The following is a 48,842-nucleotide window of genomic DNA, read 5'->3' on the forward strand; positions in this document are numbered from 1 at the left end:
CTCAGCAACAATTCCAAGGATTCCCTGAACCGCGAATTCTCCTATCCCTCGGTCATTGAGGGCAGCGATGGCACGTTGCATGTCGCCTACACCTATTACCGGCGCGCCATCAAATATGTGCGGCTCGCTCCGCAGGCGCTGCCGTAGGCAAGATGCGGCCTGGAATTGTAAATCTGCCTTCCGATCCCCGCGTAAATAGGGAACCGAGGAGATTGGGCGGCCACGCCGAGTATTTGACAACAGATTGGCTCCCCACCGCCGCGACGGCGGCTGACCTTTTAACTGCCTGTTTCATCCGACCACATCCTAAATGTTTGATTTATAATACTATGTTTATGTAATGCGATCCGCTGAAACCTGTTCTGCCGCATGTTCGGGAATAAAATATCCCCGAGCCGGGAAAGCTGGCTTGACATTGATCTTACAACTTTACAATAAATGGGGTAACACTATTGCCGCAAGATCTTGCAGGAGGACTGGTTCATGGCCAGCTTGGATTCGCCAATCACGATCATTCGGCCGCATCTGATCGAATTCGGCATCGGCACGGCGGCAAAGCTCGGCAAATGGGCCGCGGAAAAGGGCTATAGGCGCACGCTTGTCATCTCCGACGCTTTCAATGCCTCGCGCATCGACCTGCTGGAATTAAAGGGCGACGTGACGGTCTTTGCCGAAGTAACGCCCGAGCCGGATACGGCCAACCTCGAAAAAGTCCTGGCGGCGGCCAACGGCGCCGACGCCGAGCTGATCGTCGGCTTCGGCGGCGGCAGCGCCATGGATCTGGCAAAACTCGCTGCCGTTCTTGCCGGCTCGGCGCAGACGCTGCATGACGTCGTCGGACCCAACAAGGTGCATGGGCCGCGCAAGGCAGCGCTTGCCCAGGTGCCGACGACATCGGGCACCGGCAGCGAGGCCGGTATCCGCGCGCTCGTCACCGACCCCCGGACAAAGGCCAAGCTTGCAGTCGAAAGCCTGCATATGCTGGCAGATATCGCCGTCATCGATCCGGCCCTGACCTTCAGCGTGCCGGCCCGCACCACGGCCGCCACCGGCGTCGACGCCATGGCCCATTGCGTCGAGGCCTTTACCAACCGCAAGGCCCATCCGATGATCGATATCTATGCAATCGAGGGAACGCGGCTGGTCGGCAAATATCTCGCTCGCGCCGTCAGGGCCGGCAACGACGCCGAAGCGCGCGCCGGCCTGTCACTGGCCTCGCTTTATGGCGGCTTCTGCCTTGGCCCGGTCAACACCGCCGGCGGCCATGCGCTCGCCTATCCGCTCGGCACGCGCTGGCATGTGGCGCATGGCGCGGCCAATGCGCTGATCTTCCCGCATGTTCTCGCCTTCAACACGCCGTCTGCGCCCGAGAAGACGAAAGCGGTGATGGCAGCGCTTGGATGTCAAACCTCGGAAAACTCAGGCTCCGTCTTCGATGCGGCCTACGCTTTCTGCGCCGGACTTGGCATCGAGATGAAACTGTCGGGCCTCGGCGTGCCGGAAAGCGATCTCGACGCCATGGCCGACGACGCGTTTGCCATCCGGCGCCTGCTCGACAACAATCCGCGCGACCTTACGCGCGCCGACATTCGCTCGATTTACGCGGCCGCCTTTTAGGCGACACGGTTTTCAGAAGGGACTTTGATCATGGACAGGAATGCGAAAGTCGCCGTCACGCTCGGTGATCCCGCCGGCGTCGGCCCCGAGGTGATCGTCAAGGCCCTGGCGGCTCTTCCGAGCGAAGAGCGCCGCGATTTCGTCATCATCGGCAATGTCGAAGCGCTGGAACGCGCCGACCGCGTCAGCGGCACCGGGCTGAAATTCGGGCCGGCCGATGCCCCCGGCGATGACAGGATCGCCGTCGATGAAGTCCCGCTCAGCGCGGCCCTCCCCGAAATCGGCAAGGTCAGCCCCGTCGCCGGCGATGCCTCGGTGCGCTACATCACCCGCGCGGTCGATCTCGCCATATCAGGGCAAGCCGATGTCATCGTCACCGCGCCGATCAACAAGGAGGCGATGAACCTTGCCGGCCATCATCATGACGGCCATACCGGGCTGCTCGCCCATCTCACCGGTTCGAAAAGCTCCTTCATGCTGCTTGCCTCCGAGCGGCTGAACACCATCCATGTCTCGACCCATATCTCGCTGAAGGGCGCGATCGAACGCGCCAAGACCGAGCGGGTGCTGGCGACCATCGAAGCCGGCCACCGCCATTTTCTGCGCCTCGGCAAAAAGGCGCGCATCGCGGTTGCCGGCCTCAATCCGCATTGCGGCGAAAATGGCCTGTTCGGCACCGAGGACATGGAATTCCTGGCGCCGGCGGTCGAGCAGGCCCGGGCCAATGGCATCGACGTCGTCGGCCCGATCTCCGCCGACACGGTCTTCGCCCGCGCCTATAATGGCGCCTTCGACCTCGTCATCGCCCAATATCACGATCAGGGCCACATCCCGATCAAGCTCGTCGCCTTCGAAACGGCGGTCAACGTCTCGCTTGGTCTGCCGATCGACCGCGTCTCGGTCGACCACGGCACCGCTTTCGACATCGCCGGCACCGGCAAGGCCAACCACGTCAACATGCTCTCGGCCATCGCCTATGCGCGGCTGATGGCGCGCTCACCGCGGCGGGAGATGTGATCGGAGCGTCCGAGGAAACAAGAAGGGCGCTCCTCACGAAAACACAATATTCTACTACCGCCTCGTCAATAGACCGAAGAGACGGCGGTTCGTGAATGCTCGCCGACGCAAGTTGCCGGACAGGGATTATGTCGCTATCTTGCAGAAAGGCACGAACAGCAAAGGAGGTTGCCTACGTCACAGCGGGACGCCTGATCCAGCACTATCAAGACTTCTGCCTTTCCAAGGGTATCGATTTCACACGCATTGATTCCGTACGGCCGCATGACGATACAACGCTCTTCTGCAGCGCTGGAATGCAGCAATACAAAGCCCTCTTCTCCGATCCCTCCTATAGTGGAACAGTCGCAAACAGCCAGGCTTGCCTGCGCATGGGCGACCTCGACGAGATCGGCGACGGAACTCATCTCCTCCATTTCACCATGCTCGGCCTTTTCTCTTTCAGGGAAATGACCGTCGGCAACGCCATCGACTTCTGGCTCGAACTTCTGGCAACGCTTGGCCTCGTGCCGGATCATGTGACGATCCATCCCGACCGTCTGGCCGAATGGACGCCGCTCTATGACGGGCGTGCGGCGATCGTTGCAGATCCGGAATGCATATGGAGTGATGGCAGCATCAGCGGATACTGCACCGAGTTTTACAAGGATGGTGTCGAAATCGGAAACATCGTCAATCCGCTTGGAACCTGCATCGACGTCGGCTTCGGCACAGAGCGTCTCGATATGATCGTCAACGGCACGCCGCCAGACGATGCGCTCGGGACATTGTGCGAGACGGTGCTGACAATCGTGGAAAGCGGCTACCGGCCTGGCAACAAGGAGCAGGGATACGTCCTGCGAAAACTGCTCCGTCGCATCCACAAGATGGGCGGCTCACTCGATCATCCCTTCTTCGCAGAAGAGATCGAACGCCAGCTGCGGCTCAGCGCTAAATATCTGCGCCTGCGCGACCGGCACCCGGATATGAGTCCCGGCTGGTGGTTCGACACCCATGGCATCGATCTCTCCGACATCGGTGAGACGATCGACGAATAGCGTGAACAGGCCTCCCGAGAAAACCGGGAGGCCTTAGCCGCTCCGTCCGTCGCTACCCCGCAGCTGTATCCGAAATCATCCGCGATACGGCGTTTTTCCAGCCGATGATCTTGGCCTGACGCTCGCCCTCCTCGATCGACGGGCTGAAGCGGCGGTCGCAGGCCCAGGCTTGCGCAAACTCCCGCCGGCCGGGCCAGATGCCGGCCTTCGAGCCGGCAAGCCAGGCCGCACCAAGTGCCGTCGTCTCGCGGATCGCCGACCGGTCAACTGGATTGCCGGTCATGTCGGCCAGGCATTGCATCGTCCAGTCGGAAGCCGCCATGCCGCCGTCGACTCGCAGCACGGTTTCCAGCTGGTTGACACCCCAGTCCTTCTTCATCGCCACAAGCAGGTCGAGCGTCTGATAGGCGACGGATTCAAGCACGGCGCGGGCAAATTCCGCCGGCCCGCTGTTTCGTGTCAGGCCGAAGATCGCGCCGCGCGCCGCCGGGTCCCAGTAGGGCGCGCCCAGCCCGGTGAAGGCCGGAACGATATAGACCTGCTGCCCGGGATCGGCCTTGGCCGCAAGCACGCCTGCCTCGGACGCCTGCTCGATGATACCGAGCCCATCGCGCAGCCATTGCACGGCGGCACCGGCGATGAAGATCGAGCCTTCGAGCGCATAGGTCGTCTCGCCGTCGAGGCGGCAGGCGATGGTCGTCAGCATCCGGTTGGTGGAGGAAACACGGTCCCGGCCGGTGTTCAGCAGGGCGAAACAGCCGGTGCCATAGGTGGATTTCATCATGCCGGGCTCGAAGCAGGCGTTGCCCACGGCCGCCGCCTGCTGGTCGCCGGCCACCCCGAGGATCGGAAGCTCCACACCGAAGAGAGCCTTATCAACGCGGCCGAAATCGTCGGCGCATTCCCTGACCTCTGGCAGCATCGCTGTGGGAATACCGAGAATGCCGAGCAGCTCCTCGTCCCAGGCGCCGTCATCGATATTATAGAGCAGCGTTCGCGATGCATTGGTTGCATCGGTCGCGTGCACGCGGCCGCCGGTCAGCTTGTAGATCAACCAACTGTCGATCGTACCGAAGCAGACCTCGCCTGCCTCCGCCTTCTCGCGCAGCCCATCGACATTGTCGAGCAGCCAGCGCAGCTTTGTCCCCGAAAAGTACGGGTCGAGCAGCAGCCCGGTCTTGGCGCTGAACAGCTTCTCATATCCGTCCGCCTTCAGGCTTTCGCACATTTCCGCCGTACGGCGGTCCTGCCAGACGATCGCGCGGTGAAGAGGAGTTCCGGACCGGCGATCCCAGACGACCGCCGTCTCGCGCTGGTTGGTGATGCCGACGGCGGAAATATCGGTAGGCTTCAAACCGGCATCGGCGATCGCCTTGCGCGCCGTATCGGCGACGGACTGCCAGATTTCGGCCGCGTCGTGCTCCACCCATCCCGGCTGCGGATAATATTGGGTGATCTCCGCCTGCGCCGATCCGGCCATTTTCATGCCGCCATCGAAGATAATCGCGCGCGAAGACGTCGTGCCCTGGTCGATCGAAAGAATATAGCCGCTCATATCCGTTTCCGGCTCGCACGAAACCGCTCCGCCCCAGGAGGGCGGATGCGGGGATTTCATGAGAGAAAGATTGTGGGTGCCACCGGCTTGCTGCCGGTGGCGGGAAGGGGATGGCCGGAAGCCTCGTCGCCTCCGGCCGAGGTGCGCCTTACTTCGACTGCCAGCTCTTGACGAGTTCGTCGTAGTTGACGGTGACCGGCTTTTCCTTCTCGTTCTCGATCTTCAGCTGCGGCGCAAGGTTGCCCTTCTTCACCGCATCCGCGTTCCAATAAGCGAGATCATGCTCTTCGGCGAGCTTCGGGCCGATATCGCCCTGAACGCCCGATTTCTCGATACGGCCCATGACCTTCTCCTGCTCGCCGCAAAGAGAATCCATGGCTTCCTGCGGTGTCTTCGCACCGGAGGAAGCATCGCCGATTGCCTGCCACCAAAGCTGAGCCAGCTTCGGATAGTCCGGAACGTTGGTACCGGTTGGCGACCACTGAACACGCGCCGGCGAACGATAGAACTCGATCAGACCGCCGAGCTTCGGAGCACGCTCCGTAAAGCTCTTGTCGCGAATGGTGGATTCGCGGATGAAGGTGAGACCGAGCTGGCTCTTCTTCACGTCGACCGTCTTGGAAGTCACGAACTGTGCATAGAGCCAGGCAGCTTTCGCACGGTCCGTCGGGGTCGATTTCATCAGCGTCCAGGAACCGACGTCCTGATAACCGAGCTTCATGCCGTCTTTCCAGTAAACGCCATGCGGGCTCGGCGCCATACGCCATTTCGGCGTGCCGTCCTCGTTCATGACAGGCAGGCCAGGCTTGACCATGTCTGCGGTAAACGCCGTGTACCAGAAGATCTGCTGCGCGACGTTACCCTGTGCCGGAACGGGACCGGATTCCGAGAAGGTCATGCCCTGAGCTTCCGGCGGCGCGTAAGCCTTCAACCAATCGAGGTACTTCTGGATCGAATAGACCGATGCCGGACCGTTGGTATCGCCGCCGCGGGCGACGCACGAACCGACGGGGCGCGACTTCTCGTCGACCTTGATACCCCATTCGTCGACCGGAAGACCGTTCGGCAGACCCTTGTCACCGTTGCCGGCCATCGAAAGCCAGGCATCGGTGAAGCGCCAGCCGAGCGACGGGTCCTTCTTGCCGTAGTCCATGTGGCCGAAGACCTTCTTGCCGTTCTCGTCACGGCCGGTAAAGAATTCGGCGATGTCCTCATAAGCCGACCAATTGACCGGAACGCCGAGGTCGTAGCCGTATTTCGCCTTGAAATCAGCCTTGTTCTTCTCATCGTTAAACCAGTCGTAGCGGAACCAGTAGAGGTTGGCGAACTGCTGGTCAGGAAGCTGGTAGAGCTTCTTGTCCGGCGCCGTCGTGAACTTGGTGCCGATGAAGTCGTCGATATCGAGGCCGGGGTTGGTAACGTCCTTGCCTTCGCCGGCCATCCAGTCAGTCAGGTTGCGCACCTGCTGATAGCGCCAGTGGGTCCCGATCAGGTCGGAGTCGTTGACCCAGCCGTCATAAAGGTTCTGACCGGTCTGCATCTGTGTCTGGATCTTCTCGACAACGTCGCCCTCTTGAATGACGTCGTGCGTGACCTTGATGCCGGTGATCGCAGTAAAGGCCGGAGCCAGAACTTCGGACTCATACTTGTGGGTGGTCAAGGTTTCCGAAACGACCTTGATCTCCATGCCGGCGAATGGCTTCGCAGCATCGACGAACCACTGCATTTCCTTTTCCTGGTCGGCGCGAGAGAGCGTCGACATGTCGCCGATCTCTTTATCCAGGAAAGTCTTTGCCTCGTCCATGCCGGCATAGGCCGACCCGGTCATGGCCAGCAGTACCGCTGCTGTCGTCGTCAATAAATGCCTTCGCATAATGTCCTCCCAGGGTTTGCGATTGCGGTCTTCACGTCTCAGGTGGCCAGAAATACCCCCGGCCATCTGCATCAGCTTGCCTCACACGTAACGGAATACGCCGACGGCGTAGACGACGGAGAGGGCGAGAGCCCACCAGAGGCTTGATCCCGCGAGACCAAGCCAGGCAAGATTGATAAAGGCGCTGCCGAGCAGCGAAAGGAAAAGCCGGTCACCGCGCGTCGTCTCGAAGCGCAGGATTCCGATCCGCGGGTTGCCGCCCGGCACGGCATACTCCCAGACCCCCATGCCGATCAGCAGCAATACGATGACGATGAAGAAAGCGGCCGTAGGCCAGGTCCATGCCATCCATGAAAAATCGGGAAGCGAAAAGCTCATCAAACCCTCCCCAGGGCGAAGCCCTTAGCGATGTAATTGCGCACGAACCAGATCACCAGCGCCCCTGGGATTAAGGTCACCACACCCGCAGCGGCGAGCAGACCCCAATCCATGCCGGATGCCGAGACGGTACGGGTCATGGTGGCAGCGATCGGCTTCGCGTCGGTCGTCGTCAACGTTCTTGCGATCAGCAACTCGACCCAGGAGAACATGAAGCAGAAGAAGCAGGCGACACCGATGCCGCTCGCAATCAGCGGCGTGAAGATCTTCAGGAAGAATCGTGGGAACGAGTAGCCGTCGATATAAGCCGTTTCGTCGATTTCCTTGGGCACGCCCGACATGAAGCCTTCAAGAATCCAGACCGCCAGCGGCACGTTGAAGAGGCAATGCGCCAATGCCACGGCGATGTGCGTATCGATCAGTCCAAACGCCGAATAGAGCTGGAAGAACGGCAGGGCAAAGACGGCCGGCGGCGCCATCCGGTTCGTCAGCAGCCAGAAGAAGAGATGCTTGTCGCCGAGGAACCGATAACGGGAGAAGGCATAGGCGGCCGGCAACGCGACCGCCACCGAGATCACCATGTTCATGACGACATAAGTGATCGAATTGAGATAGCCGGAATACCACGCTTTCTCCGTAAAGATCGTCACGTAATTGGCGATCGTCGGGTTATGCGGATAAAGCGTCAGAGAATTGACGATTTCCGCATTGGTCTTGAAGCTCATGTTGACGAGCCAGTAGATCGGCAGCAGCAGCACGATGATATAGATCGTCGGAACCAGCCACCACCAGCGCGATTCCTCGCCGCGCCGGCGCATCAGACGGCTAACCTCATCGGAGGAGAGACCGCTTGCGACATTGGTAACGCCCGAGATTTTTCGGCTCGCTGTCGTTTCGTTGGAGGCGCTCATTTCAATTCTCCGCGTCGTGGCTTGTCATGACGGTGTAGAACACCCACGAAAGCAGCAGGATGATGAGGAAATAGATCAGCGACATGGCAGCGGCCGGACCGAGGTCAAACTGTCCGAGCGCGGTTTTGACCAGATCGATCGACAGGAAAGTGGTCGAGTTGCCCGGACCGCCGCCCGTAACGACAAACGGCTCGGTATAGATCATGAAGCTATCCATGAAACGCAGCAGCACGGCGATCAGAAGAACGCGCTTCATCTTTGGCAGCTGGATATACCGGAATACGGCCCAACGAGACGCACCGTCGATCTTGGCTGCCTGATAGAAGGCATCTGGAATGGAAACGAGGCCGGCATAGCAGAGCAAAACGACCAAGCTCGTCCAATGCCAGACATCCATGATGATGATCGTCACCCAGGCATCGAGCGGATCCTGCACATAGTTGTAATCGATGCCGATGGCATTGATGTAATAGCCGAACAAACCGATGTCGTTGCGGCCGAACACCTGCCAGATCGTGCCGACAACGTTCCACGGGATCAGCAGTGGCAGTGCCATCAGAACCAGGCACACGGGCACGCCGATGCCCGATTTCGGCATGTTGAGCGCAATGAAGATACCGAGCGGGATCTCAAGAGCGAGAATGATCAGCGAAAAAATCAGGTTTCGCTGCAGGGCGGCCCAGAAACGGTCGGAATGCAGGACTTGGGTAAACCAGTCCGTTCCGTTCCAGAAGAACTGGTTGTTTCCGAAAGTGTCCTGAACGGAATAGTTCACAACCGTCATCAAGGGGATGACGGCCGAGAACGCCACCAGCACGAGGACCGGCAGGACCAGAAACCACGCTTTGTTGTTCCAGGTTTTTTCCATGATCAAGCCTCCGGTCCAGCGCGCCAAGAGTCGGCATAGATACTGATACCCGACGGCTCGAAGGTCACCCGGGGATCAGCCGGAATTTCTTCGTCCTCAGGAACGACGATCGCGATCGGCTGGCCGGCAAACTGCGCGCGGACGATCTTCTGCCGGCCGATGTCTTCCACCTTGCTGACGGTCACCGGCATGCCTTCGCGGCCGACCCGAACAAACTCGGGCCGGATTCCAAGCTCTACCTTGGCCGCTGCCGACGTTTTCGGCGCATAGTCGAGCGTCAGTGCATGCTCGCCGACCCGAACCGTGCGGCCTTCCACCTTAGCCGGCATGAAGTTCATACCCGGAGACCCGATGAAGTAGCCGACGAAGGTATGGCTCGGACGCTCGAAGAGTTCGGCCGGCGTGCCGATCTGCACAATCTGGCCATCGTACATCACCACGACCTTGTCGGCGAAGGTCAGCGCCTCCGTCTGGTCATGCGTGACATAGACCATGGTAAAACCGAACTGCTTATGCAGCCGCTTCAGCTGCGATCGCAGCACCCATTTCATATGCGGATCGATAACAGTGAGCGGCTCGTCGAAGAGAATCGCGTTCACATCCGAGCGCACGAGGCCGCGGCCGAGCGAAATCTTCTGCTTTTGGTCCGCCGTCAAACCGCGGGCACGTCGCTTGGCCCAGCCTCCAAGGTCGATCATCTCCAATATTTCGCGGACACGACGATCAACATCCGGCTCCGCCACTCCGCGGTTGCGCAAGGGAAAAGCCAGATTGTCATAGACGGTCATCGTGTCGTAGATGACCGGAAACTGGAATACCTGCGCAATATTTCGCTGCTGCGTCGGCAGGTTCGTAACATCGTGTCCATCGAAGAGAATTCGCCCTTCGGACGGCTGGATAAGGCCGGAAATGATATTGAGCAGCGAGGTCTTTCCGCAGCCTGAAGGTCCGAGCAGCGCATAGGCGCCGCCATCGTTCCACTCGTGGTGCACTTCCTTGAGGGCGTAGTCCTTCTCGGTCTTCGGGTTCGGCCCATAGGCATGTCGAATATGATCGAGGGTGATACGTGCCATGATCTTCTCCTAGCCCCTCTGCCCGACGGTAGTGATCGCCCGGCCGTCCGCGCCGAACGCCATCAGGTGGCGCGTGTCGATGAAAACGGAGAGGTCCGCGTCAGGGTCGATGTTGTGGATGCCGTGCGCAAGCATCACCCAGCGGGTATCGGCAAATTGCAGATGCACGAAACTTTCCGACCCCGTGATCTCCGAAATTTGTGTCCGTGCCGTCAGCCGCGCCGAATTGGCCGTCTGGGCGGTTGGAGCAAGATGATGCGGGTGAAACGCGATCGTTGCCGGCCCGTCCGGCACGTTCTGAAGATGCGCCGGCACGGCAAAAATCACATCGCCATCGCGCAGGAAATTGCCGTCCGATTTGACCAGATCAATAAAATTCAGCGGCGGATCGGCGAAAGTTTTCGCCGTCGTCAGATCGAGCGGATTGCGGTAGACCTCGATCGTCGGGCCGAACTGCGTGATCCGGCCCTCGTTGAGCGCTGCGGTATTGCCACCAAGCAACAAGGCTTCCGAGGGTTCCGTCGTGGCGTAGACGAAGATCGCGCCGGACTGGGCGAAGATCTTCGGCAATTCCTGCCGCAGCTCTTCGCGCAGCTTGTAATCGAGGTTGGCAAGCGGCTCGTCCATCAGCACCAGGCTGGCATTCTTGACGAGCGCGCGAGCAAGCGCGGTGCGCTGCTGCTGGCCGCCGGAGAGGTTCAGCGGCGTGCGGTCGAGATAGGGCGTAAGCTTCAGAAGTTCGGCGGCCTTGCGCACGTCTCGGTCGATCGTGGCGGCATCCTTGCCCGAAATGCGCATCGGCGAGGCGATGTTTTCATAAACGGTCAATGCCGGATAGTTGATGAACTGCTGGTAGACCATGGCGACATTGCGCTTCTGCACCGGCATGCCGGTGACGTCGGCGCCGTCGAAATGGACAGAGCCGGCGGTCGGACGGTCGAGCCCGGCCATCAGCCGCATCAGCGACGTCTTGCCCGACAGCGTCGGCCCGAGCAGGACGTTCAGCGTGCCGCGCTCGAGGACCAGATCGGTCGGATAGATGTGATAGTCCGCGCCCACCATTTTGGCGGCGTTTCGCAATTCCAGCATTCCTGTTCCCGTGCCTCCACGCAGCGGGGATCACACGCTGCCTATCCGGCCATCGCCGGCATGGCAGCCATGTACTCCTCCAGTGACTGAGCCTGCTCCTTCGAAAGGCGCAGACCATCCTTTGTTCTCCTCCACAGCACGTCTTCGGCGTGCCGGGCCCATTCATGTTCGACCAGATAGGCGACCTCGGCCTCGTAGAGATCGCCGCCGAACAACCGTCCAAGATCGTTGATGCCACGGGCGTTGCCAAGCAGCGTCTCGGCCCTGGTGCCGTAGCGACGCACCAGCCGGCGCGCGTGCTGATCGGCGAGGAACGGATAGCGCTGCTTCAGCGCGGCGACCTGCCCCTCATAACCGCGAACCGGGAAATTGCCGCCGGGCAGATGGCTCTTGGCCGTCCACGGAGCACCCTTGACGCCGATCGCAGCCCCGATCTTCTCCAGCGCGTGCTCGGACAGCCGGCGATAGGTGGTGAGCTTGCCGCCGAATACATTGAGCAGCGGCGCGGTCTGCCCCTCGCCTTCCAGCTTCAGCACATAGTCGCGCGTCGCCTCCTGCGCCTTCGAGGCGCCGTCGTCGTAAAGCGGGCGGACCGCCGAATAGGTCCAGACGATATCTTCCGGCCGCACCGGCTCCTTGAAATATTCCGACGCCGCATTGCAGAGATAGACGGTCTCCTCCTCGGAGATCCGGACATCCTTGGGATCGGCGGTATAGTCGCGGTCGGTCGTGCCGATCAGGGTGAAATCGCCCTCGTAGGGAATGGCGAAGATGATGCGATTGTCCGGATTTTGAAAGAAATAGGCGCGCGGATCGTCGAACTTCTTCTTCACGACGATATGGCTGCCCTGGACGAGGCGGACATTGTGGGCTTCGTTCTGACCGAAAGCGGAACGGATGACGTCATCGACCCAGGGGCCGGCGGCATTGACCAACATGCGGGCCTGGTGGCTGTCATTGTGGCCGGTGACGGTATCGACAGTCTCGATATGCCACAGGCCGTTCTCACGCCTTGCCGAGACCACTTTGGTACGCGGCAGGATGGTCGCGCCCTTGTCGGCGGCGTCGCGGGCGTTCAGCACCACCATGCGGGCATCGTCGACCCAGCCGTCGGAATATTCGAAAGCCCTCGTAAACAGCGCCTTCAGCGGCTTGCCGGCCGGATCCTTGCGCATGTCGAGCACCGACGTCGCCGGCAGCAGCTTGCGGCCGCCAAGATGGTCGTAGAGGAAGAGCCCGAGCCGGATCAGCCAGGCTGGACGAATGCCGCCCTTATGATAAGGCAATACGAAACGCAGCGGCCAGATGATATGCGGCGCCATCGCCCAGAGGATCTCGCGCTCCATCAGCGATTCACGCACCAGCCGGAATTCATAATGCTCGAGATAACGCAGGCCGCCATGAATCAGCTTGGTGGCGCCGGACGACGTGCCGGAGGCGAAATCGTTCATCTCCGCCAGCGCGACGGAATAGCCGCGCCCGACGGCATCACGCGCGATGCCGCAGCCGTTGATGCCGCCGCCAATGACGAAAATGTCGTATATCTCCCGGCCCAATTGCCCCTCCGAGCCTGCTGCTGATTTCGCATCGCACAAAATTTGCGCGATTGCGAAAGTGACATCAGTTAAAACGAAAGGAATACGAATGTCAAACGAATGTTGACACGTTATCGGGATCTGCTGTTTGTTTCGATCAGCTTCACATTGTTTTCCAGGCAGAGATTGCGGATCGACGGCACCGGACAGTGGTCGGTGATGAAGGTGTGAACTTGGGAGAGCTGGCCGATCCGGACCGGCGCGGTGCGTTCGAACTTCGTGGAATCGGCAACGAGAATGACGTGGCGGGCATTGGCGATGATCGCCTGTGCGACCTTCACCTCGCGAAAATCATAATCGAGAAGCGCGCCGTCGATATCGATCGCCGACGCGCCGATAACGGCATAATCGACCTTGAACTGGCGGATGAAATCGACCGCCGCTTCACCGACGATGCCGCCGTCCGAGCCGCGCACCACCCCGCCGGCGATCACGACCTCGATTGCCGGAAAGAGGCGCAACCTGTTGGCGACGTTGATATTATTGGTGATCACCATCAGCTCGTGATGATTGGCGAGCGCCTCGCCCACCGCCTCGGTCGTCGTGCCGATATTGATGAAGAGCGAGGCCCCGCTCGGGATCAATTCGACGGCCGCCATGCCGATCGCCTGTTTCTCCGAAGCGGCAATCTGGCGGCGCGCCTCGTATTTAACGTTTTCCGTTCCGCTCGGGAACGTCGCGCCGCCATGGATGCGGGTCAGCACCTGCGCATCGCAGAGATCGTTCAGATCCTTGCGGATGGTCTGCGGCGTCACCGAAAATCGTGAGGCGAGCTCTTCGACCAGAACCCGGCCGCTCGATTTTGCGATCGCCACGATTTCAGTCTGTCGGTCGGTCAAGAACATCGGCGCCCCCTTTCGATCTGCTTTCGTTTTTAAAGAAAGCGAACGGCGGCGCAACGCCTATTTGTCGGCGGCGAGCTTTCGCCGCCGAATTTGGTGCTGGCGTCGCGGCGCCGTCACCGTTTCCGCATGATATTGACCACCAACACACCGAGGATCGCCATGGCGCCGCCAATCGCGCCGAGTGCCGTCGGCGTCTCGCTGAGCCAGACGAAACCGATCAGCGTTGCGACCGGCGGCACGCCGTAGAGGAAATTCGAAGCGCGACCTGCCGTCAGCCGCTTCAATGCGATTGCCCAGGTGAGATAGCCGATCGCGGTCGGGAAGATAACCAGATAGGCAACGCCCCAGTTGACCTCCGCCGGTGCGGCGGCCAGCGCGCGGACCGTCGCCGGAACGGCCGGAAACAGCGGCACGGAGCCGATCAGCAGGATCCAGGCGGTGACGGCAAGCGCCGGCAGTCGGCCGAGCACCGGTTTCTGCAGCACGCTGGCGATCGCCGAGCAGAGCGCTGCGCCGAGGATCAGGACTGCATTCGGATCGAGCTTGAAGCCGTCATCCGAGGCGACCGCGATCAACGCCACGCCGCCGAAGGAAACTGCGGTGCCCGCCCAGCCCCAGCGGCCGAAGCGCTCGCCGAGCGCGAAGGTGGCGATGAGGGCGGTGAAGACGGGCATGGTATTGATGATGAAGCTTGCCGGTCCCGCCGCAACCGTCTGCTCGCCGGTGTTCAGTAGAACCGCATAGGCGGCGATGAAGAGCACGGCCGCAACGGAGAGGCGCAAGACGTCACGTTTTTCGGGCATCGGCCGATAGATGGCGAGGTAGATGAGGGCGAGCGCGCCGGCTGCCACATAGCGCGCCGTCGCCAGCTCGATCGGCGTCAGCGGTCCGAGGCAGATGCGGATCACCACGAAGGAGGAGGCCCAGAAGAGAATAGTGACGACGATCGCCGCAAAGGCAACCAGATCGAACCTGCCCTGCTCCTTCGCTGAAACCGGTGCGCTTGCCGCCATGCTCATTGTCGCCTCCATTGGTGTGTTGACCAAGGATTAAGCTGACGATGCGTGCTTGAAAAGCATCTCAATCGATGATCAAATGTGCACATGGTTCACAGCTCGCCCGTTCTTCCGCCACTTGATACGCTCGAAACCTTTGCCCGCGCCGCCCGGCTCGGATCGTTTTCCGCCGCCGCGGAGGAAAGCGGCATCACCCATGGCGCCGTGTCCCGCCAGGTGTCGAGGCTCGAACGCTGGATGGGCGTGCGCCTGTTTTCGCGCGAAGCCCGCGGTGTGCGCCTGACGCCGGAGGGCATGCGGTTTTTCGCGCGCGCCGAGGAAGCGCTTTCTTTGCTCGGCAATAGCGGCGAGCGCTGGCTGCCCCGGCCGAACAAGGCGGTGGTGCGCCTTTCGGTGACGCCTTCGGTCGCATCATTGTGGCTGTTCCAGCGTCTGGCGAAGCTCGAAGGAAACGAGTTGCATGTCGAGCTGACGCTCGAGCACCGGTTGGCGGATTTCGGCGAAGGCACGGATCTTGCCATCCGCTGCGGCAAGGGGCCTTGGGCCGGGGTGCGCGCCCTGCCGCTCTGGCAGGAGAAATCCTTTCCGATCGCCGCCCCGGCGCTGGCCGACCGGCTCGAGCGGCGCTCCGATGCGCCCTCCCTGCTAGCGTTGCCGATCCTTCACGACTCCAATATCGAAGGCTGGCGCCGCTGGCTCTCTCGCGAAGGTATCGATTATGCGCCGCGCGGCCAGGACCGGCGCTTCGAGGATTACAATCTGGTGATCGATGCTTGTGCGCAAGGACTCGGCGTCGCGCTCGCCCGCCCTCCCCTATCGGATGGGGCACTCGCCGCCGGCCGGGTCGTGGCGGTGTCGAACCGTACGCTCGACTATCACGTCGCTTTTCACCTCATTCGACCGGACGATGCACTGCGAAGTCCCGCCGTCGAATTTGCCAGCCGCTTCCTGCACGAAGCCGGTCATGACGAGGCGACGATCAGCGCCTTTGTCTCACCCGGCAGGGCGAAAGCGTAGACTCGCCGCCGCATCCTTTACGTTTCGGCGGCTTGTCACGGCCGTCCCAGATTTCGGATAATCGTCCATTCCGGCGCCCGCAAACAGGCGCGGCTTGACGCCCCGGCCGCGTCGCGGCAGGGGCGCGTCAACAACCGGTCAATCCGCCGGAGTGAGTGTCATAGATGCGCTGCCGGCCGCAACGTTCAGGCCGAGTTGGCCGGTCAGGCTTACCGTCTGCAGATGGATTGAACCGGAGGTGCCGCCGACCAGGAGGTTGGCGCCGACACCGGCCCCGAGCGTCGCCTCCGCGCTCGCGCCGACATAAAGGCCGGCGAGCGACCCGCGGTGATAGCCGGCCGTCGGCGCAAACACCGCCCAGATCAGCCGGCTGCGCGTGGTGAAGCCGAGATCGATGCCAAGCTTTCGCATTTCGCCGGTATAGTGATCTAGAACCTCATTGCCGACGATCGACTGGAAGACGCAGTCTGCTTCCTTGGAGGAGCCCAGCACATAACCCGTGCCTCCGCCGATATCGCAAGTGAGATAACCGATCTTCACGCCATTGCGCAGGTCCGGCTCTTCATATGTTCTGGTGACGGGATCGGCGGCATTGACCGCCCCCGCGCCGACAAACGTCAACGATACCGCGGCAAACGCCGTCGCAAGAGTTTCATTCATAAGTCTCTCCTTCTCAAATCGTGACGGGAACACCCAGCTGGCCGGCACCGGATAACGGAGGGGATCGCAAAACAATCCCAGAGCGGTGCCGTTTGGTGTCGCAGTCAAAGCGCATGGGAAGCGCAAGCGACGCGCTTACGGTTCAGCCCCATTAGGACATTTCGAAGGCAGCATGCGGGGCCGCATGCGCCATTTCACGATCTTGTCAGGAATGGTTGCACAAAAAACACATTCGCCCAAAGCGAGTTGTCACCGGCGCGTGGGCGACAACCAAGAAAAGGAAAACCCGGCGATGGTTGTCACCGGGTTTTATACTTCATTTCTCCTCGCTATACTCTGCGCATGAAGCGCATGACGAGCGAGACAACGAACAACACCAGGAATATGAAGAACAGAACCTGGGCAATGGAAGCTGAGGCCCCTGCGATGCCGCCAAATCCGAGGACGCCGGCAATCAAGGCCACAACGAGAAACACCAGAGCGTAGTAAAGCATCGCAATCTCCTTTTACGTTGCTGCTGAAGATAACGGAGACCGCCCGGTTTGGTTCCCTGTCTATCATGGCCGGCAGGGGGAGCATCGCATCGGCTTTCGTTCAGCCGAAATGAAAGACGCCGCTGTACGTCCGGTCGCCTTCGGTCGGCTCGGGAGGCTCGGCCGCGTCCAGATAGGTCTTGAGCGGCCCGGTTAGCACGAACCAGACGCTTGCCCCCAGCATGAAACAGGCGCCCGTCGGATCGTCAATGCGAGCGATGAACGGAAGGCAGGCCGACGAGGACAGAACAATGATCCGCACCGACCACTCCGCCTCACGTTTTGCCACGGCGCGCGCCCTTAGCGACTTGTACTCCCGGGCGCCATAGGCGCTTCCTCGCGCCTTTGCCGCCGAAAGCAGCTTTCTGGCCGACGGCAGGGCCAGCATGACCAGCGCGGTGACGCTGAGTGCGAAAGGCCTCCCGGCCATCACCTGCCCGCTCGCGACAAGGAGAAAAGAGAGCACGACGAGATTCCACGTCGGCTCCAACAGTTCCGGCGGCTGCCGCGTGCGGATGTGCCAACTCCGCAGCAAGCCCGCCGCACCGTGCAGTAGCGGCTGATCGATATAACGATTGATCCAGTCCATGCAGACCCGCCCGTTCCCGATTGAATGAAGAGGGCTCCGAACACCACGGAAATAGGTCATCATCGTGGCAGAGCGCCGGCAATATCAGCCGAAGCTATGCGTCGCTCACAGAAAACCGCCTATTGCAGTTCCCGCACAACTTCCCAGACATGGCCCGACGGGTCGGTGAAGGCGCGCCTTGCGGCGCGCCCCGAAGAATAGCCGTCAGCTCCGCAGGCCAGGTGCCTCGTGACCGGTGCGCGCCACATATTCCGTATAACCGCCTCCATATTGGTGGACACCCTCCGGCGTCAGTTCCAGCACGCGGTTGGAGAGCGCAGCCAAGAAGTGTCGGTCGTGCGAGACGAAGAGCATGGTGCCCTCATATTGCGAAAGCGCCTTGATCAGCATCTCCTTGGTGTCGAGGTCGAGATGGTTGGTCGGCTCGTCGAGCACGAGCAGGTTCGGCGGATCGAACAGCATCATCGCCATGACCAGCCGCGCCTTCTCGCCGCCGGAGAGCACCCGACACCGTTTCTCGACATCGTCGCCGGAAAAGCCGAAACAGCCGGCAAGCGCCCGCAATGGCCCCTGCCCTGCCTGAGGAAACCTGTCTTCCAGCGATTGGAACACCGTCCGCTCGCCGTCGAGGATATCCATGGCGTGCTGGGCGAAGTAACCCATCTTGACGCTGGCGCCGAGCGCGACGATGCCTTCATCCGGTGTGGTGGTGCCGGTCACCAGCTTCAGCAGCGTCGACTTACCGGCGCCATTGATGCCCATGATGCACCAGCGCTCCTTGCGGCGAACCATGAAGTCGAGTCCCTCATAGATGCTTCGGCTGCCATATTTCTTATGGACATTCTTCAGGCTGACCACGTCCTCGCCAGAGCGCGGCGCGGCCTGGAACTCAAAAGCGACCGACTGGCGGCGCTTGGGTGGCTCCACCCGGTCAATCTTTTCCAGCTTCTTCACCCGGCTCTGGACCTGTGAGGCATGCGAGGCCCGCGCCTTGAACCGCTCGATGAATTTGATCTCCTTGGCGAGCATCGCCTGCTGACGCTCGAACTGGGCCTGCTGCTGCTTCTCGTTCTGCGCCCGCTGCTGCTCGTAGAATTCATAGTCGCCGGAATAGGCCGTCAGGCCGCCGCCATCGATCTCGATGATCTTGTTGACGATGCGGTTCATGAACTCGCGGTCGTGCGAGGTCATCAGGAGAGCCCCTTCATAGCCCTTCAGGAACTCTTCGAGCCAGATCAGGCTTTCGAGATCGAGATGGTTGCTCGGTTCATCGAGCAGCATGACGTCGGGGCGCATGAGCAGGATGCGGGCAAGCGCCACGCGCATCTTCCAGCCGCCCGACAGCGCCCCGACGTCACCGTCCATCATCTCCTGGCTGAAGCTCAGGCCTGCAAGCACCTCGCGGGCGCGGCCCTCGAGCGCATAGCCGTCCAACTCTTCGTAACGCGCCTGCACCTCGCCGTAACGCTCGATGATCTCTTCCATGTCGCCGGCCCTTTCCGGGTCGGCCATGGCGGCCTCGAGCTCGCGCAGTTCGCCGGCAACGATGCTGACCGGGCCGGCACCGTTCATCACCTCGGCGACGGCGCTGTGACCCGCCATCTCGCCGACATCCTGATTGAAGTAGCCGATCGTCACGCCCTTCTCGCAGGAGACCTGCCCCTCATCGGGCTGCTCTTCGCCATTGATCATCCGGAAGATCGTCGTCTTGCCGGCGCCGTTCGGGCCGACCAGACCGATCTTCTCGCCTCTGTTGAGGGCGGCCGAGGCCTCGATGAAAAGGATCCGGTGGCTGAGCTGCTTGCTGATATTTTCGATACGAATCATGGTGTGCGCGGGTGTCCGGGAAGTTTCGGCGCCCTTATGCCACGCATGGAAACGTCGGGATAGGGCCCGTTTCCACCCTCTCGATCTCCGGCTTCTGATTGGATAATATCGCCGCCTACGCTGATTTAAGGATTTCCAACCAATGAGCGTTCGCCTACCGCAGTCTTTCAGGCAGTCGCAGCAGGACGCCAATGGCTTCAACGTCCTCGAATATGGGCTGATGTCGGAACGCGCCAATTCGCTCGGGCGGCATGGGCTGAAGGTGGAGGCAGCGCTGGCCGCGTTAAAAGCCTGGGCCGTCGAGCGCCAGAGCGCGGAGGAACGCGAGAGGCTGCTCAACGAAGCCTCCGATGCCGTCTGGGCATTTTTCGTTCAGCGCGAGAGCTGCGGTTTGCGAAACAATCGCGACGCCATCCAGCGTTACGGCATCCCAAACGAAGTGCTTGCCAGACTGGGCGTCATACGAAAATGACGTGAAGGCCGGCCCATCAGGGCGAAAGGAAATTGCGATGCCAGGCTCAATACGGATCGGCAATCAGCATCTTGCCGTCGACGTCTCCTCCCTCGGTGCCGAGATGCAGGCGCTCACCAGCAACGATGGACGCTCCTGGCTGTGGACGGGCGATGCGACCTATTGGGCCGGACGGTCGCCGATCCTGTTTCCGATCGTCGGTAAGGCGGCTGATGACAAGCTGGCGATTGGCGGCACGGTCTACCCGATGGCCCAGCATGGCTTTGCCCGGCGGAGCGAGTTTAGCCTCGCCGCGTCCACGCCGACCATGTGCCGGCACGAACTTCCTGCCTCGGCAGCCACGCGGGCGGTCTATCCGTTCGATTTCCTGCTGGCCGTGGAACATGCGGTGCTAGGACGCGCGTTGACGGTGACGGCAGAAGTAAACAATCGCGACGCAAGGGCGCTGCCCTTCGGTCTCGGCTTCCATCCGGCCTTCGTCTGGCCGTTGCCTGGCGCTGCCGGGCGCCCGCACACCATCACGCTTGACAATGAAGGCGAGCCGGCGCTCGTGCGGCTGGAGGGGGGCCTTACCAATCCGGCCTCACTGCCCTCCCCATTCGATAAAGGCCGGCTGGTGCTGGATCACGCCATGTTCGAGAAGGACGCGATGATTTTCCCGAAGGGTGCTGGCGCTGGGCTGCGTTACGGCGGCGAAGGCGGGCCGAACCTGCGGTTCCAATTCGAAAACCTGCCCAACCTTGCCCTGTGGACCAAACCAGGCGCGCCCTTCCTCTGCGTCGAACCGTGGCACGGAACGGCGGCGGAAGCCGGAGGTTCGGCCGAGCTGTCGCGACGCCCCTACACCACCATCCTGTCGCCGGGGGCCACGGTGCGTTTCGCCTTTACGGTCGAGATCTTGCCGTAAAGGCTTCGCGCGCCCCGTCGGCGCGCGAAGCAGTTCTTATTTCGGAACCGTTGTTCGTTAGCCGGTGCCGATTGTCAGTGGGCGCCGGCGACAGCGCCGGGCCGCGGTTTTTGAGTGAGCAGCAAGGCGACTGCAGCAATGGCCAGCACGACGCCGATGACGGCGAAAGTATCGGCAAAGCCCAGGATGAGGGCCTGGCGCCTGACGATCTGACCGAGAGCGGCAACGGCCTTGTGTGCAGCGACGGCAGGATCGGAAATCCCGTGCTGCATGAAATAGGCGGTCGTTTGTGCAAGACGATCGCGGACTTCATCGCGGCCGAGCGTTACCGACTGACCGATTATGTTGGAATGAAACTGCTCGCGTTTGGTCAGCACCGTGCCGAGTGTTGCCGTGCCGACGGCGCCGCCGAGATTGCGCAGCATGTTGGTGAGCCCCGAGGCGGCGGCGGCATCCGCGGCTGCGATGCCGGCGGTGGTGATGGCGGTGATCGGCGTCAGTACCAGGGCCTGACCGACGGCACGCACGATGTTGGGAATCCAGAACTGGTCGCCGGCGGTATCGGCCGAAAGCGTGATGTTGAGGAAGCAGCTGATCGCAAAGATCGAGATGCCGAGAAAGCCGATATAACGCGCATCGAAGCGCCTCATCATTAGGGGCACGAGCGGAATCAGCAGCAGCTGCGGCAGACCGGTCCAGGCCAGCACGTTGCCGATCTGCTCGGCATTGTAGCGCTGCACCTGGCCGAGATATTGCGGTAGGATGTAAACAGTGCCGAAAAGCGCGACGCCGACCAGCACGTTGACGGCAACGCCGATGCCGAAATTTCGCTGCGTCAGCAGGCTGAGCTTGACCAGCGGCTTCTTGACGGTCAGCTCGATCCAGATGAAGGCCGCGAGGAAGACGAAGGCGAGGATGCTGAGCTTGACTATGAAGGGCGAGGCGAACCAATCCTCCTTGTTGCCTTCCTCCAGCACCGTCTGCAGCGCCGAGAGGCCGATCGCCATGGTGACAATACCGGCCCAGTCGCCCTCCTTAAGGAGGCGAAGCTGCATCGGCTGCTTGTCGAGCGTCAGGGCAAGGGCGCCCGCCATGACGGCGCTCGGGATGGCGTTGATGAAGAAGATCGTCTGCCAGCCATAGTTTTCGGTGAGATAACCGCCAATGGTCGGGCCTATCGCCGGTGCGAAGGTGACGGAGAGCGCGAAGATCGCCAGGCCGAGCGGCTGCTGCGGTTTCGGCAGCTTGGTCAGCACCATGGTGAAGGCCATCGGAATCAGTACGCCGCCGGCAAAACCCTGCAGGCCGCGCAAAAGGATCATCGTGCCGAGATCATGCGCGAAGGCGCAGGCGATCGAGAACAGCGGAAACAGGATGGAATTGACGAGAATATAGCGGCGGAACGAGAAGACGCTGCTGAAATAGGCCGTCAGCGGAATGACGACGATCTCGCCGATCAGGTAGGAAGTGGAGATCCAGGCGCCGTTGTCGACGCCCGTTCCGATGCCGCCTTCGATATCGAGCAGCGAGGCATTGGTGATCTGGATGTTGAGGATTGCCATGAAGGCGCCGATCATGCCAGCGAGGACGGCGATCCAGTCTCTGGTGCTGGCGCCGGTTTTTTCCCGCGGAACGGCGATGGCTGTTGCTGCAATGGTGGACATGACACGAACTCCTCGTCCCCGGCCTAGCTACGGTCGTTCCTGGTATCGATATCAGGCTGTACCGACATGCCGGGGCGCAGGTCGCCGTTTTCGGCAGCGTCGCCGTCGAGCACGATCTTGACCGGGATGCGCTGAACGACCTTGGTGAAGTTGCCGGTGGCGTTGTCAGGCGGCAGCAGCGCGAATTCCTGGCCGCTTGCCGGAGCGAGACTGTCGACATGGCCGCGATAGGTGCGGCCGGGGAACATATCGACCTCGATATCGACCGGCTGGCCGGCCTTAACGTCGGTCAGCTGTGTTTCCTTGTAGTTGGCGATGATGTAGGCCGCCCGCGTCGGCACGACCGACATCAGCTGGGTGCCGGCCTGGACATATTGGCCAACGCGCAGCGTCCGGTTGCCGGCGGTACCGTCGACTGGGGCTGTTATCGTCGCATAGGAAAGGTTGAGCTCGGCCTGGCGCTGGATGGCCTGGCTGCGCGCAAGGGCCGCCTTTGCCTGAGCCAGCTCGGCGTTCAGCAGATCGAGCTGCTTGACGGCGGCATCGAGCGAGGCCGTGTCGCGGACGATCGAAGCCTGGGCAGCGGCGATTTGCGAGGCCGCCTGCTGCGCCGTTTGGACCGGGGCATAACCGCTGGTGGCGAGGTTCGAATAACGCTTGTTGTTCTGCTCGGCGAAGGTCTCGTTGGCGCGATCGACATCGACGGTGGCGCGGGCGGCAGCGATCGTCGATTGCTGGATATCGAGCGAAGCCTGCTTGGCGTTGACGGTCGCTTCCGCGGCGGCGACGTCGGCCCTGGCCTGATCGAGGGCCGCCTTGAAGTCACGGTCGTCGATGCGGGCGAGCGGCTGGCCGGCCTTCACCGTCTCGTTGTCCATCACCAGGACCTCGGTGAGATAGCCGGAAATCTTGGGGGCGATGGTGCTATTGTCGGCCTTCACATAGGCATCGTCGGTCGAGACGTGGAAGCGGCCCACCGTCCAGTAATCATGGCCGTAGTAGCCGCCGGCGGCAATCAGCACCAGCGCCGTGGCGCCGACGAGCAGGGAGCGGCCGCCGTGCCGGCGGGCGGGACTTTCCTCGACAGCGGCAGCATCGGCGATGCGCAGCGGCTGGCCGGCATCGAGGCTTGCCGGGGCGGCTTCGGCAGCAGTTTCGGGAGCCGCGTTGTTGTTGAGGGGATGCAGCATCTTGATGGTCATTGTCTTCTCCTGATGACGGTCGCCGTCTCTTGGGCTGCGGCCTCTGAATTCGCCTGGAATGCTATTTAGGAAACTTGATACTTTCCAAAATATGCTCTATAAAATCGATGTCAATCAGAATTTGGAAAATAGGCATGGTCCAAAATCACAAAATCGAGAAGAGACCGAGAGGCCGGCCGCAAATCCGTTGCGACGACGATACGAAAAGCGTGATCATCGAGGCGGCCAACCGGCAATTCCACCAGAGCGGTTATGCCGCCGCCAGCATTGCCGCGATCGCTCAAGACGCGGGGGTTTCGACCAAGACGCTGTACCGGCTGTTTCCGACGAAGGCCGATCTCTTTTCCGAAATGATCACGGAGCGGACGGGACGATTCCTCACGGCGCTTGACCCCGGCACGCTCGCCGCGGCGGATGTCCGACAGGGACTGGAGCGCATGCTGACGGCCTATGGCATGCTGACGCTGTCGCTGGATACGATCACCGTGACCCGGCTCGTCATCAGCGAATCCGACCGTTTTCCCGAGATCGCCAGTGCCTTCTATGAGAAAGCGATCGTCAGAACCAACACCTTGATGGAGAATTGGCTGCGCAAGCAGATCGACCGGAAGCTGATTGCGCTTGACGATCCGCATGCTGCCTGCGGCATGCTGCGCGGCATGATGATCTTGGAGCCGCAGCGCGCGGCGATGCTGCGCCAGCAACAGCCGCCTGGGAATGAGGAGATCGCCGCCAGGGCGAAGATGTGCGCCGCTCTTTTTTTGAAGGGTTGCGCGCTCTGAAGCGTTGCTCAAGCTTCAGAGCGCGTTGATTTCCGATGAAACCACGGGACGCCCTCAGGTCGGCGGCGCGCCCAACGCATGCAGGATGCCGCGCAATTCGGCAAGGCCGCGCATGCGGCCAATCGCCGGATAGCCGGGGGTGACGACCTTGTCGAGATCGTCGAGCATGCGGTGGCCGTGGTCGGAGCGGAAGACGATGGTGTCTTCGGCACCCCGGCGCTTGTCTTCCGCCACCAGCTCCCTGAGCACCGCGACCATATCGACGTCGCCTTCGAGATGCGCGCTTTCATGGAAGGTCCGGCCGTCGCCCTCGCGCGTCGTGGCGCGCAGATGGGCGAAGTGGATGCGCGAGGCGAAGCGCCGGGCGATGGCCGGCAGGTCGTTGTCGGCGCGCACGCCAAGGCTGCCGGTGCAGTAACACATGCCGTTCGCCGCCGACGGCACCGCATCGAAGAGCGCGGCATAATCATCCCCTGTCGAAGCGATGCGGGGAAGACCGAACAGCGAACGCGGCGGATCATCGGGATGCAGCGTCAGCTTGACGCCGCGGGCTTCGGCAGCCGGCGTCACCGCCTCCAGGAATTCGATCAGATGCCGGCGCAGCCGTGCGGCATCGATGCCGCTGTAGGCGACCAGCTTTTCCCGGAAGGCCGGAATGGTCAGGGGCTCGGTGGTCGAGCCCGGCAGAGCCGAAGTGATGATGCGGGTGATCTCGGCAATCTCCTCCTCCGACATCGCCTCGAAGACGACACGCGCCCGTTCGCGGTCTTCCGCCGAATATTGCTGCCCCGCATCCGGCCGTTCCAGAACGAAGAGGTCGAAGGCTGCGAAGCGCTCGTGATCGAAGCGCATGGCTGTGGCGCCGGTCGGCGTCACGAAATCGAGTTCGGTGCGGGTCCAGTCGACGACCGGCATGAAATTATAGCAGACGATCGGGATGCCGCAGGCGGCGACCGCTTCGAGGCTGGCAATCCACGCCTCGATTTCGGCCTTTGCCGCACCGCCCTTGCGCTTGACGGCGTCGGGAATCGGAATGCTTTCGACCACCGACCAGACGAGCGGCGACCGATCGGCAGGCGTAGTCTCGATCAGCGATTGGCGTTCGCGCACTTCCTTTTCTGTCCAAGCCCTGCCGATCGGTACCTGATGCAACGACGAGACGATATTGGTCGCGCCCGTCTGACGGACCTCATCCAGCGTCACCGGCGCTTCCGGCCCGAACCATCTCCAACCCTGCCGCATCTTTCTTCCTTCCCTTGCTTTTCGTTTCGTGGTGATCCTGCCGTCAGCAGAAATAATCGGGGTAACGCGAGCGCAGCTCGTCGACATCGGGAATAACGGCGCTCAAGTGGTGGATCATGGCGCTACGGGCGGCCGCTGCATCATGGGCGGCAAGGGCGTCGCGGATGATCATATGCTCGGACACCACGTTGCCCATACGCCCAAGCGCCGGCAGCGTCAGCCGCCTTGCCCGGTCGATTTGCACCTTGACCGCCTTCAGGATCGCCCAGATGCCGGGATAACCTGATATCTGCGTGATCGCCTCATGAAAGGCCTCGTCCTCCTCGTGGAAGCTTGAGGCGTTGCCGGCCGCGGCATGCGCGCGCTGTCGGGCGATAATGGCATCGAGGCGGGCGACATCGGCACCGGTGGCGGTCTGAGCCGCCATCTCGGCGGTCGTGCCTTCGAGCGCTTTTCGCACGATGACCGCCTCCGGAATCGCCGAAACCGGCACGCGCGACACGACGGTGCCCGACTGCGGAAAGATATCGACAAGTCCGCCTTCGGAGAGCCTCAGCAACGCCTCGCGCACCGGTGTGCGGCTGACCCCGAATTCGTCGGCAATCCGCTTTTCCTGCAAAAACAGACCAGGCGGCATTCGGAGCGAGACGATGTCGGCATAAAGGCGCTCGTAGATGGCGCCGGCCGTGGTGACGCGGCGTAGCCTGCGGCCGGCTTCCTGCGAGCTCGGGCCTAAAAGCGCGGCGGTTTCTGCATCTTGTCTCATAAACGGTACCGGACATTCTTTGTGGCATACTAGTATATCAGTCGTGACACGGTTGCCAAGGCTCGTGGATACCTGGCGTTCAAAATGCAGCCAATGGGAACTTAGATCAGCGGAATTGGTTGAGATCCCATCAAGGAGGCGCCGATGAAAAATCCGTTACGACGCAAAAGAAACGAAATCGCGACCGACGACACGCGGCTGAAGGCTTCACCCCCCGCCGGCGCAGGCAAAGGGAAGACGGCACGGCGAGCCATTCAGGAACCCGCAGAGCAGAGCATCGGTTCTCAGCCAGCCACCCGCGAGGACGAGATCCGGAAAAGGGCATACTCGCTGTGGGAGAAGGAAGGAAGGCCGGAGGGCAAGCATCGGGATCACTGGATCCGCGCCGAGCACGAGCTCGATGCACGGGGTGAGAACAATCCTCCCAGGCTCGAGGCACTGCGAGAGGCGTCGCGCGAGCATCGCGACACCTTCCTCGTCAAGACGGATCTCGAAGACGCGGATCAACGCGAAGCCTCACCCGGCACACGTGAGCAGGATTGAAACTGCAGTCTCGATCAAAATTTAGGATGGGCAACACAGGAAAGGTCCCGACATGGCTGACAAACAGGATTTGGACGCCGGCTTCACCGGCACACCCGTCGAACAGCCGGAAGGATTGGCCAAGGCCGCCCAATCGGCGGCTGGCCGAGTGAAACGCGAGGCCTATGCAGTAACCGCCGGCGCGAGAGAACACCCGCACACGGCAAGCGCATTGTTGCTTGGCATCGGTATTGCGGCGTTCGGCTTCGGTTATCTCCTTGGTCGATCATCGGCGGAAAGCTCGGCCCGCTCATATTGGCGTTAGCTGGAGACATCAACGAATAAGCCGCGCCAGCGGGAATAACGATAAAGCCGGATCGTGTGCTTCCATACGCGGAAATGACAAACCCCACGGCAAGGCCGCACTTCAAACGTCTTTCGTCATCGCATCAGCTTTGCCGTTGCCGGGCGCTGCGGCGCATCACCGATAGAGCAAGAAGCATCCGGGTTTGCTGTTGCCGGAATACAATAATGAGAAAAGCGCGAGCTAGGCCCGCGCGCACAGCTTGACAGCGGTGACATCGGTCCTTAGCGAGGCTGGATCAATGACACCTCAGGATCAGCAAAGTGAATTATTTCAGGCAACTCGTGATTGCGGTACTTCATCCCGGCAGCGGGTCCGGAAGCGCGCTTGATCGAACCAACGGCATTGCGGTTTTTCTCTTCGCAATCCTGCCCGGACTTTCACCTAATTTCAACGGGTTCATCCTCCTCGGGTCGATGCTCTCGGGCATCTACTTACTGGCGACGGCCCGCTTTCCGCTGAACTTTTCGAAATCGGACCGGGTAGTCGCCATCTGCATGACGATCTACCCGCTGGTGATGATCGCCAGCATCTTCATTAACCCGCCTTACTCCGAAGTCGCAGACTGGATATTCCGGCTCCTGCCCTTCTTTTCGATCTGGCTGATATTGCCGCGAATGCGCCAATCTCCCGATGGCCGTCTCGTGCCGCTATTTATCCTCGGCGCCGGGATCGGCATGATCGTTACCTTTCTCGTCAGCCTGCTGCAGATCATGTTTCTGATGGAGAGAGCAGAGGCTGGGACGTCGAATGCCGCACTCCTCGGAATCATAGGCCTTCTTTTCGGCGGCGTTGCGCTTCTTAACGTTCAATCTCCTAAAAGCGTCGAGCAAAGAATTGCGATCTTGGGATATGCCGCTGGCCTCGGCTGCGTGCTGCTTTCGGGAACGCGCTCGGCGTGGCTGGCCATTCCCGTCCATCTCGTCATCCTTCTCTGGTATTTTCGCAAACACAGCTTCCATCTGAGTTTGCGCAGTCTCGCTATCACCGGCTCTTTGCTGTTTGCGGGACTTATCGCGCTCGGCAGCGGCCAGATCATCCACCGCATCCAGGCGCTGCAGGAAAATATGGCAGCGCTTGAACGCAGTGAAGGTGAGATTACCTCACTCAGCGCACGAGTCGCTTTGTACAAAGGCGCACTGTCGGCAATCAGCAAGGATCCGTTGACCGGTTATGGCCCGCAAAACAGGATGGCCTCGGTCTTGGCGGAACTACCGGACAGCATGCGGCCATACTTGACCTTCTCGCATGTCCATAACGGCTTTCTGACAGCGGGAATCGACGCCGGCGTTGTCGGCATCGCGGCGCTTTCGCTGCTGCTCCTGACGCCCTTGATAGCCGCGTGGAAAAAGGAACCCGGTCCCGGCAGGGACCTGTCCATGGCGCTCGCTCTTCTGCTCACCAGCAGCTACGTTGTTACCGGCAGCGTCGGCATCATGTTCAACCAAAAGGCACTGGATCCGATCTTCGCCTATATGGTCGCCCTGATTTGCTTGGATCGGGGTAGCACAGTCTTCACGCCCGTCGTGCGAAGCTGAATTCCTGCGCTCGACGCTTGCGCGTTGTCGTCTTTAGGCCGCCGGAACGGTTTCGGCGCCGGTGAAGGCAAGATCCGAAACCTCACCGGTTGAGGAATAGCCGGAGACGAGCTCTGCCAAGGTCGCGCGTGCCGCGACCATATCGTTTCGATCCAATGCCGCGTTGAGCAAGCTGAGCTTCTTCGAAAGCTCCGGCCAGAACAGGAAATCCTCGCGCGCTTTCATAATCCGGGGATGTTCGGTTGTTTCAGGGTTATCCCCGATCAAAAGTTCTTCATAAAGCTTCTCGCCGGGCCTCAGGCCGGTAACGGAAAGCTCGATGTCCCCTTCGGGATTATCCTCGTCGCGGATGGTCAATCCCGAAAGCTCGACCATCTTGCGGGCGAGGTCTGCGATGCGGACGGGCTCGCCCATGTCGAGCAGGAAAACATCCCCGCCCTCGGCCATGGCGCCTGCTTGAATGACCAGTTGCGAGGCCTCCGAAATGGTCATGAAGTACCGGGTTATTTTCGGGTGCGTCAGGGTAACCGGCCCGCCGTCCTTGATCTGCTGCCGGAACAGCGGCACGACGGATCCGGAGGAACCGAGCACGTTTCCGAACCGGACCATGGAGAAATTCGTGCGCACTCTGTCAACGGCCGGTTCTGCTGCGAGCGCCTGCAGAACCATCTCCGCCAGCCTCTTGCTGGCGCCCATCACATTCGTCGGACGCACGGCTTTGTCCGTGCTGATCAGCACAAAATTCAAGACGCCGCATTTGTTCGCCGCGCGTGCGGTGATCAGCGTCCCCATGACGTTGTTCTTGATGCCCTCCACGGCATTATGTTCGACGAGAGGCACATGCTTGTAAGCGGCCGCATGATAGAGCGTCTGAGGCCGCCAGCTCTGCATGATATGTTCCATGCGGTCCTGGTCGCGGACGGAACAAAGGATCGGAACGATCTGCACGCTTTCCTGCTGGTAAAGTTCGGCCAGCTTTAGCAATTCGGCGTGAATATTATAAAGCGAAAACTCGTTCTGATCGATGAGGATGAGGGTCGAAGGCGCATTGCGCAGAATCTGGCGACAAAGTTCCCCGCCGATGGAACCGCCGGCGCCCGTGACCATCACCACCTTTTTGCGCATCGCCTTGTCGAGCAATTCCTGCCGCGGCGCTACCGCTTCCCTGCCCAGCAGGTCTTCGATCTCCAACTCGCGAATGTCGGAGACGGCGACACGGCCCTGAGCAAGCGCCGTCAGATCTGGCAACGTGCGAACATTCACCCTGGCTTTGCGGATGCGCTCGAGGATTTCGTTGCGCCGCTGCCGCGATGCGGATGGAAGGGCAAGAAGCACGTTATGCACGCCAAGAGCTTCGGCGAGCACCGGAAGGTCCGACGGGTCGTAGATCGGCAAGCCGCCCATGATGCCGCCCTTAAGACGCGGATCATCATCCAGGTAACCGACGACATTGAGTTCGGCGCTGTTCGTCAGGGCGCCGGCGAGTTGCCGGCCGGCATTTCCTGCCCCGTAGATCAGCACCTTGGCGAGCGTATTCTGGTGAAGGATCCGCTGATAGGTATCGCCGAGCCAATAGCGGATACCCAACCGGGACAGTCCGATCGCAATCAGCAGCAGGAAGGGCTGAAGAATACCGACCGTTCTAGGAACGCCCGGAACGCTCAGCGCCGTAAATATCGTCATGAAGGCGACGCCGTAGATCGCAATAGCCTTTAGAACCGCGATGAAAGCGGCAAGACCGGCGTAACGGAAAATTGCCCGATACATGCCCATGACGATGAAGATCGGAAGGGCCATGCACAGGGACACAAAGACCGGCAACCACTGCACGCCGGTCAGAACGGTCCATTCGTTGAGGCGGAAGCAATACGCCAGCCAGATCGTCAGGACGCAAAAGCTTGAATCCACCAGCAAGGCGAGCGCGCGTTTGGCAGCACGCGGCATCGCCAGCAAAGGGGCGACGAGCGCCTGCATCGGCACTAAGAACCATGCTGAGCGTGGCGTCTCAGTGGGGGTATTTTCAGGCATTGCTTCCCAGCGTCTCGCAGATCATCAGACAATCACCTTCTTGTCATTTTCTACAATGAGCGCAACTGAAATAATCGGAAATCAAGGTCTTCCGCACCGCTTATCTATCGGAAGTTGGTAACTTAATGCCTTATTCCCTTGCGGCCGATCACCTTGCCGGCGGTCAGAAACAGAATGCGCATGTCGAAACCGAACGAGCGCCGCTCGAGATATTCGACATCGAATTTCACCTTCTCCAGAATCGGCAACTCGTCGCGGCCGTTGATCTGCGCCCAACCGGTCAATCCGGGCAGGAGTTTATCGACGCCGTGGGCTGTCCGCAGGTCGATCAGGTCATACTGATTGTAGAGCGCCGGCCGAGGCCCGACAAAGCTCATCCTGCCGCCCAGAATGCACCAGAGCTGCGGCAATTCGTCGAGGCTTGATTTGCGCAGAAACGAGCCGATGGGCGTCAGAAACCGATCCGGATTCTCGAGCAGATGTGTGGCAACCGTCGGCGTGTCGACGCGCATGCTGCGAAATTTCGGCATCAGGAAGATCTGATTGAAGCGGCCGACACGTTTTGACCAGTAGAGGATTGGCCCCGGCGAGGTCAGCCGGACACACAGAGCGACGACAAGGATCGGAACGAGCAGGATGACCGACGCGATCACAGCCAGAAGAAAATCGACCGCCCGTTTCAAACCCATGCTCCGCACTTGTTCCACCGCCTCATGGGGATTTCGCCATACGCCCCACCGCGCCGTATCGTCAAAAAGGCGTTTCGCGTCAACTCCGGTTGTTGCCGCTTTCGTCAATGACCGGCCAACTGATCACCGCCAGTGTCCCTTGCCTCACCTCGTGAATCAGAAAACCGTAACCCGATCAGGCTCAAGAGAAGATTTTTACGCGCCGTTGCTCAGCTCCCTGCCCCGTGTTTACCACGGTAAACTCTCCGCTCATTTCCGGCCCAGCCCTTGTGGATAAGATCGATTATCTCGGTGTTGACCGAGTCCATTGGCTCGCGCCCGCGCAGGGTTACGCTAAGCCCGGACATTCCTGAGAAAGCGACTTACCAGTCCAATCGAATGGAGAGCTTCCCAACCGGCCCCTTGGATTGTTCGCGATAGGCTTCTGGGACATCGTCAATACTGAATTGCTTGGCCACCACCAGAACGATCTTGGCAGCCTCGATGGCCTTCATAGCCTTGCCGAAGTCCCCCGCCGATCCCGTGTTGTTTCCTTGAATACGTAGAGCCTTGAGGATGATCGGCTTGAGATCGATCTGCAGATTTGTCCCTGTAACGAAGCCGATCGTGAAGATGATACCACCATACGTGAGCTCTGGTCGGCTTTTTGTTCCATTGGTGAGCGGGGTCGCAGGTCAGCTAGCTGGACATTGGAATTCTACACTGGGAGGGTCAGTTGCTCCCATTCCCATTGATGACCTAGAGCTGGATGCCTTTACTTGCAGTCCGGACTGTCGGCATATAAATTATCCAAATGTTTGATCGTTCATCCCAGTCTCCGACGCAAATTCCTACGGACGCACTCAGCGAAATTCTCCGGGACTTTCGCCTGAGTGGAGTCAATTACGGCCGCTGCGAGCTACGTCATCCATGGAGCATCGCCTTTGCGCAGCAACAGCTGCTTCGCTTTCATTTCGTCAGTGAGGGGCCATGCTGGATCCATACCGAAGCGCAAGGATGGCAGGAGTTGCAGGACGGCGATCTGGTGTTGTTGCCACAAGGTGTCGAACACCGACTGGCCAGCAAGCCCGATGTTGTCGGGGACTCGCTCAAGAGCTGCCAGGTCACCAAGCTGGGGGGCAATGTCTGCGAAGTGGTGCAGGAAGGAACAGGAGCGACGAGCACCTTGTTCTGCGGTTCCATGGCTTTGGGTGCGAATGCCCTCAACCCGTTGATCGCTCTGATGCCACCGATCATCAAGGGTTGTGATGTTGCTGGCAATGATCCGATCGTCGGCCCCCTCCTCGCCGCCATGACGGCAGAGGCGTCGCAGCCCCAGCTAGGCAGCGCCACGGTCTTGTCACGCATGGCTGACGTCCTCGTCGCGCGGCTTATTCGCTGCTGGGTCAATTGCAGCGGCGCCTCCACCAGTGGCTGGCTCGCCGCGATCCGTGATCCTCATATCGGTCGTGCGCTGGCAGCCATGCACCGAGATCCCGGCCATGACTGGACGCTTGAGACCCTTGCTGGCGTGGCAGGTCAATCGCGCTCGATCTTCGCGGAACGCTTCAGCGCCATCTTAGGGGAAGGCGCGGCACGGTATCTCGCCCGTCTGCGAATGCAGCTTGCACGAGAGTTGCTCGGTCAAAACATGTCGGTTGCCGAGGTCGCTTCTCAACTGGGCTATGAATCTGAAGCGTCTTTCGCTCGCGCCTTCAAGCGCATCACCAGCGTTTCACCTGGCGTTGTGCGTCGCACCATTTCCGGACGAATGGACATAGAATTCGGACTTTAGGACACATATCATCCTGAAAGACTCCGCTATTAAGAGCCTCCAAACCTTGGAGGTACTTCAATGACGGACACAACATCACAGGTTGACGGCCCCGCGATTGGCCTCGATTCTACCGTTCCGAGTACATGGAGCCCCACGACCTGGTTCGCCGTTATTTCAATGGCAGCCACAAGCTTTGCGCTGGTGTCAGCTGAATTCCTGCCGGCAGGTTTGTTGACCCCAATGGCGCGTGACCTTGGCGTCAGCGAGGGAATCGCCGGTCAGGTTGTCACCGCCACCGCGTCTGTTGGCGCGGTGACGGCCTTGTTGAGCAACGTTCTCATCGGCAAACTGAACCGGAAGACTGTCCTGGTTGGCCTAAGTGCCTTGGCTATCGGCTCCAATCTGGTGGCCGCGCTCGCGACGGATTTTTGGCTATTGTTGTTGGGCCGAGCCGGGCTTGGCATCGCGCTCAGTGGTTTCTGGGCGCTTTCAGTCGCCGTCGTGGCGAGATTGGTTGGCACCAATGCGACAGGCCGGGGTATGGCTATCGTCACCCTCGGTGTCTCTCTTGCCACCATAGCTGCACCATCCATGGGCGCCTTGATCAGCGATTGGCTCGGCTGGCGTGCCGCCACGGCCATGACCGCAGGGCTCGCAGCGATTGCGATGCTGCTGCAGATACTCAGCTTGCCGACGCTACCCGCAAGCACAAGCAACAGTCTTTCCGACGTCTTCCGGCTGACGAAACGGCGCACTGTGCAACTCGGAATGCTTGCTATCCTCTTGCTGATGACGGGACATTTTGCCGGCTCGGTCTATGTGCGACCCTTCCTCGAACAAGTGACGCTCCTTGGCACCGGCCCGATTGCCCTGGCGCTCCTCGGGTTTGGCATCGCCTCTGTGATCGGCAATGTCGCCGGCGGCCGACTGGCAGACGCAAATATCCACATGGCGCTCGCTGTCACCGGCGTATTGATGGCGTTTTCGGCGCTTGCTCTCGTACTGTGGGGTGCATATAGCGGCATCGCGTTTGCCCTGGTTACACTTTGGGGTTTCGCTTTTGGGATGGCACCGGTGGTACTGCCCACCAACTTGTCCCGAGGCGCAGCAGACGCCTTGGAGGCTGCTGGCAGCCTGATGGTCGTTTCGTTCCAGGTCGCCATCAGCATAGGTGCGCTGTTCGGCGGCTATATGGTCGATCACTTTGGTGCCTCAGCGCCATTGACATTTACAGCCGTCTTGGCGGCATCAACTATCGTTCTGGCGTTGCTTCAGCCCCGCAGCTGACTCTTGGAGCTCCGGCCAAGGTGAGCAGAAGAGGCGAGGTCTCAAGTGGCCGGAGTACCGGGTGAGGCAAATCCGTGACGTGGCGGTGCTTTCTCGTTCCGGCGAGAGCACCGTCCGATCGCCGATAACCGCGACAACAACAATCTCGATTAAAGCGGCGTGGAAGATCGGCGCTCACGCCTAGCAGGGCCGGTGTGCGCCCCAGGCGGGAAAGCGTGGTGGGGCCGCTTCCCGAGAGCAGACGCTCCCTCCAGGCGATTTCCCCGACCGGCGCTACCCGCCTATGCTGGACAGCAATTCGTCGAGCTGCTCCAGCTGCTCCGGCAATGCGGCCGCCGAGCCCTGCAGGGCTTCCTCGAGCGCCTGCTTGGACGGATAGACTTCGTGGAAAGTCAGGAGTGTCTTGCCGCCTTGATCCTCGAAGGTCACGGTCGTGATCGCGCCCTCTTCGCCCTCGTCGTTGGTCCAGACGATGCGTTCGTTCGGCACCACCTCGAGATATTTGCCGTAAAAGGCCATGGTGTCCGAACCGTCGGCGCCGAATTCCAGCCGATATTTGCCGCCGGTACGCACGTCCATCTCGCATGAGACGAGCGAAATGCCGGATACCGATTTCGGCACCCACCAGCGCCGGAACAGCTCGGGCTGGCTCCACGTCCTGTACACCGTGCTCGGCGGCGCATTGAATATCCTGGTTACCAGGAGTTCGCGATCGCCTCTGCGCTCGACCGACGTGCGGTTCTCAGCACCACCTGCACCGTTACCTCGCTCAGTCATCGCTTCCCTCCCGTTTCATCTCGCTGATGATCTCGTCCAATGCTTCGAAGCGGGCCTCGAAGAGCTTGCGATGCGCCTCGATCCACTCGGCCTCCGCCTTGAGGCCGCGTGTCCCAAGCTTGCAGGTTCTCACCCGTCCGACCTTCTGCGTGACGACCAGCCCCGCCCGCTCGAGAACCTGGACGTGCTTCTTCATGCCGGTCAGCGTCATCTGGAACTGATCCGCCAGACTGGTGATCGTCGCGTCCCCCCGCCCAAGCTGATCGATGATCCCTCGGCGGGTTGCATCGGACAGCGCCGCAAACGAGAGGTCGAGGGGAGGATCTGCATACTGAACCATCTAGTTCAGTGTTTCTAACCTGCTTGTGCAGGAAGCGCAAGCGTTCCGAACTTTCCAGGCCGTAGACCGATCATCCGAAGAAGTCCTTGACGCCGGAGTGGCGAATGCAAACCAGGCCGGTCAGAGAGATTCCACGAATGAAATCGCCGACAAGATCGCGGGTGAACACAGCCTGACGAAGGCACAGGGCAAGGCCATAGTCGAAGCGGTGATCGCCTCGATCACTCAAGCCGCGATTGCCGGCAACGAAACCTCACTGCCTGGATTTGGCAAGTTCAAGGCGAAGGCAATGCCGGAGCGCGAGGCGCGCAATCCGGCGACCGGCGCGACCATCAAAGTCGCAGCAGCCAGGAAGCTAGCGTTTACGCCGGCCAAGGCACTTAAGGACGCATTGAACAAGTAAAGCGGTCTGAGCAAGCACACCCGGTCCGCGGGGACCAGGTGTTCGTTCTTCCACGCTCGATTTTATTCCGAGGCCCCCTGCCCTGCCAACTAGCGAAGGAACGCATCGACTGGCGCATCGCCGTCATGTCTGCACAGACAATCATGGATTATCCATTCCATGTTGGCGGCCGCACGGCGCTGGCGCTTCGTGGTCATGTGCACTACTTGGCACTTGGGGCGAGAAAATCTTCATCTATGGCGATGCGCTGCGCTGGCTCGCGAACCTCCCAGCCAATGGCTTCCCTATCCTCCGCAGCACGCGTCTCTCAAGACGGCGGGTCTCGGCATTGAACCACTGGCGGCGGAATCAGACGGAAACCACATCCCGTTTTTGCAGAGCTGGACGATACGCGCATCAACGACGAAGCAGGCCATTATCGAGGCGCTGGACGAACTGCCGGAAAACGAAAGCTTTCACAACATCGATGCGATCTTCGAGGGTCTTACCACCCTTCGTCAGCGCCGCATGACCGAACTTCTCACAGACTGCACAAGAGTCCAGGACGAGGGACCGACTGACCCGCTGTTTCGTACCATCCTTGTTTACGTGGCGAGTTCCGGGCGGCCCCGCACGAAATGCTGGATGTCCGGAGCGGTTCCCGAACGACATCCAGTCGCGCCTTGATGCTAAGGCCCGACCGTTTCTCCTCTCTCTTCACGATGGTGAACCTGACTTCGAGGTACGCTTGCCGCTCGCCCTCGACTTGTCGGCCGTCCGCTGGAAGATCCTCAACCTGCAAAAACTAAGAAATGACAATCCGCCCAAACACGCCGAACAACGCGAGGAGATCGACCGGCTATTCACATGATGGCCTTAGCCGCCTCACTCGTCGTCAATCCCACAGCTGGCGCCGCTGAATGCGGAGGTCAGCCGCTCGGTCTAAGTGGAACGCCTTATTCCGGCCGGTGATTTTACTCCAAAATCCCGAAGTTCGAAAAGTGAACGACTACAAAGGTTTAGAACAGTTGGTCGCAACCAACTCGTTTTCCAGGCTTTGAAAGGTAAGCGCGATTTCATTGGCGTCGAAATTGGCGCGGCCGCCCGACCCCGCTTTCGCTTGCGCGACACCATTTGCCTTCAGCAACGCCATGATCATAGGCCCCAGCGAGAATTCCCCACGCTCGGTTCGCCGCGTCAGGTCACGAAGATACCCGCCGGGCGAGTTAATCATGTTGACGCGCTCCAGGATGCCGGCAACAGCGACCGCCGCATTTTCCGGCCCCATAATCTCGCAGGCCTCCTGGTAGGCTGACGGGCTTATCCCCAGCGTCGACCGAACGACGAAGGCTGCGCGCTCGAGCGAGTAGCTGTGCCCCTGCATGGAGGCCAATTTGTCCGCAGATTCTGCCGATCAAGCTCGGCGAACAGGTGATCGACGCCCGTAATGCCCTTGGCCCGAGCGAACGTCTCGATTCGCGCGCGGTGGAGCTCCGCCATCACCACGACCAAGGGCTTCTCGGCAGGCTCCGGGTTTTTTTCCGCCTATCGTTGCGGACGGCGTCGATTAGTTCTTGGTCGGAGCTACAGGACTAATCGCCGACTACGAACCAGTCGTCTCAAGCCGCCGTCGGGTTGATCACATTCATATCGATTTCAGTCAGCTCGACACGCCGCTCAAACGCAATGCCTTCCTCGTCGAAGAGATGGCAATCGGCGGCATTGATGCCGGTGGCAACCGGCGTGTCGGGGCGGATGCCGACGCTGCCGGGGAGCATGGCGCAGAAATTCTCGGCCTCTCCGTTGAGCGAGGCATAGGCGACAGTGTTGGCGCCGAGGCGTTCGATGACCGTCGGGGTGACGGTGAAGACGATGTCGCCGCCATTCAGCTGGATGTGCTCCGGGCGGATGCCGAGCGTCAGGGTCTTGCCGGCCATGCTGTCGCGTGGTGTCACCGGCAGAAGGGCAGTCTGGCCGAGATAATCGACTTCGACGCCGCTCGCGCTGACGCCCTTGCAGGTGACGGGGAGAAAATTCATTTTGGGGTTGCCGATGAAGCCGGCGACGAACTGGTTGGCGGGCTTGTGGTAAAGCTCCAGAGGCGCGCCGGTCTGCGAGATATTGCCGGCGTCGAGCACGACGATGCGGTCGGCCATGGTCATGGCCTCGACTTGGTCATGCGTCACATAAATCATCGTCGCCTTCAGCTGCCGGTGCAGCTTGGCAAGCTCGATGCGCATGTCGGCGCGCAGCGCCGCGTCGAGGTTGGAGAGCGGCTCGTCGAACAGGAAGATCTTCGGTTCGCGCACGATGGCGCGGCCGATGGCGACGCGCTGGCGCTGGCCGCCGGAGAGCATGCCGGGTTTCTGCTGCAGCCGCTGGTCGAGATGCAGGATGCGCGCGGCGTTTTCCACCTTGGCCTTGAGCTTTGCCTCTTCCATCTTTTCGACGCGCAGGGGGAAGGCGATGTTCTCGAAAACCGTCATGTGCGGATAGAGCGCGTAGGACTGGAACACCATGGCAATGCCGCGCTTGACCGGCGGCAGGTCGTTGACCCTGACGCCGTTGATGACGATATCGCCCGCCGTCGTCGCATCGAGGCCGGCGATCATCCGCAGCAGCGTGGACTTGCCGCAGCCTGACGGCCCGACGAAGACGACGAATTCGCCGTTCTTCACCTCGAGCTGCACGCCCTTCAGAACTTCGTAGTCGCCGTAGAATTTCTGAACGTTGTTGAGAAGGAGCTGTCCCAAAAATCTGTCTCCGCCGGCGGTCTTCGTCGCACATTCGATAGAGGGGTGGGGGCCGCGGCTTGCACCGCGACCCCAGGGAGATTCAGGAGGGCTTACTTGAAGGCTTCGATTTCGCCGGCAGCCTTCTTCAGCGCGGCTTCCGGTTCGGCCTTGCCTGTGACGACCGACTGGATCATCTCGATCATCGAGTTCTGGAAGCCCTTATAGTCAGTGAAGAGCGGCTCGGGACCACCATAGCTGATGCCTTCGATAAGCGGCTTCCAATAGGGGTCCTTGGCGACGAATTCGTCGACCTTCTTCGAGGGACGCAGGGGCGTGAGGCCGGCGCCGCCCTGCAGCTCGTATTCCGACTGCACATCCGGCGAGGTGATGAACTTGGCGAATTCGGTCGCCTTGTCCTCGACGCCGGAACCCTTGAAGATCGCCAGGCTGTCGGTGATCAGCAGCGTGCCGGGGCCTTTGGCATCGGGGCCGAGCGGCAGGGTCGTAATGCCCCAGTTGATCTTCGTCTCCTTCAGGCGGGAGGCCGCACCCGATCCGGCCTGGATCATGGCGACCTTGCCGTCGAGGAAGATGGCGCGGACTTCGTTCTGCTCATAGGCCGTCGGGCCTTCTTCGGAGTAGGGAACGATATCCTTGTAGGCCTTCAGCGCGGCGAGAATCTGCGGGCTGTCGAGGGTGATCTTGCCGTCGGCATCGATCACGCTGCCATTGTTGGTGTAAACCCAATGCATGAACTGGTGCATCGTGTTGTCGAAGGTCTTGGCCGAGAGACCGAAGCCCGGAATGCCGGTCTTTTCCTTGATGGTCTTTGCCATTTCGATTTCTTCGGCCCAGGTCTTCGGCGGCTTCTCGGGATCGAGGCCCGCCTGCTTGAAGAGGTCCTTGTTCCAGTAGAGCGCCTTGGTGGAGAAGGCGATCGGAACGCCCCACTGGGTGCCCTCGAAGGTCACCGTGTCGACGATGTGGGGATAGTAAGCCTTCTTTTCCTCATCGGTCATCGGCACCTTGACGATGAGATCGTTCTGGGCGAACTCCTTCAGCGTGCGCGAGCCGACATAGGCCATGGCAACCGGCGTGCCGGCGGCGGCGAGCGTCGTTGCCTTGTCCTGGCACTGCGCCCAGCCGACAACTTCAGGCGTGACCTTCCAGCCGGCGTTCTTTTCTTCCCACTGCTTGATGTATTTGGTGTGGACCGGGTCGATCGTGTCGCCGCAATAGATCCAGCTGATTTCCCTGTCGGCGGCATGGGCAGTGACCGCGGTCAATGCCGTCGAACCGAGCAAGGCGAGCGCCATAAGGCCTGTCTTGATTGTTATGCTCACGTCGTGACTCCCGTTTGGTTGTTAGCTGTTCACTCGTTTTTATAATCTTATTGTTTCACCGCACCGGCGGTCAGACCGCCGACAAGGTAACGCTGAAGGAAGAAGATGACGACCATCGCCGGCGCGATGCCGACGAAGGAAGCCGCCATCAGTTCGTTCCAGATGACCTCCTGCTTGCCGAAGTAAGCAAAGAGCCCCACCGGCAAGGGCATGTATTCACTCTTCGAGTTGAAGGTCAGCGCGAAGATGAATTGCTGGGCGTAAGCGCCGATGAAGGTGGTAATGGCGACGACGATGATTCCCGGCATCGCAATGGGCAGGATAACGCGACGAAGCGTGTAGAAGTGGCTGGCGCCATCCATGAAGGCGGCTTCGTTGAGCTCCTGGGGAATGCGGATCATGTAGGTGCGCAGCAGCCAGATCGCCGACGGGATAAGGAAGGCTACTCCCGGCACGATCATGGCGAGATAGGTGTTGAGCACGCCCATGCTGCGCATCAGCCGGAAGAGCGGGATCAAGAGCACGGCGCCGGAGAACATGTTCACCGTCAGGAAGGCGCCGAGCAGGATGCCCATGCCCCTGAATTCGAACTTGGCGAAGGCATAGGCCGCCGGAATGACGAGGCAGAGCACGATCAGCGTGACGATGATCGAGATGAAGAAGGAGTTGAAGATGTAGCGTCCGAAGCCCGGCACGCTGATCCACATCGTCCGGTAGGCTTCGAACGAGCCGTTCTCCGGCCAGAAGCGGTAGGGCGAGGAGAAGAGCTGGGCGAGTGGCTTCAGCGACACCAGGAAGCCCTCGACGAAGGGCGCCAGCACGAAGAACAGGAACACCGCGATGCCGCAATAGATCAGGATGATCTCCCACCAGCGGTAACGGTCGATCATGGCAGCACTGCTCATGCGCGCTTCTCCGGATTGAGGCGGCGGGTGACGCGGAAATAGGCGAAGCAGAAGAGCGACAGGAAGATGCAGATCAAGACGGCGCGCGCCGCACCTTCCCCGTATTTCTTCGAGCCGATCGCGGTCTGATAGGTATCGATGATCATCGTCGTCGTCTCGCCGCTCGGGCCGCCCTGCGTCAGGATCCAGATGATGTCGAACGAGTTGAAGGTGGCGATCAAGGACAGCATCGACATGGTGATGATGGCGGGCACCATCAGCGGCAGGGTGATGCGGCGGAAGCGGTACCAGCGGCCGGCGCCATCGGTCCAGGCGGCCTCATAGAGATCCTTGGGAATCGACTGGATCGCCGCCAGAAAATAGATCGTCACCAGCGGCACGCCGATCCAGACGTCGGTGACGATCGTCGCCCAGAAGGCGGTGCTGCCATAGGCGAGGAAGGCGACCGGGCCGTCGACCAGGCCGAAGCGCTGCAACAGGCCCGAGATCATCCCGAACTGGCCATTATACATCCAGCCCCACATGAAGATGCCGATTGCCATCGGCACGATCCAAGGCGGCATGGTCAAGAGCCGGAACAGCGAGCGGCCGGGCACGGCGGCGTTCAGCATGCAGGCGCCGAAGGTGCCGATCACCATTTTCAGCGCGACCGAGAAGAAGGTCCAGATGAAGGTGCGCAGGATCACCTCAGCGAAGGTGGCGTTGAAGATCTTCTCGTAATTGATCCAGCCGACCCAATTGGTGGTCTTCTTCAGCGACGCGTCGGTGAAGGAGAGAATGAACGTATCGACCAGGGGATAGGCGACGATGGCGAGAACATAGAGAACGGCCGGGAGAAGAAGGATCCAGGCAAAGATGAAGGCGCTTCGTTGGACACTCATCTTGCCGCCGTCCTCAAGCCGCTCTTGCGTGAAGGGCCTCGTCGAAGCGGTCCCAGATCGGACGCAGATCGACGACGGTTTTCTTCATCCTCGCTTCGTCCATCGCCAGCGCCAGGATGCCGGCTTCGAGCGCATTCAGCGTGGAAACCGGCAATTCGAGCCCGGTGCGCACGCTCTCCAGGAGGTCGCTCGCCATCTGTTCATCGGCTCCGTAATGCTGGGAGAGCTCGGTGGCGGCATATTTGTTTTCCACTACCTTCTTGCCGGTCAGCTGCTCGTGCACGTCGAGATAGCCGCGGACGAAATCGCCTTCGGCCATGCCGCGCGAGCCCATGATGGCGAAGCGGCGGAACTGGTCGGGCACGTTTAGATTGGTGTGGAAGTTCATGCCGACGCCGTTTTCATATTCGACGATCGCCACCTGGTAATCGATGATGTCGGCATCGCTGTCGAAGACCTTGTCCGATCCCATCCAGCCGCTCGGCTTGCGGTGGAAAAGCTCGAGGTCGTTGATGCCCTCGCGCGCCGGGTCGTTGGCCGGGATGAAGCTCTTGCGGCCGCCGAAACTGGCGACCCGTTCCGGCCGCGCGCCGACGACGCCATTATAAAGGTCGAGGTCGTGGCAGCATTTCTCCAGCATGAAGCTGCCGGAATAACGCTCGTAACGGCGCCAGTCGCGCATGAAGAAGGCGCCGTGATAGGGCTCGATGTGTTCGGATGCCTCGATCGAGACGATCTGGCCGAGCTTGCCCTCGGCCTGGATGGCGCGCAGGTCCTTGTAAAGAGGGGAGTAGCGCAGCACCAGGCCGACCATCAGCCGCTCGTGGCCGAACTTCGCCATCAGATGCGCCAGCTCGATGCTTTCGGCAATTGTCGTGACGATCGGCTTTTCGCAGAAGACCTTGAGGCCGGCCTGCAGCCCGAGCCTGATATGGCCGAGATGCATGTGATTGGGCGAGCCGATCATCAGCAGATCGAGCTTTTCGGAGGCGAGCAGCTCTTCCGGCGAAGCATAGGCCTTGCCGGCCGAAATGCCCTTTTCCGTCAAACCGGGAAGGCCGGCGGGATCCGGATCCACATAGCCGACGATGTCGAAGCCGCTATCGATCGCTTTGAAGACGTAACCGAGGTAGCCGAGCCGGAATCCGAGCCCGATGATGCCCACTTTCATGCCGATCCAGTTCCCGATTTAAGTAATTTATTTTCTTTAAGTTGGGACAAAAATCAGAAGGCGTCAATAGAAAACGGGCCGCAAGACGCGAGCATGAAATTGATTTTCATAATTCGCCAGCCGGCTTTCGATCAGGCACTGTCAACGTCGGGATGCGGAGGCGGACGCACGGTCAAGCCCAGGGGCGCAGACGACGGGCATGAGTGCAACCGGCGGCAATCGCGCCGGCAAGCTCACGCGAAACTCGCGAAATATTGAAAAGTCGAGCGCGCCTGCGCGTGTAGGATGGGCGAGAACCCGAGGCCAGGAGGAGCCATTATGACCGGCATGACAGCCAAGGATTTCCCACAGGAGCTGCTCGAACTCTATGATTATTATGCGCATGGGAGGATCACCAAGCGCGAGTTTCTCGACCGGGCCGGTAAATTCGCCGTCGGCGGCGTGACGGCGGCCGCCATTCTGGCGTCGCTGAGCCCGAATTATGCGCTGGCGACCCAGGTCGAGGCAACCGATCCTGACATCTCCGCCGAATACATCACCTATGCCTCGCCGCAAGGAAATGGCGATGTGCGCGGCTATCTCGTCCGCCCCAAAAACGCCACCGGCAAGGTCGCCGCCGTCGTGGTCGTGCACGAGAACAGAGGCCTGAACCCCTATATCGAAGACGTGGCGCGGCGCGTGGCGAAGGCCGGCTTCATTGCGCTGGCGCCGGACGGCCTCACCTCGGTCGGCGGCTATCCCGGCAATGACGAAAAGGGACGGGAGTTGCAGCAGAAGGTCGATCCGGAAAAGCTGATGAATGACTTCTTCGCGGCGGTCGAGTATCTGATGAAGAGCGAGCTCACCACCGGCAAGGTCGGTATTGTCGGCTTCTGCTACGGCGGCGGTGTCGCCAATGCCGCGGCAGTCGCCTATCCCGAACTTGCCGCCGCCGTGCCGTTCTACGGCCGGCAGCCGCGCGCCGAAGACGTGCCGAAGATCAAAGCGCCATTGCTTCTCCATTATGCCGGGCTGGACAAGGGCGTCAACGAAGGCTGGCCTGCCTATGAAGCGGCGCTGAAATCGGCCGGCAAGACCTACGAGGCCTATATCTACCCCGACGTGAATCACGGCTTCCACAACGATACCACGCCGCGCTATGACGAAGCGGCGGCCAAGCTCGCCTGGCAGCGAACGGTCGACTGGTTTACCAAATACCTTGCCTGAGAACGCAGCGACCCGACGCGACGGGGAGGCATCTCCGCCGTCCCGCCGGGCTGCACCAGCCCGGCAAATGTCGAGTACGGCTATCGCGAACGCTCGACCTTGCGCCGTCCCCGACTGACCATCATTCCAGCGACGATAAGCACAATTCCGCCGGCGTTCGCCCAGAACGACGCCGGCACGCCGCTGACATAATCAAACGCCACTCCCGTGACCATCTGCCCGCCGATGATCAGCAGAGCCGAGTTGACCGCGCCGATCCGCGCGATCGCCCAGCTGCCGGCCGCCACGAAGACGACGCCGAGCGGACCGCCGAGATAGGCATACCAGGGCGCCTCGGCAGCACCCGCAGGAAGCAGGCCGCCGACGAAGAGACCGAGGCAGCTCAGTGCGGCGAAACCTATGGCGTGATTCCAGAAGGATGCGATCAGCGGCGTCGTCGAGAGGCTCAGCCGCCCATTGAGCTGGCGGCTGAGGCCGACGAGCACGCCGCCGAGGCAAGCAAGCAGAATGAAGAGCGTCATGCCGCACCTCGCCCGAAGAGGATGATCAGCGCCGCTCCCGCAACGACCAGGCCGAGTGCCGCGATGTCGCGGGTATCAGGATGCCGTTTCTGCATGCCGAACAGTCCCCAGCTGTCGGCCGCGACGCTGAAGACGACCTGGCCTGCCAGCCCGAGAGCCAAGGTGCCGGAGAGCCCGAGCGGTGAGTTGACCGTGGTCGAGGTCAGCATGACCGTTGCCGCGCCGGAGAGCCCGCCGAAATAGGCCCATAGAGGCGCGCGCAGGCCTTGTTCCGGCTTTGGCTTGCGCCGCCGGTGGACCAGCAGGAGAAGAATGACGGCAGCGACCATGCCGGTGCCGTGCGCGGTCCAGGAGGAAAACAGCGGATTCCCGTAGCGTGCCAGCTCGCCGTTCAGGTGCACCATGAAAGTCAGGAGCCCGCCCGTGGCAAAAGCGCCGGCAAAATAGATCGGCTGCGGATTTCGTGCGGCGTCGATGGTCATTGGAGATCTCGTGGGAGAATCGGTTGCGGCGGATGGTTTCAAATTGCCACTAGCGCATGATGCCGAAAAGTGTGAGCGGTTTTCGGACGCATCATGCTCTGCCAGGGACGGTCGCGACCACAGGAACATGCCGTCTCAATCGTCATTCGCGCAAGATTTCGCCGGATATGGCGGCGTTGCTGATAGCGCGCCCGTCTTTCGAAATCCGCGGTACAAGGCGCAAAATGGGGGATTGCCGTAAATCGCTTCCGCTTTCGGCAATTGTGCGGTAGCCTGTCCGTTCGTTCACATCCAGCGAAGATTTTCGCTGCCGCCCTAGAGACGCCAGGGGACGGACGAAGTTGCGACCGTCCAGAGTTTCGCAACAGTTTCCGCCAGCCTTGATACGGCCAAAAAATGCGATGTGGACGGAACAAGCATGCCTGCGATTGGGTTTCGAACCTTAGCGTTCAAAAGGAGGAGCATTATGCCTACGGTTGCTGCGACACCCATCACGCCGCCGGACCAGCACGTTGTCACCGCCCGCGAGGCTCTCGAGCCGCTCTATGAAAAGCTCGAACTGCAAACGGAATCGCTCGTTCTCTCCGCAGCGCTGGAGGCCGGATGGTCCCCGGACGAGGCAACGAAGGCACTGGCTGCGCTCAGGCTGCAGGACGCGCTTTCCACTCTGGACGAACAGTCCGGCCAGTAAGGTCGAGAACAAATCGGCGAGATCGGGTGGTGGTATCTTAGGATAGCGGCCGCAGCTTCCTCGATCTCATTCTTATGCGGACGATCAATCCCCCTCCTGTAGGAGCCGACCGTCGCCACCCATCTCCGGCGCGGCGATTGATGTGATGGAAATCACTGCGGCGCGTGACAGTGCTACCGTCTCATCGAGACAGAACAGGATAATTCCCTGCGATCATTTTCTTAAAGCGCGTCGCGTCAAAAGTGGTTCATGCGACGCGCTTTAGCTCCTTGTTTGGATACATGTCGGTATCCCGGAACCGCTGTGCATTTCCGAGACGCATTAATGCGGTCGAAGCTTTTTGGTCGCGATCAGCATGACGAGATCTTCGGAGGCATCTGCGAGCGCCAGGGCCAATTCCGCAGCCGACCATCCATGTTTCTGCAAACTGACGAGCATTTCAACCATTGCGACTTCGACCTCTCGTCTGCAGCTCGAAAGCGGCTTCAATTCGATATGTTCCTCATCACATGCGGTAGTCATCTTAGCCTCCATTCTGCCACATGGGCAGCGTTCGCAGAAATTCGCCAGTGGGTGGATATAGTAAGGGTTGCGTGCAAGCCTCGGGCTCATTACGCATCGACACAGACGGCCTCGGCCGCGCGCAACCCTTCGCGCGCCATCAGTTGCCGATGTCCGGCCTCAGGAGCGTCTCGCATGAATGTGAGCAGGGAAAACCCGCACGTTTGGCGACAGGAATTTTTCCTGGTGCCTGATGGTTGTGCGGAGAAGAACTGCTGTTAGCCGACGATCGTGCAAAGCGCGCACGAATATTGCCCAGATAGTTCACGACCTATCCTCCTGTTCTCGCATTTTTTGTTTTGAATAAAGTGTCGTTTCACGTTGAGGGTGCTTTGAATCTGCATTGCACCGGCAAGTGAGCTTTTTGGAATTTCCGAACGTTTTCGGAATTAACCATTGCTTAATTAGATACAGCAACAGGACGCAATTGTCGTTATCGCCGCATCCTGAAAATTATCGGTGCGTCCATTTCTGCTCGCATAGGAATATGATAAGTAGCTTATGCACGTAGAGCTTCAGTCGATTCGGTCCATCGGATGGGTTGCGCGGACGTTTCAGCCGTGAAAACCATTGCTTGCTTCAGTTTCAACAGCCCGGATCGGCTATGCGCTGGAGGATTGGATGGTTACGGAGTCTGGAGATGACCCCGCTGGTGGACGGGAGTGGCCGGCCCATTTGGAGCGGCGGCGCTGGCCGCGCGAACCGTCCCCGCAGAAAGAACATCGGGCGGACGTTCCGCCGGCTCTGGTGCCGTTGCGATTTTCGACGCAAGACCTGCCGGCGAAAGAACAGTTCCAGGGCTGGCGATCCCACATGGCGCCGCTTGTGGATGTTCATCTGCCTGACGGAAAATCAGAGGACGACGGTTTTCTTGCGGAACAGACCGGCTGGCATCTCGGCGATATCCTCATCGTCCAGCAGCGCGCGCAGGCATGCAGCTATATTCGCGATCAGGCCATGCTGCGATCGAGCCCAATCGATCACTGGAACGTCGGCGTACTGCGCAGCGGCCGGGCCTGGACCGAGGCCAATCGCCATGTAACGGAGACCGGCCCGGGCGAAATATTTTTCAGGTCGCTGGGTTATCCCTACCGCGGGCGGATGACCGATTCAGTCGCCGTGCTCGTCTTCCTGCGCTATGAACTGTTGACCCATGATGCGAGTCTTCTGCAGAACGCCAACAACACCGTCCTTTCCGGCAGCCTGGCTGAATTGCTCGTCAGCTATATCAACGGCCTGGAAGCGAACCTCAGCAATTTGACGCAGGAGGAGGTACCGCGGATCATACGGACGATCGGCGATATGGTCGTTGCATGCGCTGCATCGTCCACAAGTTTGGATCGCGCTCAGGAACAGGCAAATATGGGGCTGATGGAGCGGGCGCATCGCTATATTCACCTCAATCTTCATTCCGATAGCTTGACGCCGGAGGTCATGTGCCGTGCGCTGGGCATCTCGCGGACGCGGCTCTACCAATTGTTCGAAACGAGCGGGGGCGTCTTCAATTACATCCGCAAACGTCGATTGCTGCAGGCATATGCGGATCTCACCAACCCGACCGACAACAGGCCGATCTCGGAGATTGCCGAGGCCGCCGGCTTTGACGTTGCCGCCAATTTCACACGCGCCTTCAGCCATGAATTCGGCCTCAGCCCGCGTGAAGTCCGAAAGACCATCGCCACCGAGCGCCCGGCCATCCCCGCAACACGTTCCATGCAGCATTTTGGGACAACGATCGGCGACTGGCTGACGCTCGCACGTTGATTCGGGTGAATGGCGAAGTTCAGATTCATTCTTCGCGGATCCGGTCGATCGCCAAGCGCTTGAACAGATGCTTCGTAACGGCTCCATGACGCGCGATGCAGCCAACATGATCGTTCGAGGCAACGGCTGGACCGACGCCGGTATTTACGGAGATCGAGGCGCTGGTCGCTGGATCGATGTGACCATATGCTATTGATTTTCTAGGAGAAAAACATTTCTGTTCGTTAGACTCCATCGAGTTCCATAAGACAGATTACGCCACATCGTACTGTAGGAGCTATTTAGTAATGCGACAGTTGGGCCAGTTAGAGATGCGACAGTCTCGCCTCTCGACGTGCTGGTCAATGCCAACGTTGGGAGCAAG

Annotated in this window: 49 protein-coding genes and 2 pseudogenes (1 of these 51 only partly in view); 18 read left to right on the top strand and 33 right to left on the bottom strand. The window is 60.6% G+C overall.

Annotation, left to right across the window (positions count from 1 at the left end):
- From GGI60_RS14860 to GGI60_RS14875, 4 genes are all read left to right on the top strand, one after another.
- On the top strand, positions 1-147 hold the 3' portion of the coding sequence (locus GGI60_RS14860) for an exo-alpha-sialidase (RefSeq protein ID WP_183916937.1). Its footprint begins 1,041 nt before the window's first position; only the last 147 of its 1,188 coding nucleotides appear in the window; the start codon falls outside the window, past its left edge; it ends in the stop codon at positions 145-147.
- A 336-nt stretch (positions 148-483) separates the two neighbouring features.
- Positions 484-1,617, top strand: a complete 1,134-nt coding sequence (locus GGI60_RS14865; protein WP_183916940.1) for an iron-containing alcohol dehydrogenase — start codon at positions 484-486, stop codon at positions 1,615-1,617.
- Between the two features lie 30 nt (positions 1,618-1,647).
- Positions 1,648-2,634, top strand: a complete 987-nt coding sequence (gene pdxA / locus GGI60_RS14870; RefSeq protein WP_183916942.1) for a 4-hydroxythreonine-4-phosphate dehydrogenase PdxA — start codon at positions 1,648-1,650, stop codon at positions 2,632-2,634.
- 128 nt (positions 2,635-2,762) lie between these two features.
- Positions 2,763-3,671, top strand: a complete 909-nt coding sequence (locus tag GGI60_RS14875; protein WP_183916944.1) for an alanine--tRNA ligase-related protein — start codon at positions 2,763-2,765, stop codon at positions 3,669-3,671.
- A gap of 52 nt (positions 3,672-3,723) precedes the next feature.
- On the opposite strand, the gene glpK is transcribed toward GGI60_RS14875, so the two are convergent.
- The 10 genes from glpK to GGI60_RS14925 form a co-directional block, all read right to left on the bottom strand.
- Positions 3,724-5,226 (bottom strand): glycerol kinase GlpK, encoded by a 1,503-nt coding sequence (glpK, locus tag GGI60_RS14880; protein WP_183916946.1) that lies wholly within the window; start codon positions 5,224-5,226, stop codon positions 3,724-3,726.
- A gap of 148 nt (positions 5,227-5,374) precedes the next feature.
- A complete protein-coding gene (locus GGI60_RS14885) occupies positions 5,375-7,099 on the bottom strand; it encodes an ABC transporter substrate-binding protein (RefSeq protein ID WP_037145939.1) in 1,725 nt (574 codons plus the stop codon).
- A gap of 81 nt (positions 7,100-7,180) precedes the next feature.
- A complete protein-coding gene (locus GGI60_RS14890; RefSeq protein WP_064830226.1) occupies positions 7,181-7,477 on the bottom strand; it encodes a DUF2160 domain-containing protein in 297 nt (98 codons plus the stop codon).
- Complete coding sequence (locus tag GGI60_RS14895) at positions 7,477-8,388, bottom strand: carbohydrate ABC transporter permease (RefSeq protein WP_004673590.1); 912 nt, start codon at positions 8,386-8,388, stop codon at positions 7,477-7,479. Before GGI60_RS14895 ends, GGI60_RS14890 begins: the two co-directional genes overlap by 1 nt.
- A 1-nt stretch (position 8,389) precedes the next feature.
- A complete protein-coding gene (locus GGI60_RS14900) occupies positions 8,390-9,256 on the bottom strand; it encodes a carbohydrate ABC transporter permease (RefSeq protein WP_012489874.1) in 867 nt (288 codons plus the stop codon).
- A 2-nt stretch (positions 9,257-9,258) separates the two neighbouring features.
- Entirely contained in the window at positions 9,259-10,329 is a 1,071-nt protein-coding gene (locus GGI60_RS14905) for an ABC transporter ATP-binding protein (protein WP_004673594.1), read from the bottom strand.
- A gap of 9 nt (positions 10,330-10,338) precedes the next feature.
- Positions 10,339-11,418, bottom strand: a complete 1,080-nt coding sequence (locus tag GGI60_RS14910) for an ABC transporter ATP-binding protein (protein ID WP_183916948.1) — start codon at positions 11,416-11,418, stop codon at positions 10,339-10,341.
- 41 nt (positions 11,419-11,459) lie between these two features.
- Positions 11,460-12,974 (bottom strand): glycerol-3-phosphate dehydrogenase, encoded by a 1,515-nt coding sequence (gene glpD, locus GGI60_RS14915; protein WP_183916950.1) that lies wholly within the window; start codon positions 12,972-12,974, stop codon positions 11,460-11,462.
- Between the two features lie 110 nt (positions 12,975-13,084).
- A complete protein-coding gene (locus GGI60_RS14920; RefSeq protein ID WP_004673604.1) occupies positions 13,085-13,858 on the bottom strand; it encodes a DeoR/GlpR family DNA-binding transcription regulator in 774 nt (257 codons plus the stop codon).
- Positions 13,859-13,971: 113 nt separating this feature from the next.
- Positions 13,972-14,889 (bottom strand): DMT family transporter, encoded by a 918-nt coding sequence (locus tag GGI60_RS14925; RefSeq protein ID WP_183916952.1) that lies wholly within the window; start codon positions 14,887-14,889, stop codon positions 13,972-13,974.
- Between the two features lie 72 nt (positions 14,890-14,961).
- On the opposite strand from GGI60_RS14925, the gene GGI60_RS14930 reads away from it, so the two are divergent.
- On the top strand, positions 14,962-15,891 hold the full coding sequence (locus GGI60_RS14930; RefSeq protein ID WP_183916954.1) for a LysR family transcriptional regulator: 930 nt from the start codon (positions 14,962-14,964) through the stop codon (positions 15,889-15,891).
- 138 nt (positions 15,892-16,029) lie between these two features.
- On the opposite strand, the gene GGI60_RS14935 is transcribed toward GGI60_RS14930, so the two are convergent.
- The 4 genes from GGI60_RS14935 to GGI60_RS14950 all read right to left on the bottom strand — a co-directional run bounded on the left by GGI60_RS14935 (position 16,030) and on the right by GGI60_RS14950 (position 19,500).
- Positions 16,030-16,551, bottom strand: coding sequence for a DUF992 domain-containing protein (locus tag GGI60_RS14935; RefSeq protein ID WP_183916956.1), 522 nt, complete (start codon positions 16,549-16,551; stop codon positions 16,030-16,032).
- A 329-nt stretch (positions 16,552-16,880) separates the two neighbouring features.
- Complete coding sequence (locus GGI60_RS14940; RefSeq protein ID WP_003571841.1) at positions 16,881-17,045, bottom strand: DUF1328 domain-containing protein; 165 nt, start codon at positions 17,043-17,045, stop codon at positions 16,881-16,883.
- A 100-nt stretch (positions 17,046-17,145) separates the two neighbouring features.
- Positions 17,146-17,736, bottom strand: a complete 591-nt coding sequence (locus GGI60_RS14945) for a hypothetical protein (protein ID WP_183916958.1) — start codon at positions 17,734-17,736, stop codon at positions 17,146-17,148.
- A gap of 141 nt (positions 17,737-17,877) precedes the next feature.
- Positions 17,878-19,500 (bottom strand): ABC-F family ATP-binding cassette domain-containing protein, encoded by a 1,623-nt coding sequence (locus GGI60_RS14950; RefSeq protein WP_183916960.1) that lies wholly within the window; start codon positions 19,498-19,500, stop codon positions 17,878-17,880.
- Positions 19,501-19,642: 142 nt separating this feature from the next.
- Here GGI60_RS14950 and GGI60_RS14955 point away from each other — a divergent pair, with 142 nt between their 5' ends.
- Positions 19,643-19,972: a DUF6665 family protein gene (locus GGI60_RS14955; RefSeq protein ID WP_183916962.1), complete on the top strand. Its 330-nt coding sequence runs from the start codon at positions 19,643-19,645 to the stop codon at positions 19,970-19,972.
- A gap of 37 nt (positions 19,973-20,009) precedes the next feature.
- Positions 20,010-20,879, top strand: coding sequence for an aldose 1-epimerase family protein (locus tag GGI60_RS14960; RefSeq protein WP_183916964.1), 870 nt, complete (start codon positions 20,010-20,012; stop codon positions 20,877-20,879).
- Between the two features lie 74 nt (positions 20,880-20,953).
- Here GGI60_RS14960 and GGI60_RS14965 read toward each other — a convergent pair whose 3' ends face one another.
- Complete coding sequence (locus GGI60_RS14965) at positions 20,954-22,543, bottom strand: DHA2 family efflux MFS transporter permease subunit (protein WP_183916966.1); 1,590 nt, start codon at positions 22,541-22,543, stop codon at positions 20,954-20,956.
- Positions 22,544-22,566: 23 nt separating this feature from the next.
- Positions 22,567-23,745, bottom strand: a complete 1,179-nt coding sequence (locus tag GGI60_RS14970; RefSeq protein ID WP_183916968.1) for an HlyD family secretion protein — start codon at positions 23,743-23,745, stop codon at positions 22,567-22,569.
- A 134-nt stretch (positions 23,746-23,879) separates the two neighbouring features.
- Between GGI60_RS14970 and GGI60_RS14975 the strand changes: the two genes are divergently transcribed.
- Positions 23,880-24,527 (top strand): TetR/AcrR family transcriptional regulator, encoded by a 648-nt coding sequence (locus GGI60_RS14975; protein WP_183916969.1) that lies wholly within the window; start codon positions 23,880-23,882, stop codon positions 24,525-24,527.
- Between the two features lie 54 nt (positions 24,528-24,581).
- Here GGI60_RS14975 and uxuA read toward each other — a convergent pair whose 3' ends face one another.
- Positions 24,582-25,769: a mannonate dehydratase gene (gene uxuA, locus GGI60_RS14980; protein WP_183916971.1), complete on the bottom strand. Its 1,188-nt coding sequence runs from the start codon at positions 25,767-25,769 to the stop codon at positions 24,582-24,584.
- 43 nt (positions 25,770-25,812) lie between these two features.
- Complete coding sequence (locus GGI60_RS14985; RefSeq protein WP_183916973.1) at positions 25,813-26,535, bottom strand: GntR family transcriptional regulator; 723 nt, start codon at positions 26,533-26,535, stop codon at positions 25,813-25,815.
- Positions 26,536-26,679: 144 nt separating this feature from the next.
- Between GGI60_RS14985 and GGI60_RS14990 the strand changes: the two genes are divergently transcribed.
- From GGI60_RS14990 to GGI60_RS15000, 3 genes are all read left to right on the top strand, one after another.
- The gene (locus GGI60_RS14990; protein WP_183916975.1) at positions 26,680-27,078 is read left to right on the top strand and encodes a DUF2934 domain-containing protein; all 399 of its coding nucleotides are present in this window, start codon (positions 26,680-26,682) and stop codon (positions 27,076-27,078) included.
- A gap of 52 nt (positions 27,079-27,130) precedes the next feature.
- Positions 27,131-27,382 (top strand): hypothetical protein, encoded by a 252-nt coding sequence (locus GGI60_RS14995; RefSeq protein ID WP_183916977.1) that lies wholly within the window; start codon positions 27,131-27,133, stop codon positions 27,380-27,382.
- 302 nt (positions 27,383-27,684) lie between these two features.
- On the top strand, positions 27,685-28,959 hold the full coding sequence (locus GGI60_RS15000) for an O-antigen ligase (protein ID WP_183916979.1): 1,275 nt from the start codon (positions 27,685-27,687) through the stop codon (positions 28,957-28,959).
- Positions 28,960-28,992: 33 nt separating this feature from the next.
- Here GGI60_RS15000 and GGI60_RS15005 read toward each other — a convergent pair whose 3' ends face one another.
- From GGI60_RS15005 to GGI60_RS32485, 3 genes are all read right to left on the bottom strand, one after another.
- Complete coding sequence (locus GGI60_RS15005; RefSeq protein ID WP_183916981.1) at positions 28,993-30,987, bottom strand: polysaccharide biosynthesis protein; 1,995 nt, start codon at positions 30,985-30,987, stop codon at positions 28,993-28,995.
- Between the two features lie 122 nt (positions 30,988-31,109).
- On the bottom strand, positions 31,110-31,676 hold the full coding sequence (locus GGI60_RS15010; protein ID WP_183916983.1) for a sugar transferase: 567 nt from the start codon (positions 31,674-31,676) through the stop codon (positions 31,110-31,112).
- Between the two features lie 362 nt (positions 31,677-32,038).
- Positions 32,039-32,170 (bottom strand): hypothetical protein, encoded by a 132-nt coding sequence (locus GGI60_RS32485; protein WP_281414020.1) that lies wholly within the window; start codon positions 32,168-32,170, stop codon positions 32,039-32,041.
- Positions 32,171-32,469: 299 nt separating this feature from the next.
- Here GGI60_RS32485 and GGI60_RS15015 point away from each other — a divergent pair, with 299 nt between their 5' ends.
- A complete protein-coding gene (locus tag GGI60_RS15015) occupies positions 32,470-33,450 on the top strand; it encodes an AraC family transcriptional regulator (protein WP_183916985.1) in 981 nt (326 codons plus the stop codon).
- Positions 33,451-33,510: 60 nt separating this feature from the next.
- A complete protein-coding gene (locus GGI60_RS15020) occupies positions 33,511-34,719 on the top strand; it encodes an MFS transporter (protein ID WP_183916987.1) in 1,209 nt (402 codons plus the stop codon).
- A 273-nt stretch (positions 34,720-34,992) separates the two neighbouring features.
- Here GGI60_RS15020 and GGI60_RS15025 read toward each other — a convergent pair whose 3' ends face one another.
- Together GGI60_RS15025 and GGI60_RS15030 are read right to left on the bottom strand one after the other, a co-directional pair.
- Positions 34,993-35,496 (bottom strand): SRPBCC family protein, encoded by a 504-nt coding sequence (locus GGI60_RS15025; RefSeq protein ID WP_183916989.1) that lies wholly within the window; start codon positions 35,494-35,496, stop codon positions 34,993-34,995.
- On the bottom strand, positions 35,489-35,836 hold the full coding sequence (locus GGI60_RS15030; protein WP_183916991.1) for an ArsR/SmtB family transcription factor: 348 nt from the start codon (positions 35,834-35,836) through the stop codon (positions 35,489-35,491). Before GGI60_RS15030 ends, GGI60_RS15025 begins: the two co-directional genes overlap by 8 nt.
- A gap of 97 nt (positions 35,837-35,933) precedes the next feature.
- On the opposite strand from GGI60_RS15030, the gene GGI60_RS15035 reads away from it, so the two are divergent.
- A complete protein-coding gene (locus tag GGI60_RS15035) occupies positions 35,934-36,239 on the top strand; it encodes an HU family DNA-binding protein (protein ID WP_183917040.1) in 306 nt (101 codons plus the stop codon).
- Positions 36,240-36,277: 38 nt separating this feature from the next.
- A pseudogene (locus GGI60_RS32770) lies at positions 36,278-37,089 on the top strand (type IV toxin-antitoxin system AbiEi family antitoxin domain-containing protein).
- A 237-nt stretch (positions 37,090-37,326) separates the two neighbouring features.
- On the opposite strand, the pseudogene repC reads toward GGI60_RS32770, so the two are convergent.
- The 6 genes and pseudogenes from repC to GGI60_RS15070 all read right to left on the bottom strand — a co-directional run.
- Positions 37,327-37,581 (bottom strand): annotated as a pseudogene (gene repC / locus GGI60_RS15045) (replication initiation protein RepC); the annotation flags it as partial.
- Positions 37,582-37,837: 256 nt separating this feature from the next.
- The gene (locus GGI60_RS15050) at positions 37,838-38,971 is read right to left on the bottom strand and encodes an ABC transporter ATP-binding protein (RefSeq protein ID WP_183916993.1); all 1,134 of its coding nucleotides are present in this window, start codon (positions 38,969-38,971) and stop codon (positions 37,838-37,840) included.
- Between the two features lie 92 nt (positions 38,972-39,063).
- Complete coding sequence (locus GGI60_RS15055; protein ID WP_183917042.1) at positions 39,064-40,269, bottom strand: ABC transporter substrate-binding protein; 1,206 nt, start codon at positions 40,267-40,269, stop codon at positions 39,064-39,066.
- Positions 40,270-40,343: 74 nt separating this feature from the next.
- Positions 40,344-41,201 carry a carbohydrate ABC transporter permease gene (locus GGI60_RS15060; RefSeq protein WP_183916995.1) on the bottom strand — a complete coding sequence of 286 codons (858 nt, stop codon included), beginning with the start codon at positions 41,199-41,201 and terminating at the stop codon, positions 40,344-40,346.
- Positions 41,198-42,082 carry a carbohydrate ABC transporter permease gene (locus tag GGI60_RS15065; RefSeq protein WP_064812254.1) on the bottom strand — a complete coding sequence of 295 codons (885 nt, stop codon included), beginning with the start codon at positions 42,080-42,082 and terminating at the stop codon, positions 41,198-41,200. The genes GGI60_RS15060 and GGI60_RS15065 overlap by 4 nt, the downstream gene beginning before the upstream one ends.
- A gap of 13 nt (positions 42,083-42,095) precedes the next feature.
- Complete coding sequence (locus GGI60_RS15070) at positions 42,096-43,253, bottom strand: Gfo/Idh/MocA family protein (protein ID WP_183916997.1); 1,158 nt, start codon at positions 43,251-43,253, stop codon at positions 42,096-42,098.
- A gap of 318 nt (positions 43,254-43,571) precedes the next feature.
- On the opposite strand from GGI60_RS15070, the gene yghX reads away from it, so the two are divergent.
- Positions 43,572-44,459, top strand: coding sequence for a YghX family hydrolase (gene yghX / locus GGI60_RS15075; RefSeq protein ID WP_183916999.1), 888 nt, complete (start codon positions 43,572-43,574; stop codon positions 44,457-44,459).
- Between the two features lie 80 nt (positions 44,460-44,539).
- On the opposite strand, the gene GGI60_RS15080 is transcribed toward yghX, so the two are convergent.
- Both GGI60_RS15080 and GGI60_RS15085 read right to left on the bottom strand, forming a co-directional pair.
- Complete coding sequence (locus GGI60_RS15080) at positions 44,540-44,980, bottom strand: DMT family transporter (RefSeq protein WP_183917001.1); 441 nt, start codon at positions 44,978-44,980, stop codon at positions 44,540-44,542.
- Complete coding sequence (locus GGI60_RS15085; protein ID WP_183917003.1) at positions 44,977-45,462, bottom strand: DMT family transporter; 486 nt, start codon at positions 45,460-45,462, stop codon at positions 44,977-44,979. Before GGI60_RS15085 ends, GGI60_RS15080 begins: the two co-directional genes overlap by 4 nt.
- Before the next feature lie 466 nt (positions 45,463-45,928).
- Here GGI60_RS15085 and GGI60_RS15090 point away from each other — a divergent pair, with 466 nt between their 5' ends.
- Positions 45,929-46,153 carry a hypothetical protein gene (locus GGI60_RS15090; protein WP_020923200.1) on the top strand — a complete coding sequence of 75 codons (225 nt, stop codon included), beginning with the start codon at positions 45,929-45,931 and terminating at the stop codon, positions 46,151-46,153.
- Between the two features lie 321 nt (positions 46,154-46,474).
- Here the strand turns inward: GGI60_RS15090 and GGI60_RS15095 are convergent, their stop codons facing one another.
- Positions 46,475-46,675 carry a hypothetical protein gene (locus GGI60_RS15095; protein WP_064684714.1) on the bottom strand — a complete coding sequence of 67 codons (201 nt, stop codon included), beginning with the start codon at positions 46,673-46,675 and terminating at the stop codon, positions 46,475-46,477.
- A gap of 139 nt (positions 46,676-46,814) precedes the next feature.
- Complete coding sequence (locus tag GGI60_RS15100; RefSeq protein WP_183934463.1) at positions 46,815-46,982, bottom strand: hypothetical protein; 168 nt, start codon at positions 46,980-46,982, stop codon at positions 46,815-46,817.
- Between the two features lie 353 nt (positions 46,983-47,335).
- On the opposite strand from GGI60_RS15100, the gene GGI60_RS15105 reads away from it, so the two are divergent.
- A complete protein-coding gene (locus GGI60_RS15105; protein WP_183917005.1) occupies positions 47,336-48,478 on the top strand; it encodes an AraC family transcriptional regulator in 1,143 nt (380 codons plus the stop codon).
- The last annotated feature ends 364 nt before the right edge of the window (positions 48,479-48,842 follow it).

Origin of the sequence: Rhizobium lentis (assembly GCF_014200175.1) — a bacterium.
Taxonomy (GTDB): domain Bacteria; phylum Pseudomonadota; class Alphaproteobacteria; order Rhizobiales; family Rhizobiaceae; genus Rhizobium; species Rhizobium mulingense.

Bases quoted from the DNA above. Each gene is read 5' to 3' on its own strand.
- GGI60_RS14965 (WP_183916966.1), bottom strand. From the start codon at position 22,543: ATGTCCACCATTGCAGCAACAGCCATCGCCGTTCCGCGGGAAAAAACC.
- GGI60_RS15005 (WP_183916981.1), bottom strand. From the start codon at position 30,987: ATGCCTGAAAATACCCCCACTGAGACGCCACGCTCAGCATGGTTCTTA.
- GGI60_RS14865 (WP_183916940.1), top strand. From the start codon at position 484: ATGGCCAGCTTGGATTCGCCAATCACGATCATTCGGCCGCATCTGATC.
- pdxA (WP_183916942.1), top strand. From the start codon at position 1,648: ATGGACAGGAATGCGAAAGTCGCCGTCACGCTCGGTGATCCCGCCGGC.
- GGI60_RS14985 (WP_183916973.1), bottom strand. From the start codon at position 26,535: ATGAGACAAGATGCAGAAACCGCCGCGCTTTTAGGCCCGAGCTCGCAG.
- GGI60_RS15095 (WP_064684714.1), bottom strand. From the start codon at position 46,675: ATGACTACCGCATGTGATGAGGAACATATCGAATTGAAGCCGCTTTCG.
- GGI60_RS14945 (WP_183916958.1), bottom strand. From the start codon at position 17,736: ATGATGACCTATTTCCGTGGTGTTCGGAGCCCTCTTCATTCAATCGGG.
- GGI60_RS15070 (WP_183916997.1), bottom strand. From the start codon at position 43,253: ATGAAAGTGGGCATCATCGGGCTCGGATTCCGGCTCGGCTACCTCGGT.
- GGI60_RS15030 (WP_183916991.1), bottom strand. From the start codon at position 35,836: ATGGTTCAGTATGCAGATCCTCCCCTCGACCTCTCGTTTGCGGCGCTG.
- GGI60_RS32485 (WP_281414020.1), bottom strand. From the start codon at position 32,170: ATGAAGGCCATCGAGGCTGCCAAGATCGTTCTGGTGGTGGCCAAGCAA.
- GGI60_RS14970 (WP_183916968.1), bottom strand. From the start codon at position 23,745: ATGACCATCAAGATGCTGCATCCCCTCAACAACAACGCGGCTCCCGAA.
- GGI60_RS14900 (WP_012489874.1), bottom strand. From the start codon at position 9,256: ATGGAAAAAACCTGGAACAACAAAGCGTGGTTTCTGGTCCTGCCGGTC.
- GGI60_RS14960 (WP_183916964.1), top strand. From the start codon at position 20,010: ATGCCAGGCTCAATACGGATCGGCAATCAGCATCTTGCCGTCGACGTC.
- GGI60_RS14955 (WP_183916962.1), top strand. From the start codon at position 19,643: ATGAGCGTTCGCCTACCGCAGTCTTTCAGGCAGTCGCAGCAGGACGCC.
- GGI60_RS14890 (WP_064830226.1), bottom strand. From the start codon at position 7,477: ATGAGCTTTTCGCTTCCCGATTTTTCATGGATGGCATGGACCTGGCCT.
- GGI60_RS15065 (WP_064812254.1), bottom strand. From the start codon at position 42,082: ATGAGTGTCCAACGAAGCGCCTTCATCTTTGCCTGGATCCTTCTTCTC.
- GGI60_RS15080 (WP_183917001.1), bottom strand. From the start codon at position 44,980: ATGACGCTCTTCATTCTGCTTGCTTGCCTCGGCGGCGTGCTCGTCGGC.
- GGI60_RS15020 (WP_183916987.1), top strand. From the start codon at position 33,511: ATGACGGACACAACATCACAGGTTGACGGCCCCGCGATTGGCCTCGAT.
- GGI60_RS14930 (WP_183916954.1), top strand. From the start codon at position 14,962: ATGGTTCACAGCTCGCCCGTTCTTCCGCCACTTGATACGCTCGAAACC.
- glpK (WP_183916946.1), bottom strand. From the start codon at position 5,226: ATGAGCGGCTATATTCTTTCGATCGACCAGGGCACGACGTCTTCGCGC.
- GGI60_RS14920 (WP_004673604.1), bottom strand. From the start codon at position 13,858: ATGTTCTTGACCGACCGACAGACTGAAATCGTGGCGATCGCAAAATCG.
- GGI60_RS14935 (WP_183916956.1), bottom strand. From the start codon at position 16,551: ATGAATGAAACTCTTGCGACGGCGTTTGCCGCGGTATCGTTGACGTTT.
- GGI60_RS14885 (WP_037145939.1), bottom strand. From the start codon at position 7,099: ATGCGAAGGCATTTATTGACGACGACAGCAGCGGTACTGCTGGCCATG.
- GGI60_RS15010 (WP_183916983.1), bottom strand. From the start codon at position 31,676: ATGGGTTTGAAACGGGCGGTCGATTTTCTTCTGGCTGTGATCGCGTCG.
- GGI60_RS14940 (WP_003571841.1), bottom strand. From the start codon at position 17,045: ATGCTTTACTACGCTCTGGTGTTTCTCGTTGTGGCCTTGATTGCCGGC.
- GGI60_RS15025 (WP_183916989.1), bottom strand. From the start codon at position 35,496: ATGACTGAGCGAGGTAACGGTGCAGGTGGTGCTGAGAACCGCACGTCG.
- GGI60_RS14995 (WP_183916977.1), top strand. From the start codon at position 27,131: ATGGCTGACAAACAGGATTTGGACGCCGGCTTCACCGGCACACCCGTC.
- yghX (WP_183916999.1), top strand. From the start codon at position 43,572: ATGACCGGCATGACAGCCAAGGATTTCCCACAGGAGCTGCTCGAACTC.
- GGI60_RS14925 (WP_183916952.1), bottom strand. From the start codon at position 14,889: ATGGAGGCGACAATGAGCATGGCGGCAAGCGCACCGGTTTCAGCGAAG.
- GGI60_RS14950 (WP_183916960.1), bottom strand. From the start codon at position 19,500: ATGATTCGTATCGAAAATATCAGCAAGCAGCTCAGCCACCGGATCCTT.
- uxuA (WP_183916971.1), bottom strand. From the start codon at position 25,769: ATGCGGCAGGGTTGGAGATGGTTCGGGCCGGAAGCGCCGGTGACGCTG.
- GGI60_RS14975 (WP_183916969.1), top strand. From the start codon at position 23,880: ATGGTCCAAAATCACAAAATCGAGAAGAGACCGAGAGGCCGGCCGCAA.
- GGI60_RS15015 (WP_183916985.1), top strand. From the start codon at position 32,470: ATGTTTGATCGTTCATCCCAGTCTCCGACGCAAATTCCTACGGACGCA.
- GGI60_RS14910 (WP_183916948.1), bottom strand. From the start codon at position 11,418: ATGCTGGAATTGCGAAACGCCGCCAAAATGGTGGGCGCGGACTATCAC.
- GGI60_RS15105 (WP_183917005.1), top strand. From the start codon at position 47,336: ATGGTTACGGAGTCTGGAGATGACCCCGCTGGTGGACGGGAGTGGCCG.
- GGI60_RS15090 (WP_020923200.1), top strand. From the start codon at position 45,929: ATGCCTACGGTTGCTGCGACACCCATCACGCCGCCGGACCAGCACGTT.
- GGI60_RS14905 (WP_004673594.1), bottom strand. From the start codon at position 10,329: ATGGCACGTATCACCCTCGATCATATTCGACATGCCTATGGGCCGAAC.
- GGI60_RS14875 (WP_183916944.1), top strand. From the start codon at position 2,763: ATGTCGCTATCTTGCAGAAAGGCACGAACAGCAAAGGAGGTTGCCTAC.
- GGI60_RS15055 (WP_183917042.1), bottom strand. From the start codon at position 40,269: ATGGCGCTCGCCTTGCTCGGTTCGACGGCATTGACCGCGGTCACTGCC.
- GGI60_RS15060 (WP_183916995.1), bottom strand. From the start codon at position 41,201: ATGAGCAGTGCTGCCATGATCGACCGTTACCGCTGGTGGGAGATCATC.
- GGI60_RS15085 (WP_183917003.1), bottom strand. From the start codon at position 45,462: ATGACCATCGACGCCGCACGAAATCCGCAGCCGATCTATTTTGCCGGC.
- GGI60_RS14990 (WP_183916975.1), top strand. From the start codon at position 26,680: ATGAAAAATCCGTTACGACGCAAAAGAAACGAAATCGCGACCGACGAC.
- GGI60_RS14895 (WP_004673590.1), bottom strand. From the start codon at position 8,388: ATGAGCGCCTCCAACGAAACGACAGCGAGCCGAAAAATCTCGGGCGTT.